The organism is Nocardia caishijiensis NBRC 108228, from assembly GCF_001612825.1.
GTDB classification, from domain to species: domain Bacteria; phylum Actinomycetota; class Actinomycetes; order Mycobacteriales; family Mycobacteriaceae; genus Nocardia; species Nocardia caishijiensis.
The window spans coordinates 1-57,671 of record NZ_BDBE01000040.1 but is presented as its reverse complement, the minus strand read 5'-3'; the positions used below and the strand labels follow the sequence as shown (position 1 = coordinate 57,671).

Annotated in this window: 47 protein-coding genes and 5 pseudogenes; 30 read left to right on the top strand and 22 right to left on the bottom strand. The window is 66.8% G+C overall.

From position 1 onward, the window contains the following. Positions 1–1,328 precede the first annotated feature (1,328 nt). From NC7_RS28695 to NC7_RS22675, 3 genes are read right to left on the bottom strand one after another with little or no spacing between them, the layout of a single operon-like run. A complete protein-coding gene (locus NC7_RS28695; protein WP_159372894.1) occupies positions 1,329–3,113 on the bottom strand; it encodes a condensation domain-containing protein in 1,785 nt (594 codons plus the stop codon). Then, a complete protein-coding gene (locus tag NC7_RS22680) occupies positions 3,094–4,551 on the bottom strand; it encodes a condensation domain-containing protein (RefSeq protein ID WP_067986420.1) in 1,458 nt (485 codons plus the stop codon). The genes NC7_RS28695 and NC7_RS22680 overlap by 20 nt, the downstream gene beginning before the upstream one ends. Before the next feature lie 6 nt (positions 4,552–4,557). Further along, complete coding sequence (locus tag NC7_RS22675; RefSeq protein ID WP_067986418.1) at positions 4,558–5,988, bottom strand: condensation domain-containing protein; 1,431 nt, start codon at positions 5,986–5,988, stop codon at positions 4,558–4,560. A gap of 455 nt (positions 5,989–6,443) precedes the next feature. On the opposite strand from NC7_RS22675, the gene NC7_RS22670 reads away from it, so the two are divergent. Further along, complete coding sequence (locus tag NC7_RS22670; RefSeq protein ID WP_067986416.1) at positions 6,444–7,409, top strand: ATP-binding cassette domain-containing protein; 966 nt, start codon at positions 6,444–6,446, stop codon at positions 7,407–7,409. A 50-nt stretch (positions 7,410–7,459) separates the two neighbouring features. Next, complete coding sequence (locus NC7_RS22665; protein ID WP_084458737.1) at positions 7,460–8,212, top strand: ABC transporter permease; 753 nt, start codon at positions 7,460–7,462, stop codon at positions 8,210–8,212. A 27-nt stretch (positions 8,213–8,239) separates the two neighbouring features. Here NC7_RS22665 and NC7_RS22660 read toward each other — a convergent pair whose 3' ends face one another. Together NC7_RS22660 and NC7_RS22655 are read right to left on the bottom strand one after the other, a co-directional pair. Continuing rightward, complete coding sequence (locus tag NC7_RS22660) at positions 8,240–9,100, bottom strand: glycosyltransferase family 2 protein (RefSeq protein WP_067986412.1); 861 nt, start codon at positions 9,098–9,100, stop codon at positions 8,240–8,242. Next, positions 9,097–10,389 carry a glycosyltransferase gene (locus NC7_RS22655; protein WP_067986410.1) on the bottom strand — a complete coding sequence of 431 codons (1,293 nt, stop codon included), beginning with the start codon at positions 10,387–10,389 and terminating at the stop codon, positions 9,097–9,099. Before NC7_RS22655 ends, NC7_RS22660 begins: the two co-directional genes overlap by 4 nt. A gap of 173 nt (positions 10,390–10,562) precedes the next feature. On the opposite strand from NC7_RS22655, the gene NC7_RS22650 reads away from it, so the two are divergent. The 8 genes and pseudogenes from NC7_RS22650 to NC7_RS22615 form a co-directional block, all read left to right on the top strand. Continuing rightward, positions 10,563–11,837: a glycosyltransferase gene (locus tag NC7_RS22650; RefSeq protein WP_084458715.1), complete on the top strand. Its 1,275-nt coding sequence runs from the start codon at positions 10,563–10,565 to the stop codon at positions 11,835–11,837. A gap of 5 nt (positions 11,838–11,842) precedes the next feature. Beyond that, positions 11,843–13,378 (top strand): hypothetical protein, encoded by a 1,536-nt coding sequence (locus NC7_RS22645; RefSeq protein ID WP_157102137.1) that lies wholly within the window; start codon positions 11,843–11,845, stop codon positions 13,376–13,378. Positions 13,379–13,437: 59 nt separating this feature from the next. Further along, on the top strand, positions 13,438–14,763 hold the full coding sequence (locus tag NC7_RS22640) for a hypothetical protein (RefSeq protein WP_067986404.1): 1,326 nt from the start codon (positions 13,438–13,440) through the stop codon (positions 14,761–14,763). Positions 14,764–15,003: 240 nt separating this feature from the next. Beyond that, on the top strand, positions 15,004–15,963 hold the full coding sequence (locus tag NC7_RS22635; protein WP_067986403.1) for a formylglycine-generating enzyme family protein: 960 nt from the start codon (positions 15,004–15,006) through the stop codon (positions 15,961–15,963). Further along, on the top strand, positions 15,960–17,894 hold the full coding sequence (gene gyrB / locus NC7_RS22630) for a DNA topoisomerase (ATP-hydrolyzing) subunit B (RefSeq protein ID WP_167352450.1): 1,935 nt from the start codon (positions 15,960–15,962) through the stop codon (positions 17,892–17,894). The genes NC7_RS22635 and gyrB overlap by 4 nt, the downstream gene beginning before the upstream one ends. 201 nt (positions 17,895–18,095) lie before the next feature. Beyond that, complete coding sequence (locus NC7_RS22625) at positions 18,096–18,899, top strand: GntR family transcriptional regulator (RefSeq protein WP_084458714.1); 804 nt, start codon at positions 18,096–18,098, stop codon at positions 18,897–18,899. 54 nt (positions 18,900–18,953) lie between these two features. Then, entirely contained in the window at positions 18,954–20,330 is a 1,377-nt protein-coding gene (locus NC7_RS22620; RefSeq protein WP_067986401.1) for an arylsulfatase, read from the top strand. A 63-nt stretch (positions 20,331–20,393) separates the two neighbouring features. After that, positions 20,394–21,602 (top strand): annotated as a pseudogene (locus NC7_RS22615) (SulP family inorganic anion transporter); the annotation flags it as partial. Positions 21,603–21,690: 88 nt separating this feature from the next. On the opposite strand, the gene NC7_RS22610 reads toward NC7_RS22615, so the two are convergent. Both NC7_RS22610 and NC7_RS22605 read right to left on the bottom strand, forming a co-directional pair. Further along, positions 21,691–22,041: a DUF202 domain-containing protein gene (locus NC7_RS22610; RefSeq protein ID WP_067986397.1), complete on the bottom strand. Its 351-nt coding sequence runs from the start codon at positions 22,039–22,041 to the stop codon at positions 21,691–21,693. Further along, positions 22,038–22,409, bottom strand: a complete 372-nt coding sequence (locus tag NC7_RS22605) for a YidH family protein (protein ID WP_084458735.1) — start codon at positions 22,407–22,409, stop codon at positions 22,038–22,040. Before NC7_RS22605 ends, NC7_RS22610 begins: the two co-directional genes overlap by 4 nt. A gap of 227 nt (positions 22,410–22,636) precedes the next feature. Here NC7_RS22605 and NC7_RS22600 point away from each other — a divergent pair, with 227 nt between their 5' ends. The 3 genes from NC7_RS22600 to NC7_RS22590 are packed head-to-tail and all read left to right on the top strand — an operon-like array spanning position 22,637 to position 25,849. Further along, positions 22,637–24,121: an ABC transporter substrate-binding protein gene (locus tag NC7_RS22600; protein ID WP_067986393.1), complete on the top strand. Its 1,485-nt coding sequence runs from the start codon at positions 22,637–22,639 to the stop codon at positions 24,119–24,121. 37 nt (positions 24,122–24,158) lie between these two features. Further along, positions 24,159–25,040, top strand: a complete 882-nt coding sequence (locus NC7_RS22595) for an ABC transporter permease (protein WP_373861268.1) — start codon at positions 24,159–24,161, stop codon at positions 25,038–25,040. Positions 25,041–25,072: 32 nt separating this feature from the next. Next, the gene (locus NC7_RS22590) at positions 25,073–25,849 is read left to right on the top strand and encodes an ABC transporter ATP-binding protein (protein ID WP_067986690.1); all 777 of its coding nucleotides are present in this window, start codon (positions 25,073–25,075) and stop codon (positions 25,847–25,849) included. Between the two features lie 259 nt (positions 25,850–26,108). On the opposite strand, the gene NC7_RS22585 is transcribed toward NC7_RS22590, so the two are convergent. Next, the gene (locus tag NC7_RS22585; protein WP_084458711.1) at positions 26,109–26,549 is read right to left on the bottom strand and encodes a VOC family protein; all 441 of its coding nucleotides are present in this window, start codon (positions 26,547–26,549) and stop codon (positions 26,109–26,111) included. 312 nt (positions 26,550–26,861) lie between these two features. Here NC7_RS22585 and NC7_RS29330 point away from each other — a divergent pair, with 312 nt between their 5' ends. After that, positions 26,862–26,996: a hypothetical protein gene (locus NC7_RS29330; RefSeq protein ID WP_255285064.1), complete on the top strand. Its 135-nt coding sequence runs from the start codon at positions 26,862–26,864 to the stop codon at positions 26,994–26,996. 184 nt (positions 26,997–27,180) lie between these two features. Here the strand turns inward: NC7_RS29330 and NC7_RS22580 are convergent, their stop codons facing one another. Next, positions 27,181–27,534, bottom strand: coding sequence for a histone-like nucleoid-structuring protein Lsr2 (locus tag NC7_RS22580; RefSeq protein WP_067986391.1), 354 nt, complete (start codon positions 27,532–27,534; stop codon positions 27,181–27,183). A gap of 388 nt (positions 27,535–27,922) precedes the next feature. Between NC7_RS22580 and NC7_RS22575 the strand changes: the two genes are divergently transcribed. Further along, entirely contained in the window at positions 27,923–28,555 is a 633-nt protein-coding gene (locus NC7_RS22575) for a saccharopine dehydrogenase family protein (RefSeq protein ID WP_084458710.1), read from the top strand. Continuing rightward, complete coding sequence (locus tag NC7_RS22570; protein ID WP_067986389.1) at positions 28,555–29,433, top strand: TetR-type transcription factor C-terminal domain-containing protein; 879 nt, start codon at positions 28,555–28,557, stop codon at positions 29,431–29,433. The genes NC7_RS22575 and NC7_RS22570 overlap by 1 nt, the downstream gene beginning before the upstream one ends. 68 nt (positions 29,434–29,501) lie before the next feature. Here the strand turns inward: NC7_RS22570 and NC7_RS22565 are convergent, their stop codons facing one another. After that, positions 29,502–30,410, bottom strand: a complete 909-nt coding sequence (locus NC7_RS22565; protein ID WP_067986384.1) for a bile acid:sodium symporter family protein — start codon at positions 30,408–30,410, stop codon at positions 29,502–29,504. Between the two features lie 318 nt (positions 30,411–30,728). Between NC7_RS22565 and NC7_RS22560 the strand changes: the two genes are divergently transcribed. Continuing rightward, positions 30,729–31,643: an acetoacetate decarboxylase family protein gene (locus tag NC7_RS22560; protein ID WP_067986382.1), complete on the top strand. Its 915-nt coding sequence runs from the start codon at positions 30,729–30,731 to the stop codon at positions 31,641–31,643. A 99-nt stretch (positions 31,644–31,742) separates the two neighbouring features. On the opposite strand, the gene NC7_RS22555 is transcribed toward NC7_RS22560, so the two are convergent. Then, the gene (locus tag NC7_RS22555) at positions 31,743–32,777 is read right to left on the bottom strand and encodes a GlxA family transcriptional regulator (protein ID WP_067986380.1); all 1,035 of its coding nucleotides are present in this window, start codon (positions 32,775–32,777) and stop codon (positions 31,743–31,745) included. Positions 32,778–32,872: 95 nt separating this feature from the next. On the opposite strand from NC7_RS22555, the gene NC7_RS22550 reads away from it, so the two are divergent. Both NC7_RS22550 and NC7_RS22545 read left to right on the top strand, forming a co-directional pair. Next, a complete protein-coding gene (locus NC7_RS22550) occupies positions 32,873–33,847 on the top strand; it encodes an alpha/beta hydrolase (RefSeq protein ID WP_067986378.1) in 975 nt (324 codons plus the stop codon). Between the two features lie 158 nt (positions 33,848–34,005). Then, positions 34,006–34,689, top strand: coding sequence for a type 1 glutamine amidotransferase domain-containing protein (locus NC7_RS22545; RefSeq protein ID WP_067986370.1), 684 nt, complete (start codon positions 34,006–34,008; stop codon positions 34,687–34,689). 57 nt (positions 34,690–34,746) lie between these two features. Here the strand turns inward: NC7_RS22545 and NC7_RS22540 are convergent, their stop codons facing one another. After that, on the bottom strand, positions 34,747–36,417 hold the full coding sequence (locus NC7_RS22540; RefSeq protein ID WP_067986361.1) for an FAD-binding dehydrogenase: 1,671 nt from the start codon (positions 36,415–36,417) through the stop codon (positions 34,747–34,749). An 89-nt stretch (positions 36,418–36,506) separates the two neighbouring features. Between NC7_RS22540 and NC7_RS22535 the strand changes: the two genes are divergently transcribed. Together NC7_RS22535 and NC7_RS22530 are read left to right on the top strand one after the other, a co-directional pair. Beyond that, entirely contained in the window at positions 36,507–37,121 is a 615-nt protein-coding gene (locus NC7_RS22535) for a TetR/AcrR family transcriptional regulator (protein WP_067986687.1), read from the top strand. Between the two features lie 135 nt (positions 37,122–37,256). After that, positions 37,257–38,550, top strand: a pseudogene (locus NC7_RS22530) (NADH:flavin oxidoreductase/NADH oxidase family protein). Positions 38,551–38,597: 47 nt separating this feature from the next. Here the strand turns inward: NC7_RS22530 and NC7_RS22525 are convergent. Continuing rightward, a complete protein-coding gene (locus tag NC7_RS22525; protein ID WP_236573623.1) occupies positions 38,598–39,413 on the bottom strand; it encodes a serine aminopeptidase domain-containing protein in 816 nt (271 codons plus the stop codon). 258 nt (positions 39,414–39,671) lie between these two features. Between NC7_RS22525 and NC7_RS22520 the strand changes: the two genes are divergently transcribed. Next, the gene (locus NC7_RS22520) at positions 39,672–41,258 is read left to right on the top strand and encodes a succinic semialdehyde dehydrogenase (RefSeq protein WP_067986357.1); all 1,587 of its coding nucleotides are present in this window, start codon (positions 39,672–39,674) and stop codon (positions 41,256–41,258) included. 70 nt (positions 41,259–41,328) lie between these two features. On the opposite strand, the gene NC7_RS22515 is transcribed toward NC7_RS22520, so the two are convergent. Then, the gene (locus NC7_RS22515) at positions 41,329–42,660 is read right to left on the bottom strand and encodes a YhgE/Pip domain-containing protein (RefSeq protein ID WP_084458708.1); all 1,332 of its coding nucleotides are present in this window, start codon (positions 42,658–42,660) and stop codon (positions 41,329–41,331) included. Positions 42,661–42,932: 272 nt separating this feature from the next. Between NC7_RS22515 and NC7_RS22510 the strand changes: the two are divergent. After that, positions 42,933–43,924 (top strand): annotated as a pseudogene (locus tag NC7_RS22510) (NAD(P)H-quinone oxidoreductase). 19 nt (positions 43,925–43,943) lie between these two features. Here the strand turns inward: NC7_RS22510 and NC7_RS22505 are convergent. After that, complete coding sequence (locus NC7_RS22505; protein WP_067986355.1) at positions 43,944–44,546, bottom strand: TetR/AcrR family transcriptional regulator; 603 nt, start codon at positions 44,544–44,546, stop codon at positions 43,944–43,946. Positions 44,547–44,650: 104 nt separating this feature from the next. Between NC7_RS22505 and NC7_RS22500 the strand changes: the two genes are divergently transcribed. The 3 genes from NC7_RS22500 to NC7_RS30285 all read left to right on the top strand — a co-directional run bounded on the left by NC7_RS22500 (position 44,651) and on the right by NC7_RS30285 (position 48,330). Then, the gene (locus NC7_RS22500) at positions 44,651–45,943 is read left to right on the top strand and encodes an NADH:flavin oxidoreductase/NADH oxidase family protein (protein WP_067986354.1); all 1,293 of its coding nucleotides are present in this window, start codon (positions 44,651–44,653) and stop codon (positions 45,941–45,943) included. A 96-nt stretch (positions 45,944–46,039) separates the two neighbouring features. Beyond that, on the top strand, positions 46,040–47,560 hold the full coding sequence (locus NC7_RS22495) for a flavin-containing monooxygenase (protein ID WP_236573621.1): 1,521 nt from the start codon (positions 46,040–46,042) through the stop codon (positions 47,558–47,560). Beyond that, positions 47,557–48,330 carry an alpha/beta fold hydrolase gene (locus tag NC7_RS30285; protein ID WP_067986352.1) on the top strand — a complete coding sequence of 258 codons (774 nt, stop codon included), beginning with the start codon at positions 47,557–47,559 and terminating at the stop codon, positions 48,328–48,330. Before NC7_RS22495 ends, NC7_RS30285 begins: the two co-directional genes overlap by 4 nt. Here the strand turns inward: NC7_RS30285 and NC7_RS30685 are convergent. From NC7_RS30685 to NC7_RS30280, 5 genes and pseudogenes are all read right to left on the bottom strand, one after another. Continuing rightward, positions 48,314–48,844 (bottom strand): annotated as a pseudogene (locus tag NC7_RS30685) (SDR family NAD(P)-dependent oxidoreductase); the annotation flags it as partial. The gene NC7_RS30285 and the pseudogene NC7_RS30685 overlap by 17 nt on opposite strands. Before the next feature lie 49 nt (positions 48,845–48,893). Further along, the gene (locus tag NC7_RS22485; RefSeq protein WP_067986351.1) at positions 48,894–49,166 is read right to left on the bottom strand and encodes a hypothetical protein; all 273 of its coding nucleotides are present in this window, start codon (positions 49,164–49,166) and stop codon (positions 48,894–48,896) included. Next, positions 49,156–49,374 carry a hypothetical protein gene (locus tag NC7_RS29870; protein WP_067986350.1) on the bottom strand — a complete coding sequence of 73 codons (219 nt, stop codon included), beginning with the start codon at positions 49,372–49,374 and terminating at the stop codon, positions 49,156–49,158. The genes NC7_RS22485 and NC7_RS29870 overlap by 11 nt, the downstream gene beginning before the upstream one ends. Before the next feature lie 8 nt (positions 49,375–49,382). Next, positions 49,383–50,318 carry an aldehyde dehydrogenase family protein gene (locus NC7_RS22475; protein WP_236573619.1) on the bottom strand — a complete coding sequence of 312 codons (936 nt, stop codon included), beginning with the start codon at positions 50,316–50,318 and terminating at the stop codon, positions 49,383–49,385. Between the two features lie 60 nt (positions 50,319–50,378). Continuing rightward, a pseudogene (locus NC7_RS30280) lies at positions 50,379–51,037 on the bottom strand (acetoacetate decarboxylase family protein); the annotation flags it as partial. A 435-nt stretch (positions 51,038–51,472) separates the two neighbouring features. On the opposite strand from NC7_RS30280, the gene NC7_RS22465 reads away from it, so the two are divergent. The 3 genes from NC7_RS22465 (at position 51,473) to NC7_RS22455 (ending at position 53,816) form a co-directional block, all read left to right on the top strand. Beyond that, a complete protein-coding gene (locus tag NC7_RS22465; RefSeq protein ID WP_067986349.1) occupies positions 51,473–52,393 on the top strand; it encodes an NAD-dependent epimerase/dehydratase family protein in 921 nt (306 codons plus the stop codon). 89 nt (positions 52,394–52,482) lie between these two features. Next, entirely contained in the window at positions 52,483–53,103 is a 621-nt protein-coding gene (locus tag NC7_RS22460) for a TetR/AcrR family transcriptional regulator (RefSeq protein WP_067986347.1), read from the top strand. Positions 53,104–53,357: 254 nt separating this feature from the next. Beyond that, positions 53,358–53,816: a hypothetical protein gene (locus tag NC7_RS22455; protein WP_067986345.1), complete on the top strand. Its 459-nt coding sequence runs from the start codon at positions 53,358–53,360 to the stop codon at positions 53,814–53,816. Positions 53,817–53,927: 111 nt separating this feature from the next. Here NC7_RS22455 and NC7_RS22450 read toward each other — a convergent pair whose 3' ends face one another. Then, positions 53,928–55,283 (bottom strand): MFS transporter, encoded by a 1,356-nt coding sequence (locus NC7_RS22450; protein ID WP_084458734.1) that lies wholly within the window; start codon positions 55,281–55,283, stop codon positions 53,928–53,930. Positions 55,284–55,510: 227 nt separating this feature from the next. Between NC7_RS22450 and NC7_RS22445 the strand changes: the two genes are divergently transcribed. Further along, complete coding sequence (locus tag NC7_RS22445) at positions 55,511–56,092, top strand: TetR/AcrR family transcriptional regulator (protein WP_067986339.1); 582 nt, start codon at positions 55,511–55,513, stop codon at positions 56,090–56,092. An 8-nt stretch (positions 56,093–56,100) separates the two neighbouring features. Here the strand turns inward: NC7_RS22445 and NC7_RS22440 are convergent, their stop codons facing one another. Next, a complete protein-coding gene (locus NC7_RS22440; RefSeq protein ID WP_067986338.1) occupies positions 56,101–57,666 on the bottom strand; it encodes an acyl--CoA ligase family protein in 1,566 nt (521 codons plus the stop codon). Positions 57,667–57,671: the final 5 nt, after the last annotated feature.

The window sequence follows — 57,671 nt, the reverse complement described above, 5'->3', positions numbered from 1 at the left end:
GTCATCGGGGGCCTTCGCGGGAGTCGGCGCACACTACAGCACACGCATCGATCGCGAAGATTTCATACAGAAGGGCCTTCTGGATGAAGACATCGATTCTCGACCTGCTCGGACGAATTCGCGTCGGAAATACCGTGCTCGCGCTGGTCGCGAGCACGCTGTCGGTGATGGCGGCGGTGCCCGGCCCGGCGATGGCGGCGCCCGCCGACTCCTTCACGTCCGCCGACGTCGGCTTCGCGGAAGGCTCAGGTGACGGTGCGGACATCGTGCTGCGGCTACCCGCCATGCAGTCCGCGGTGGCGCCCAAGGTTCCGGTCCTGCGCCTCGACCTCGACTGGTGGTCTGTCGAACCGGCTCGGGGGGCGCCGCTGCGGTGGGACCGGTTGGACCCGGTCGTGGATGCCGCCGCCGCGCGCGGAATGCGGGTTCTGCTCGTCCTCGCCTACGCGCCACCGTGGGCGAACGGCGGTCACAGCGGCGACAAATGGTTCCCGACCCGCGACCAGGACTGGATTTCGATCGTGGATCGCACGGTCGCGCACTTCGGCGGCAAGGTTCAGGCATACGAGATCTGGAACGAACCGAACTTCGTGAACTTCGCCAACTTCGTCGGCGACCGCAAAGCGCGATACTGGCAGCTCGTCAAACTCGCCTACCCCCGGGTGAAGGCGCGCTGTCCCGGATGTGTCGTTCTGGCCGGGGCGTCGGGGGCGGGAACGGTACAGGGCGGGACCAATCCGAACGCGCCGTCGGTCTGGTTGGACTGGGCGTACAGCCGGGGGTATCGCGGCTATTTCGATGCCGTCGCGCACCACCCGTATCCGGCGTGGAACTCGGGCAAAGGACCTGCCGACCCCGAATGCGTCAATCGTTGGTGGAACATGTTCGGGCCACCTTCGGAGTCGACGCCGTGTGGTGAGCTCGCCCTGGTGCACTCGGTGATGGTTCGCAACGGCGACACCGCGAAAAAGGTGTGGGCTACCGAATTCGGCTATCCGACAGCCGGACTCGCGGCCATTCCGAGCGCGAGCACCGTCAGCAAGTACCTCGTGCAGGGCGTTCGGATGTGGCGTGCGCTGCCATACGCGGGTCCGCTGATCGTCTACTCCTACCGCGATCGCTGCACCGCCGCCGATGATCCCGAGTGCCACTTCGGCCTGGTCACCACGACGATGGCGAGCAAGGAGCCGATCACCGCCGAGGTCAGCGCGGCCCTGCGCGGCGACGGTGTCACGCCGGTCCCGAGTTGGCCCGAGCGGTTGGCAGCGGGGGCGACGCTGCCCCGCGCGTCCGCGCTCCGGTCCCGCAACGGACTCTACGAGCTGTGGCTACAGGGTGATGGCAACCTGGTGCTCTATCGGACCAGCGGGGAAGTGCTGTGGTCGACCGCGACGACGAACGGAGAGAATCTGGTCAACCAGAACGACGGCAACCTGGTCCTGTACACCGCAAGTGGGGCCGCGGCGTGGTCGTCGAGGACGTGGACCATGGGCCCGTCGACGTTGGTCTTGGAGGACACCGGCAATCTGGTGCTCTACCGCAACGACGGGGCGATCACCTGGTCCACGGGAACGGCGCAAGGATAACCGTAGGCCTCGAAACAGGGCCACGCCGCCTGATCTGCCCTTTCGTCGAACAGGCCAGAGCGTCGATCGGCCTGGCGCAACATCACTTCGGCGCCGTGACCGGGCTCGTTGTCGCCGTCGACGAGGACGAATCCCTCGGCATCCCGGCGCAATTGCGCCGGTGGGACGACGCGGTCGCTCAACTGCTGTGCAGCGGACTCTTCGCGCGAACCCGCGATCGCCCGCTGCGCACACGTCGGAACGGAGGATCTGCTCGACCTCGGCCAGGAAGGACCGCAGCACCGCGTGGGCCAGCGGCGTGGCCGGGTAGCGGACACGCAGCGCCAAGCCGTCGTCGGTGCGGGAGAACCAGATCTGCACGTCGTCGGCGGTGCTGGTGTTGGAGATGTGGGTGGCGTGGCGCGCGCGTGCGCCGGGAAGGCGCCGGTAGTCGAGGTAGGACACCATGAAGATGTCGTTGCGTCGCGGGCGCAGTCCGCCCAGCGCGTGCAAGGTTTCGGCGAGCGGGAGCGCGCCGATCTCGATGGCGGCACGGACCGCGGGCTGGGCGCGGCGCACGGTCTCGGCAAGGGTGCCCGAGGTGTCGATGGCGAGCGGAGCATTGGTGGTGAACCAGCCGACCGCCCGCTCCCATCGCGGTTCGTACCTGGTGTGCATGGGAAAGAGCAGCCGAGTCCGCTCGCCACCGCCCGCGGCGCGCACCCCGTGCGCCAGCGCCGCCAGCAGACCGGCGAAGAATCCCGCGTCGTTGCCCCGGCACCAGCTCTCGAAGGCCTCGGCGTCCTCGGCCGTGAGCACCTGGCGCAAACTCACGGCTTGGGGCGCGGACCCGCCCGGCGCCAGCCCCAGATCGAGCGGGAACAACGGAGGCACCACGCCCTGATCGCCGAAGAACTCCCGCCAGCCGCGCAGGCGCGGATCGGCGGGGTCGAACGCGGTGGGTCGCGCGCAGTGATCCACGAAATCGCCGACCGGCGGCAGGGTTTCGGGGGCGGCGCCGTGGTAGAGCAGGCGCAGTTCGTCGATGACGATCGCGATCGAATGAGCGTCGACATGAGCGTGGTCGAAGGCGCACACGACGGTGGCGGTGTCGGGGCGGTCGATCGCGGCGAGGAGATAGGCGCGGTCGGCGAACGGCGCGCACCGGTCGTTGCAGTGCCGCCAGATCGTGTCACGCAGCGCCGCAGTCGATCTGGGCGTGGTTGTGGGCTGTTCGTCGAGGTGGACGGTTGCCGAACGCAGGACCCGGCGAGGTCCGCTCGGGGTGGCGGTGAAGGAACTGCGCAGGGTGCCGTGCCGGGCGATCAGCGTGCGATAGGCCGCGGCCAGCGCGGCGCGATCCAATGGACCGTCGACATCGAAAGCCGCTGCCAGCCAAGTGTTTCCGGCTTCCGCTCCGGCGAGATGGACGAGCTGGTTGAACGAGGGCGGGATCGGCGACTCGTGCGTGTCGCCGTCGTCGCGGACCCGCCAGTGCACGAAGGTGCCGGGCCCGGGGGAGTAGTGGTCAACCGTGGTGACGCGCAACCGCCACCTCCCGTTCGTCGGCCCCGACGCGGCGGTCGCCGTCGGTGGCCACGGCGTCGAACACCGATCGCAGATGGGCGTGATAACGCGCGAGCTGGTGCTGGGCGAACGGGGTCGCGGGGCTCTGGCAGCCGAGGTAGAGGTGCTCGGCGTCGCGGTTGAACCACATCGAGGCGTTCGCGGTCTCACCCTCCCCGGTGAACAGCATGCCGCGCTCGTACGGTGCGGTCCCGGCGCCGGGGAATCGCCGGAAGTCCAAGTAGGACAGCATGTTCGGACTCGCCGTCACCGATGCCGGATCGGCACCGGCGGACAGGAGCGCGGTGAGCACCGCGGACAGGGGCACGGTGGACAGGCGGATGGCCCGGTCATAGGCGGCGTTCGCGCGGCCGACCACCTCGGTGAACGAGGCGCATCCGGCCAGCGAGAAGGCCACCGGAGCGAAATTGCACAGCCAGCCCTGAGTGAGCAGGAACTCCCCGAACCCCCGGGTGCTGAGCACGGTCATGCCGTAGTAGTCGGCGCGCCCGGCGAGCTCGAGATCGGTGATCGCCACCGCGGCGAGGACCCCGGCCACACAGCGGCCACCCGCCGCGCGACAGACCTCGGCGAACGCGGCCGAACCAGCGCGGTCGAGCACATCGAACTCGATGCCGTGCATGGGTGCGGTGTCGCCGGACGCGAGACCCAGGTCGAGGGCGAACCTCGGCATCGCATTGCCGTGGTCTCGGAAGATCTCGACCCACTCCGCGACCTCGGGGCTCGCCGGGGAGAACTGGTGCGCCCGCGCGTTCTCCTCGCGGGCGTAGTCGGGGAACCCGCCGACCGGGGCGGCGGTGAAGGGGCTGAGCGGGCGGGCGGTGGTCTCGTTGGCGTAGAAGTCGAGGAGCTCGGTGAGGACCAGAGCCTGGGAGGCGCCGTCGCTGAGCGCGTGATCGGTGGCGTAGTAGAGGGTGAACGAGCCGGGGCGGGCGATGGCCCCGAGGACGAAACCGGGCCAGGAGGTGGCGACCGCGTCGCGCGCGATGCGGACCAGGGCGTGGTCACGGAACTCGGCACCGCCGGGGGTGTGGCCGATCGTCATCGCCTCGAAGTCGATCCGGGCGGGCGCGACGCTGTGCCGGGTGACGGTGGCGCCGTCGGTGTCGAACCAGGTCAGCAACCCGGAATGCCGACGTGCGAACCGGGTGAGCGCGCGACTCATCGCCGTGGCGTCCAGCTCACCGTCCACCTCGGTGGTGACCGCGAGGTAGGCGGTGTGCGGCCGTCCCGACCGGGCGCGGGCGTGCACGCCGCGCAGGTGATTGTCCTGCAGGAAGGTGCCGGGATCGGGATCGGCCGTTGCCGTCGCGGCGGCGCGCAGAGCCGCGTGGGTGGGCTGCCACTCCACCAGCTCGCCCGGTTCGGGATGCCAGTTGCGCAATGCGGTGATGATCATCGGCGGTCACCCGGCCGGGGTCACGGCGGTGCGCCGGTCGACCAGCGCGCCCTCGGCGGTCACCGTCGACAGCATCGCGGTGAACGTGTTGATGAATCGGTGCACGTTCGCCGTCGCGACCTCGTTGCTGGGGAACCGCGCCGAGACCGCGAGCCCGCCGGGGGAGCGGGCGATCCAGAAGTAGACCTCCTCGTCGGACTGCTCCCCGCTGCGCAACGGCCGCACCTGCCACTGCTGCCACCGCGTGGCGTCGGGTACGTGGCGTACATCGACATACGACACCACGAATCGTGGCACCTGCGCGCAGCCGAGCAACTCCGCGATCCGCGGAAACGGCAGCCGGGCCAGGGGTCTCACCGCGTCGATGGCGGCGGCGGTCCGGTCGAGCAACTCGGCGAGGGTGTCCGCGCCCGCGTGGTCGAGCTCGAGCGGCAACAACCCGACGTACCAGCCCATGGCGTGCACATGCGCGGCGGTGTGCCTGGTGTGCACCGGCATCGCGCAGCGCAGCGGCTCCGAACCGACCAGCACGCGATGGGTCGCGGCCAGCGCGGCGAACACCGCCGACTGCACCGAATGCCCGGCCCCGCGACAACGGGCCTGCAACTGCTCGGTCTGCTCGGCGGTCAGCACCCACGACGACAGTCCACTCTGGTGCAGTCCGGGATGGGAGCGTCCGGTGCGCGAGGTGACCGGCAGCGGGAACGCCGGGAACCGGCCGCCGCCGTGTCGCAGGTACCGGCGCCAGACGCGCACCGCGGGATCGGCCGCGGTCAGTGCCGCGCCGAGTGCTCGATCCTCGGCGCCGAAGTCGATATAGCTACCCACGTCGGGCAGTTCGGCGCTCGTCTCCGTGTAGACCGCCTGGTAGAGACGCTGGATCTCGCTGATGGCCAACATCATCGAATACGCGTCCATCACCGAGTGATCGGCGCCGAACACCAGCAGGAACCCCCCGTCGTGCGCGGTCGGCTCGATGTCGCTGACGGTGGCGAGCAGACAGTGCGGCCATTCGGTTGGCGACAGGCGCGACCCGAAATAGTGGGTGAGGTGCTGATACACCCGGGTTCCGGTGCGCAGATGCCCGACTCGACGTGGCATGACGTGCACGTCCTCGGCGCGGCAGGTAGAGCGCGCGAAACGGCCCGCCGCGTGCTCGTCGGCGGTGGCCGTGGTACGAAAGGCGTCGTGGCGGGCCATCCAGCGCCGCAGTGTGACGCGCACCGTCTCCTCGTCGAAGGGCAGCGGTATCTCGAAAATCGTGCCGAGCCACGAACTCTCGCCCTCGTCGGCGGTCGAGCGCGCGCAGTGCTGCTCGTGGAGATGGCTCAGTGGCCGTTCGTCGCGCTGCCACGTGCCCGAGGGGCCGGTGACCGGAACCCATTCGATAACGGTGCCCGCGCGCAGCGGATAGTCAGCTAGCTCTGTGAATTCCATACGACCGCGCCCCAACCATAGTTGCTGACCGAAAGCTGAAAAACAGTGTGAATCCCCATGCTTCGCCCGACGGATCACAACATCGACGTCGTGTCGACCGATGGCGAGTGCCCGATGACGGGCATGAAACGAGCGTAGGGGTTGCCCGAAAATAGTTCCTGCCGGGCAGTGGTGGCCTTCGTCACGATGTTTCCGATCAGATATATCTGCTGGCTATCGCGGCATTCGGTGGGTGGCGGGAAAATTCGACGTTGCCAGCGCGTCGCGATTCGGTGAACGAGATATTTCGTGGGCAAGGCCTGGCTTTGTGATGGCGATCTTTTCGGGCCGTCCGCATGACGCTGCGGTTGCCGCCACCTTCGCGTGGAACATAAGCTGCCAGGAGTTCGCAGTGGCGCGATCGCGTTCCCGTACGCATTCTTCGAATATTCCGCCGAGGCGATGAGGAGGTGCCGATGGCCGAATTCGAATCGGCGATCGAAACCAGGGGATTGACGAAGTCTTTCGGCGCCTTCCGCGCGGTCGACGGTATCGACCTGCGAGTGCCCGCGGGCACGGTGTGCGCGGTGCTCGGACCCAATGGCGCGGGCAAGACGACAACGGTCCGGATGATCGCGACCCTGCTTCGCCCCGACGCGGGAACCGCCCGGGTGTTCGGCCACGACGTGGTACGCGAGGCAACCGCGGTGCGCTCGCTGATCGGGCTCACCGGTCAGTACGCCTCGGTCGACGAGGACCTCACCGCCACCGAGAACCTGACCATCTTCGCCCGCCTACTCGGCTTCCCCGGCGCCCGGGCCGCCCGGCGCTCGGCCGAACTGCTCGCGGAGTTCGGTCTGGAGGAGGCCGCGGGCAGGCCGCTCAAGCACTTCTCCGGTGGCATGCGTCGTCGACTCGACCTGGCGGCCAGCCTGATCGGCCGCCCACCGTTGCTGTTCCTCGACGAACCGACGACCGGCCTGGATCCACGAACCAGAGCGCGGATGTGGACGACCGTGCGCGAGCTGGTCGGAGCAGGCACGACGGTGTTGTTGACCACGCAGTACTTGGACGAGGCCGACGAACTCGCCGACCGCGTCGTGGTGATCGACCACGGTCGTGTCGTCGCCGACGGCACCGCCGACGAACTCAAGGCCACCGTCGGCGCCGCCGCGCTCACCGTGCGTGTCGATGTCGTCGAGTTGGCTACGGCCGAGGCCCTCGTCCGCCGCTACCTGGGCGCGGAATCGGTGCTCACCAGCCCCGACGGCACGCTCACGGTCTCGGCGGCCGACACCGCGACCCTGCCCGAACTGCTGATGGCCTTGCGCGCGGCCGGAATCGAGGTACGTGAACTCGTGCTCGCGCCACCGAGTCTGGACGAGGTGTTCTTCGCCATCACCGGACCGGGCCGGGCTCGGCGTGTCCCGGAGCCCGCGTGAGTACCGCGGCCGAGCCGATCGCAGGCCCGGTGGGCACGCGGCGGATCTCGATGTCGCAGTCGATGTATCACGCCGCGACGATGGCGCGGCGTGGGCTGCTCAAGATCAAACACAATCCGCAGGAGCTGTTCGATGTCGTTGCCCTGCCGGTGGTGTTCACGGTGATGTTCTCCAGCATCTTCGGCGGCGCCATCGCGGGCACCGTCGGTGACTACCTGCCGATTCTGGTGCCCGGGGTGCTGGTGCAGGTGGCGGTCGCGGCCTCGGTGAACACCGGGGTGAAGCTGCGCGAGGACATGAACAAGGGCGTGTTCGACCGGTTTCGCGCGCTGCCGATCGCCAGGATCGCACCGCTGGCGGGTTCGCTGCTGGCCGATATGGTCCGCTATGCCGTCGCCACGAGTATGACGGTGGTGGTCGGTCTGGCGATGGGCTACCGTCCCGGCAGTGCGTTGGGGTTGTTCGTCGCCTGCCTGCTGGTGCTGGTGGTGGCGTTCTCGCTGAGCTGGATCTTCGCCCTGATGGGTGTCCTGATGGACAAGCCCTCGACCGTTCAGGGCGTGTCCATGCTCGTCCTGATGCCACTGACCTTCGTCTCCAACGCCCTGGTCCCCGTTTCGACCATGCCCGCCTGGATGCAGACCTTCGCCCAGCTCAACCCGGTCTCGCACCTGGTCACCGCGGTCCGCGAACTCGCCGACGGCCACTACGGCCACGAGATCGGTATTTCCCTGCTCGGCGCCCTCACCGTGCTGGCGATCATGGCTCCCCTCACCGTCCGCGTCTACCTGCGCCGCGCCTGAGCAGTCGCCGCGATCTCGCGGCGGTGGTCACGGGGCGACGCGGTCGCTGGGCTTGTGCCAGACCTCAGTCGGGGTGAACTGGCCGTTTCCCGGGTTGTGGAGGCGGAGCAGGGCCAGCCGGGCGGCGTGCAGGGTGATGATGGCGGGTAGGTAGACAGTGGCGGCGGCCAGGGCCAGGCCGTAGCGGCGGTGGAGCACGAGGGTGCGCGGAAGGCAAGCCATGTACCGGGCGAAAGAGGCCGTGCCGGTGGCCATGCGGCGGGGGGCGACGCCGACGGTGATGGTGGGGAGGAAGGCGTTGCGGCCACCGGTCTCGGTGACGCACAGGCCGGTGTCGACGTCTTCGAAGATGTCGCGGCGCATGGTGACCCGGTCGCGGACGCGGGCCCACGTGCTCGCCCGCAGGATCATGTTCGAGCCGTAGAGGACGGGAACCGCCTTGACCCGGTCGGCCTTTCGGGCCCGCCAGCGCTGACGCAGGGCACCGACGGTGTCACCGTAGGGCAGGTCGTAGGCCTGGCCGCGGCCACAGGCGGCGGCCCAGTCGTGGTCGGCGTCGGCGGCGAAGAAATCGACGATGTGCCCGGCCCAGTGCGGCGGGACGAGAGTGTCGGCATCGATGCGCGCCAACAGCTCACCGGTCGCGCTGTCCAGGCCCCGGTTGCGGGCGTGGACGAGGCCCTGCTCGGATTCGGTGAGCAGCCGGATCGCGGACCAGCGCGCGGCGTACTCGGCGACGATCTCGCGGGTGCGGTCGGTCGAATTGTTGTCCACGACCACCACTTCGGTGATGTGTACGCGCTGGGCGACGAGTCGAGCCAGGCATTCGCCGATGATCTCCTCCTCGTCGAAGGCGGGGATCACCACGGACAGTGTCGGCGCGTTCATCGGACTCCTCCACGGGACGGGCCCACCCCGGCCGGGGCGTGAGCCGAGACTTCGACGAGCGCGGCTGCGGCGCGCACCGCGTCCTCGGGCGACACCATCGCCGCGGCCACCCGCTGGGCGGCCGCGCGCGGCTCGGGTCGTAGGAGCCCGCGCACCGCACGAGTGAGGGTGGCCCTGTTCACGCGCGCGACGGGCAGTCCGGTGCCGACACCGAGCGCCGCGAGGCGGCGGCCCCACAGCGGCTGATCGGCGCCGATCCAGCAGGCCAGCGCGGGGATTCCGGCCCGCAACGCGGCCGCGGTTGACCCCGCGCCACCGTGGTGCACGGCCGCCACGCAGCGCGGCAGGACCGCGGCGTGATCGACGGTGCGCACCACGCGGATCCGGTCGCTCGCGGCGTCGACCATGAACTCGCTCCAGCCCGCCGCGACCAGCAGCCGCAGGTCGAGTTCGTCGGCGACCTGGGTGAACAGGGCGGCCAGCCGATCCGGGTCGGCGATGGACATGCTGCCGAACCCGACGTAGAGCGGCGGTGATCCGGCGTCGAGCCAGGCGGCGAGGTCGGTGTCCTCGGTGCCGATCATCGCGCGGGTCCGCGCGGCCAGATCGAGGAACCCGACCAGCGGCCGGTCGGGACCCCATTCCTCGGCCAGGCCGGGGAACAGGACGGGATCGAAGGCCTGCAGCTCAGGGATCGGGCGGTTCGTGATGCGGGTGGCCGGTGGTGTGGTGGGTGGGGTCAATCCGAGGTCGGTGGCCAACTCGCGTTCGGCCGTGCGGGTCGCCAGCCAGGTGAGATGTTCGAGCGCGGCCCAGCTGAGTCGATGCGCGAGGCCGGGCGTCCTGTGCCACGGCAGGAGCGAGGCGACGCTGTTGCGTCGCAGCGGGCAATAGTGCACCGGCACATACGGGATCCCGCGTGCGGTGGCCACGTTCAGCAGGCGTTCCTGGCCGACGCTGCCGCCGACGAGCGCGTCCGCGGTGCCGGTGAGATCCATGAGCTCGGTCTGGACGCGGCGCCCGTCGCGCACGGTGAGTTCGGCCAGCGCGCGCAGTCTGGTCAGTGGATCGACCGATTTCAAATCCGCCGAAACCAAGGCCGAGTCCAGCAATTCTTTGGTGTCCGTGCCGAATTCCCGAGTCGGAATTCCAGCCCGGCGACAAAAGTCCGCGAGATTCGGCGGGACGGCCATTGTCACGTCATGCCCGAGCGTCCGCAATTGCACACCGAGCGCCACACCGGGCTGCACGTCACCGCGGCTGCCGGTGAACGCGAGTACGAATTCCATCGAGCTCCTCGCAGTACGGCTACCAGGGTCGAGAAAGGCCACCGTAACCAGACCGGGCGGAATGCGCGCGGTGAGCGCGGCGTCAGGTGCTCCATCTCACAGGGCACACCCGGATGCTGGTCCATTGCTCCCTGTTTCGCCTACCGTGCTCGTAACCGGAGGCAGGGAGATCGATGAGGTTTCTACTCGCGTTCAACGGAACACGCGGAGACATCCAACCTGCCGTGGTGGTCGGTTCGGAGTTGCAGCGGCGCGGCCACGACGTGCTCGTCGGGGCGCCGCCGAACCTGGGTGAATTCGTCGCGGCGGCCGGACTGGCCACCGCACCGTTCGGCTACGACACACACGCGCACATGAACTCCGACGTGGTGCGCGCGAAGCTGCGCACCGGCGGTCCGAGGCAACGGTGGCGGGCGTTCGCCGAGATCCGCGATCTCGGCTGGGCGCAAGCGGTCGGTGACATGCGCGAACTGCACAAGGGTGCGGAGGCGATCCTCACCGGGTTCGTCACCGAACAGATCGCCGCCCCGTTCGCCGAGGCGGCCGGAGCCGCGTGTATCTCGCTGCACCACGCGCCGATTCGTCCCAACAGCACCGTCTCACCGGTGCCCGCCGCGCTGTCGGGTGTCCCGCCGGTGGTGACCAGGGCGAGCTGGTGGCTCACCGACACCGCGATGTGGCTGCTCACCCGCGACCGGCAGAACACGCTGCGCGCCGACCTCGGCATCGCGGGCGAGGTCGCGCGTTCGCCGCGCGACCGCCTGGAGATCCAGGCCTACGATCCGCGACTGTGCCCAGAACTGGTCGACGAATGGTCGCCGTCGCGACCATTCGTCGGCTTCCTGGACCTGGCCGCCGACCAGCGCGCCCGCATCGGTGCCGACACCGGCGACCCCGACCTGCCCGCCTGGATCGCGGCGGGCTCCGCGCCCGTCTACTTCGGGTTCGGCAGTATGCCCGTGCCCGACCCTGGCGCGGTGGTGGACGCCATTGTGCGCGCCAGTGCGCGCCTGGGTGTCCGCGCGCTGATCAGCACCGGCTGGGCCGGACTCACCGTGCCGGAGAGCCCGGACGTGCGGCTGGTCGGCGCGCTCGACCACCAGCGGATCCTGCCGCTGTGCCGGGCCGCGGTGCACCACGGCGGCGCCGGGACCACCGCGGCGGTGCTGCGCGCCGGAATCCCCGCTCTGGTGTGTTGGGTGGGTTCCGACCAGCCGTACTGGGGCGACCGGTGCGTGCACCACGGTGTCGGCGCGACCACGCGATTGCGGGGCCTGACCGCCGACACCCTCGTCCGCGAGTTGACCACCGTCCTCGCCCCCGAACCCGCCCGAGCGGCCAAAGCCCTCGGCGCGGAACTGATCACCCCCGAACAGGCGGTACGACACTGCGCCGACCTGGTCGAGGAATACACCATGGCGAGCCGCCCGGCCGGAGGGGTCCGCTGATGGTCGTGGCGCGCATGCAACCCGAGGACACCACCTACTGGCTGGTCCGTGAAGCGTTCGGCTGGTCGGTGGTGCTGCAAGTGCTGTGGCGCTTTCCCACGGTCCCGGATCGCGCCGCACTCGACACCGTCAACGAGCGCCTGCGGCACAGTGTCCTCAACCGGCGCCTGATCCGGGCACGGGCGCCCTTCGCCCGCCCGCGCTGGATCCACGCCGACTTCGCGCCCGACCTGCTCGTCGACAGCGAACCCATCCCGGCCCGCGACGTGGAACCCTGGTCCGGCACCGAGTTGTCCCGCACCCCCCTCGACCCCGAACGCGGCCCCACCTGGCGCCTGCGTGGTGTCCCGCTCGACGACGGCGGCTTCGTCCTCTCGCTGACCGCGCTGCACCTCGTCGCCGACGGCCGCACCGTGGTCACCGCCGCGACCGCCGCCCTCACCGGCACTCCCACCGATCCGCTGGGCAGACCCGGTCGACTGGCCAGCAGACTTCACCGGCGTCCGCCGCTCGGTGGACACCGGCCTGAGGGACTGCTGACGAATCGCCCACATCCGGTGCGCGGCGAACCGGGGCGTGTTTCGGCCGTCGATGACCGCGGCCCCGCCGGAATCGCGGGGGCCCTCGGGGTCGCTGACGCTGCCGAGGGAGGCATCGACGCGGTGCCGGTCGGTCCGCGCGTGCGTTCCCATTCGGTCGGTCGGCTCGTCGACACCGCGGTCGATGCGGCGGATGGCGTCGGGCAAGTGGTGGCAGCCGGGCGGGGAATCGTCAAGGCCGCGATGGCATTCGCGCGGGCGCGTGGGGCGGGATCGGCAGGCGACGGACGTCCGGTCAAGTCGGGCGCGCACGTGCGCGCACCGCGGGCGCGGTATTCGTGGGCGACGGTGAGTGTGGATGCCGCGCACTGGGATTCGGTGGCCCGGCACCACGGAGGGACCGCGAACACACTGTTCATCGCGGTACTGGTTGGGGTGTTGCGGGCGTCGGGGTACGGACAGGTGCTCGAGGTCGGTATTCCGGTGAGCAGGCGCACCGAGGACGATGCGCGCGGCAACGCGACAGCCGGAGTATCGGTGACGCTCACCGAAGACCTGCCGCCCGGTGGTGATCTCCGGCCGTTGCGGCGGCAGTGCAAGGACGCGTTCACCCGGCTCTCGGCCGGGGAGCGGGCCGCCCATGTGCATCTGCTGCCGCTGGTCGGGTTGCTGCCGACGGGGCTGGTGGTGCGGGCCGCCACGGCGGGGTCGGGAATGCCCGACGTGGTGGCTTCGAACCTGGGTGACTTCGACAGCGAACTCCGCTGTATCGGTGGGGTTCACGCGAGTGCGGTCGCCTTCCGGGGGATCGCGCAGGGTGTCGACCCGGCCGCGTCCTACCGGTTCGGTGACGGAGTGCAGTCCTGGGGCCTGCGCACCGGCGACACCTGGACCTTCTCCGTCGCCGCCTTCGACGAAGAGTGCTTCCCGCAGCCGGACGACCTGGCGAAAATGCTCGCCGCCGAGCTCGACGGCTGGGGTGTCGAGCACCGGATGTGGTGAAGCTCGCTTTCGGCCGCCGCCGGGATGCGGCACCCGCCCACCCTGGCTAGCCTGGCGAAATGAACCGTGTTGCCGGGGCAGACGAGTCATATCTTCTCGCCGAACAGCTCTTCGGCTGGTCCGCGCCGATCCAGTACGCCTGGGTCTTCACCACCGAGCCCGACACCGCCGAGCTCACCCGCTTCGGCGAGCAGCTCGCGGCCGGTTCGTTGAGCCGCAAGGTGGTTCGCGCGGTGGTGCCGTTCGCGCGACATCGCTGGGTGCGCTCGCCGCATCCACCGGTGCTGCGCATCGACCCCGAGCCGATCGCCGACACCGAGATCGGCGCCTGGGCCGACCGCACCCTGCGCACCGCCGACCTCGACCCCGTCGACGGCCGCGGCTGGCAACTCATCGGGGTGCGCACCACCGCGGGCCGCTTCGTGCTCTCGCTGTTGATCTCGCACATGGTCGCCGACGGCCAGGGCCTCTACAACGCGCTCGCCGCCGCGCACGCGGGCAGCTCGGCGAGCACGCTGCCGACCGAGGCCGAGGTGCTGGCCCGGCCCCGCTGGCGCGGGGACGTCGCGGACGCGCTGGCCCAGCTCGGCTCAGCCGCGGCCGCGGCGCGGGTGATCGGCACCGAGCTGTGGCGCACCCGCGACGACCCCCGACCCGCCGCGGTCCGCGCACCCGGCACGGCCGCCCTGGCCACCGACGGCCCCGACACCACGTTGGCCATCGTCGACATCGACCGTGCCCGCTGGGCCGAACAGGCCCGCCGCCTCGGCGGAACCGGCAACAGCCTGTTCACCGCGCTGCTCGGCGGCCTGGTCCAGCGTTCCGGCGCGCCGGTGGGTGCCGAGGGGTTGCGCGTCTGTATCGCGGTCAGCAATCGGGAAGCGGGGGACGAGCGCGCCAATGCTTCTGGCGGAGTGTGGATCCGGGTGCGCGAGCCACTGTCGCCCGACACCGGACTGGCCGCGATCCGTACGCTGAGCAAGGAGGCGTTCACCCGATACGCGACGTCCGGGCAGGACAAGCTCACCGACAACCTCCAACCCGTCGTCCGGCTGCTACCCCAGCGGATCATCGCGACCATGATGCGTTCGATCGCGGGCCCCGACACCACCGTCTCCAATCTCGGCGCCGCCCCCGACAGCGCGCTCACCATCGCCGGTCGGCGAGCCGAGTCCTTCGCCATCCGCGCCATCATGCAGGGCCGAAGCGCCGCCGAACGGCGCCGTCAGGGTCCCGGGATCGCCGCCTGGGCAGTGGAATACGACGACAAGATCACCATCACCTTCTTCGGCATCCATCCCGACCACTTCGGTGACGAGGACAAGCTCCGCGCCGACATCACCGCCGAACTCGAAACCTGGGGACTCGACGGCACCGCCTGGTGACTCCGACATCGGTAGCCGTGGCCGATGGTGCGGGAGTGGGGCAAGCCCCATCACGGCAGCCCGAGGTGTGCGAGCGAGCGGTGATCACCAGCTCGGAGGTGTGTGTCCACTCCCGCCCTGGTGGCGGAACGGCACCGGTTTCGCGAACTCTCGACCTGCCAGCGCCGTGTTCATCGAGGAGTTGGTGGCGTAACACAGTAGGTAACGCGGATGTAGCGGAATCCGGGCAACGTGGCGTCCATGTTGCTCACCACTGCCCCGATCTCCCGCAAAGCGATGGTGTGGATTCCCGGCGGAAGATATTGGATGGGGTCCGATGACCACTATCAGGAGGAGCGCCCGGCGCATCAGGTGTCGGTCGACGGCTTCTGGATGGACACCCATCCGGTGTCGGTCGCTCAGTTCCGGCGGTTCGTCAAGGACACCGGTTATGTGACCACCGCGGAACGCGATCCCGATCCGTTGGACTTCCCCGGTGCCGATCCCGCGCTGTTGGTCGCCGGTTCGATGGTGTTCACTCCACCCTCGGCGCCGGTGCCGCTGAACGACTACCGGCGCTGGTGGTCCTACGTTCCGGGGGCGAACTGGCGTCATCCGGAGGGGCCGGGCAGCAACGTCGGTGAGCGCAACCGTCATCCGGTGACGCATGTGTCGTTCTTCGATGCCTGTGCGTATGCGGAGTGGGCGGGAAAGTCGATACCCAGTGAGGCCGAATGGGAACTCGCCGCGCGCGGTGGTCTCGACCGCGCCACGTACGTGTGGGGTGACGAACGCGAGCCGCGTGGGCGCCCCGGTGGGAACGTTTGGCAGGGCGAATTCCCTTGGCAGAACCTCGAATTGGACGGCTATGCGGGAACGTCCCCGGTCGGCAGGTTCGCGCCGAACGGTTTCGGTCTCTACGACATGGCGGGCAATGTGTGGGAGTGGACCCTCGATCACCACACCCCCAGCCATGCGGTGAGTGGGAAGAATGTGGCCCCGAGCAGCAATTGCTGCATTCCACGCAATCCGGTGCAGGAAGCGGCCGTCACGGATAGCGGCGAACGGTACCCGCGCCGGACCGTCAAGGGTGGCTCGCACCTGTGTTCACCGAACTACTGCGACCGATACCGGCCCGCGGCGAGACAAGGGCATACCGAGGACGCCTCGACCTGCCACATCGGTTTCCGCTGTGTTGTCCGGGACGGGGAACCGGCGTGACCGTGACTGCTCGCGCCTACGGCGCTGCCGCGATCAAGGTTCTGGAGGGACTCGATGTCGTCCGCAAGCGGCCGGGTATGTACATCGGGTCGACGAGTGAGCGCGGTCTGCACCACATGCTGTGGGAGGTCGTCGACAACGGCGTCGACGAGGCGATGGCCGGTCACGCGACGCGCGTCGAGGTGCGTTTGCTCGCCGATGGGGGAGCCGAGGTCACCGACAACGGGCGCGGTATCCCCGTCGCCGCGCACGCCACCGGAATGCCGACCATCGATGTGGTCATGACCCAACTGCACGCTGGTGGCAAATTCGGTGCGGAAGGCGGCGCCTATGCCGTCTCCGGTGGTTTGCACGGTGTCGGGGTGTCGGTGGTCAACGCGTTGTCGACCCGATTGGAAGCCGAGATCAGCCGCGACGGTTACCGCTGGTCACAGCAGTACCTCGCCGCGATTCCGCAGACCCTGACCCGGGGGCGGGCGACGACCGAGACGGGAACGACGGTGCGCTATTGGGCGGATCCCGAGGTGTTCGAAACCACCGACTACAACTTCGACACCGTCGCCCGGAGGCTGCGGGAGATGGCGTTCCTCAACAGCGGTCTGGAGATGACGCTCACCGACGAACGCCGCGACGGCGAGGACGCGTGCCGTCGTTTCCATTACCCCGGTGGTCTGCGCGAGTTCGCGCGGTACCTCAATCGATCCAGGCAACCACTGCATCCCACCGTCATCGAATTCCGCGGCCGCGGAATCGGATACGAACTGGAGGTGGCGCTGCAATGGAACACCGGGTTCACCGAATCGGTCCACACCTTCGCCAACACCATCAACACCTCCGAGGGCGGTGTGCACGAAGAAGGGTTCCGCGCCGCGTTGACCACCGTGGTCAATCGCTGTGCCCGCAAAATGGGGTTGCTGAAGGCCTCGGCGGACAACCTCACCGGTGACGACGTGCGGGAGGGTCTCGCAGCGGTGGTGTCGGTGAAAGTCGCCGAGCCGCAGTTCGAGGGACAGACCAAAACCAGGCTGGGCAACAGCGCCATCCGGTCTTTCGTGCAGAAGGTGTCCCACGAGAAGCTCACCGAGTGGTTCGACGCCAATCCCGCTGAGGCGAAACTCGTCATCAGCAAGGTCACCTCGACCGCGCAGGCCCGCGCGGCCGCACGCAAGGCGCGAGAACTGGTGCGCCGCAAGAACTCCGGCGGCCTCGGCGGCTCGCCGGGCAAGTTGGCCGACTGTCGCACAACAGACGCGAGTCGGGCAGAAATCTTCATTGTCGAAGGTGATTCCGCCGGCGGCAGCGCCAAATCCGGGCGCGATTCGATGTTCCAGGCGATTCTGCCCATCCGGGGAAAGATCATCAATGTCGAAAAGGCCCGCATCGACCAGGTCCTGAAGAACACCGAGGTCCAATCGATCATCACCGCGTTCGGCACCGGGATCCGGGAAGAATTCGACATCACCAGGCTGCGTTATCACAAGATCGTGCTGATGGCCGACGCCGACGTCGACGGCAAACACATCGCGACCCTGCTGCTGACCCTGCTGTTCCGCTACACGCGGCCGCTGGTCGAACTCGGCCACGTCTACCTGGCCCAGCCGCCGCTGTACAAACTCAAATGGCAACGCGGCGATCCCGACTACGCCTACTCCGATCTGCAGCGTGATCGCCTCCTCGCCGCGGGCACCCGAGCGGGTAGGCGGATGGACCCCGGACACGGTATCCAACGCTACAAGGGCCTGGGGGAGATGAACCCGCAGGAACTGTGGGAAACCACCATGGACCCGGCCACCCGGGCGCTGCGCAGACTCACCATCGGCGACGCCGCGCTCGCCGAGGAGATCTTCGCCGTTCTCATGGGCGAGGACGTCGAGGCCCGTCGTGGCTTCATCACCCGCAACGCGGGCGACAGCCGGTTCCTCGATATCTGACTCCACGCACCCCTCGGGCCCCGGACGCAACCGATGCGTGCGGGGCCCGAGGCGTTCGCTCCACAATTGCGCGGCGGCGTTTCCGCGCCGATACGCCGTCGAAAACGCGCTGGCCAGCGACTCGCAACTCCGATCGGTGGCGTAACCGGCAGCCAACCTCGAGGTAAACGAACAGGAATGGGTGGCTGGGAAGGTAAACCCATGACATCGAGGCGCCGCACACCAGCGACGGGGTTCCCCAGACCTCCGATCCGCAAGTACGCGGGCACGCGCGAAGACGCCGCGCGCTGGGTTCGCGACATTCTGCGTTCACAGATCCTCGATGGCGCCTTCGGCGGATTGGCCGCACCGCGGCCGCTGCTGCCGCCGGAAACCACCCTCGCCGCGGAATGGGGCGTGAGCCGCAACGCGATCCGGGAGGCCTTCGAACTGTTGCGGTCGGAAGGGCTCATCACCCGGGTGCAGGGCCTGGGCACGGTGGTCACCGGTGCCAAACTGCGGCAACGAATCGACCGGCTCGAAGGGCTCGCGGAATCGCTTGCCGGACATCAGCTCTCGGTCGAGAACACCGTGCTCTCAGCGCGGCCGTCGACCGCGACCGGCTTTGTCGCGGCCAAGCTCGCCATCCCCGAGGGCAGCCCGATCCTGTTCATCGAACGACTGCGGTCGGTGGCCGGTGTCCCGTTGTCGCTGGACACCACCTCGCTGCGGCCCGAAGCGATCGAGGCGCTCGACGGCGCCGATCTGGCCCACGAGGATGTCTTCCATCTCCTCGAGGAACGGCTCGGTGTCGGTATCGGTGCGGCCGAGAACACGATCGAAGCAGTGGCGGCCGACCGCGGAACCGCCCGCCACCTCGACATCAAAGTCGGCGAGCCGGTGCTGTTGCTGCACCGGCTGACCTACCTCGCCGATGGAACTCCTTTCGATCTCGAATCCGTGCGCTACCGCGGCGACCGACTGACCTTGACCTCGATCAACGCCCGCGCGCTTCCCGGCGACTGATTCGATCGCCCACCCCCTGATTTTCCACCCATGCAACAGAAGTGAGGTACAACCATGTCCACAGCACCCAACCAGCGCCCGAATATCGTCTATTTCCACGTCGACAATCTGGGCTTGGGTGAACTCGGCTGCTTCGGCGGCGGCATTTTGCGCGGCGCCGACACCAAGAACATCGACACTTTCGCCGCGGAAAGCCTCAAACTGTCGCATTTCGTCGTGGAACCACAGTGCACGCCGACTCGCTCGGCACTGATGACCGGCCGCTATCCGATCCGTTCGGGCAATCACACGATCGCCCTCGGTGGTAATCCGGGCGGACTCGTGGCCTGGGAACGCACCATGGGCGACATCCTGTCCGACGCGGGCTATGCCACTGCCTGTTACGGCAAATGGCACATCGGGGCAGAGGACGGTCGCTGGCCCACCGACCACGGCTTCGACGAATGGTACGGACCTGCCCGCACCTACGACGAATGCCTGTGGCCCGACGACCCGTGGTACAAGGGCGAGCGCGACGGCTGGTCCTACATGTACGACGGCACAAAAGAAGGTGGGGTCCGCGTCACCGACGAGCAGCTCACCGTCGAACTCAAAGGCCGCATGGACGCCGAATACGACCGGCGTGCCATGGCGTTCATGGAACGCAGTGTCGAGGAGGACAAGCCGTTCTTCCTTTACCACAACCACTCGCTGCTGCATTTCCCGATCGAAGTCCGCGAGGAGTTCCGGGGCACCAGTACCAACGGCGCCTGGGGTGACGCGTTGCTGATGCTCGATTACGACTTCCAGCGAATCCTCGACAAACTCGATGAACTCGGTGTCGCCGACAACACCATCGTGGTCTTCGCCGGAGACAACGGGCCCGAGGACCACTTGGCCGGTCGTGGCACGGCCGGATTCTTCGACGGCTCCTACTTCAGCTCCGCCGAAGGCGGCATCCGCACGCCCGCGCTCATCCGCTGGCCCGGCCGGGTGATGGCCCGCGAGAGCAACGAGATGGTGCACGTCACCGACATGTTCACCACCTTGCTGCTGCTCGCAGGCTGCGAGATCCCCGACGACCGGGAGATCGACGGTATCGACCAGCGCGAATTCTTCGCAGGTGCCGAGGAATCAGCACGCGAAGGACACATGGTCTGGCTCAACGACGAACTGCACGCGGTGAAGTGGTCTCAGTTCAAGATCAGCTTCGTGCGCCAGCAGCACTTCCACGACCCCGAGATCCCGCTCGGCTTCGCTCGCATCATCAACCTGCTCGAAGACCCCAAGGAACGCGAACCGGTCAACCAGACCTTCGTGCGCTGGTGGGTGATGCAGCACGCGCACCGGATCATCCGCGAACACGAGGAGAGTGTGGGGCGTGAAGAACTGATTCCGCCGGGCGCACCACTGGACTTCGTGCCGAAACGGACCCAACCCGTGGCGGTCTGATTCCGACTGATCGAGAAGAGGACACCTCAGGTGTCCTCTTCTCCCGTTTTCACGAGGTACACGATGAGTATCGACAGCACGCCCGCGAGGCGTCCCACAGCATTGTTCCGATCACAGACCGTCTCGACCTTGCGCGATCCGCGGGCGTTGCGGGTCGAGATCCTCGCGGGCATGGTCACCGCGCTGGCGCTGATCCCCGAAACCATCTCCTTCTCGATTCTGGCGGGGGTGGGGCCCGGCGTCGGGCTGTTCACCTCGATCGTCTTCGCCCTCACGATCGCGGTGACCGGTGGCAGACCGGCGATGGTTTCGGCCGCGGCCGGTTCGGTGGCTCTGGTGGTGGCTCCGTTGGTCCGCGAGCACGGCCCGGACTACTTGATCGCGACCGTGCTGCTGGCCGGTGTTCTGCAGGTTGTGCTGGCCTCGTGTGGCGCCGCGGCCCTGGCACGATTCATTCCCCGGGCGGTGATGACCGGATTCGTCAACGCGCTGGCGATCTTGATCTTCGCCGCGCAACTGCCCCATCTGATCGACGTCCCGTGGCCGGTGTACGTGCTTGTCACCGTGGGACTGCTGATCATGGTGGTGCTGCCGAGGTTCACCGGTGTCGTGCCCGCACCGCTGGTGGCCACGATCATGGTCACCGTGATCGCGGTGGTCTTCGCCATCGACGTGCCCCGGGTCGAGGACGAAGGTGACCCGGACGCGGGCGTGATGGGTCCGGCCCTACCCGCGGTCGAATTGTCCTGGCAGACACTGGGGATCATCGCCCCCTACGCGGTGGGGGTGGCGTTGGTCGGTCTGCTCGAGACGCTGCTCACCGCCCAGCTCGTCGACGAGCTGACCGGCACCTCGTCCAACCACCGCCGGGAAAGCTGGGGGCAGGGGGCGGCCAATATCGCCACCGGGTTGTTCGGCGGTATGGGTGGGTGCGCGATGATCGGCCAGACGATGATGAACGTCAAGACCTGTCACGCCAGAACACGGATCTCGGTGTTCGCGGCCGGAGTGGTGCTGCTGTGCCTGGTCACCGTGCTCGACCAGGTGCTCGCCGCGATTCCGATGGCCGCGCTCGTCGCGGTGATGATAGCCGTTTCGGCCACAACGATGGACTGGGAATCGTTGCGCCCCGCCACCTTCGGTCGACTACCCGTCGGGGAATCGGTGGCGATGGTGGGGACTGTGGCGGTCACCCTTCTCACGCGCAATCTCGCGCTGGGGGTCGTCGTCGGCGTGCTGTGGACGATGCTGGTGCTCGGCTACCGGCGGATCCGCGAGCGCGGGTCGCGGGTGCGGCTCCCGGCGCCGAGTTGATGTTGTCGGCGACACAGGAGCCCCGGTCTGTGCCTGGGCTCCTGTGTCATGTCGTAGCGGTGGTGAACGCGCAGACGAGCAGGCTCGCACACAGCAGAACGACCCCGCAGCCGGTCACGATGATCGCCGCTGGTGCCCGTGTCCGTGGCACAGCGCGCCCGAGCCCTCGACCGTGGTGGATGCCGATCAGGTAGACCGCGCATGCCCCGAGTATCGCCACCACGCAGGCGAAAGCGGTGGCGGTATCCCACTTGTCGGAACCGACCACCAGATCACGGCCAACGATCAGCAAGCCGTTGCCCATGATCGCCAACGAGGTCCTGGTCCAGGACAGCGCGGTGCGTTCGGGCTGCAGCCCCGGGTCGCGGGCATGCTTTCCGTCGACCGCGACCGTCACGACACCGCGGCCACGAGAACGATCGACGCCGCGACCCCCGACATCGCCACCGCGGTCACCGTCGCCAGCCTGGGGCGAGGCAGCGGCCGGTCCGCACGGATGGCCCGGTCGTTGGAGCGCCATCGCGTCAGACCTCCCGCGGCAGTCGTGATCGCGAGCACTCCGAGCGTCGTCGCCACCGCACGTGAGAACACCGGCGCAAAAGGCTGGAAATGCATGAGTGCCACCGAGGCGGCGAGCAATCCCAGCGACGTGCGTTGCCAGGCCAGGAATGTGCGTTCATTGGCGAGAGTGAATCGATAGTCGGGCTCGCGGGCAGGGATTTCGGACATACCTTCAGCCTCACCGATAAGGCCGCGGAAAGCCATCGAATCACCTTGGCGTAACAAATGTTTCGCCACGAAACCGGGCACCGAGCCGACCGCCGACGGCGTACGGGTCAACGGGAGAAATGACTGGACAGCGGCGAAATCGCCCTGCGGATTCCGCGAATTACTCGAACGGCGGCCCAGGTGGGACCGCGAGTGCGAAGTAGCTTAACTGTTCGGAAAACCGCAGTTGCCGGGCCGTAACAGTGCGCGACCACTCTTAGCGCATGTTCACCGCAAGTAAGCCCCGCAGTATCCGCCGACCGAGCGTGATCGGTCGCAGCAGGCGCGCACACGCCGCCGCGCTCGTCGCCGTGGCGGCCGTGGCGCTTTCCTCCGCAGTGTCTGGATGCACCCTGCTGGATTCATCGACCGTCGTGGTGAAGGTCGGCTACCAATCCAAAACCATCAACACCATCAACGCGGGCACCCTCATGCGCGACCGCGGCGAGTTCGAGAACGCTCTGCGCGAGGTCGGCGAGCGGACCGGTCTGAAGTACCGCGTCGTCTGGCAGGACTTCTCCTCGGGTGCGCCGCTGACCGCGGCGATGATCGCCACCCACGTCGACATCGGTTCGATGGGCGACTACCCCCTGCTGGCCAACGGTTCCAAGACCGCCAAATACGCGGACGCCGCGACCGAACTGATCGCCGTCACCGGCTACAACCTCCGTGGCTCCTTGAATCAGGTTGTGGTGCCCAATGATTCGTCGGCGACCACACTCGGCGACCTGCGCGGTAAGAACGTCTCGACCAGCCTCGGGTCGGCGGGCGACGGCATGCTGTCCTCAGCGCTGTCCCGGGCCGGTGTCGCCGCCGGGGAGCTCGCCATCGCCAATCAGGATCCCGCCATCGGCGCGGCCGCCATCCAGGGCGGCCAGGTCGACGCGCTCGCCCAGTTCGTGCCGTGGCCACAGCTGGTCGTCTTTCGGGGCCAGGGGCGGCTGCTCTACGACGGTGGCGACAACAACACCCCCACCTTCCACGGTGTCGTGGCCCGCAAGCAGTTCACCAGCGCACACCCGGAGGTGACTGCCGCGTTCCTGCGCGCGATGCAAGCCACGACCCGCTACATCATCACCGAACCGCTGCAGGCGGCCCAGCGCATCGGCGCGCTGACCGGCATCGAACCCGAGGTCGCCTACCTCTACAACGGCCCGAACGGGCTGGTCTCCTTCGATCCGACCCTCAAGACGCAGTTCCTCGGTGCGCTGGACACGGCCAAGGAGTTCCTGGTCCGTCGTGGATCGGTCACCGCGGGCTTCGAGATCGCCGACTTCCGCAACGACAGCTACCTGCGCACACTGCTCGGCGCCGAATACGACGCCACAGCCGCCGAGGTGACCAACCCGAGCAAACTCACCGGTTTCGATGAACTCTGCCAGCTGCCGGTCGCCGATGCCGCGACCGCGTCCGAGGTCTGGTTCACCGCTCAGCCCGGCACCACCGTCGCCGCCACGCCGAGCTGCCTGCTACGCCGCATAGCCCCCACCGCCGAACGTGTGCGCGCGGGATACGTCCCCGACACGATCACCGCGACCAAATTGTTCGCCGACAAGGCCAGCTGGGTCATCGACCCGGCCGCCCCCGCCACGGCGCGCTACCTGCCCTTCGCGACCGCCGCCGCGGCGGCGAATTACGTCGCCGAACATCCAGGCACTCGAAGCGTGACCTACGCCGCCGCCCTGACCCAATCCCTGCCCACCTCCTGACCCACCTCGTCACCCGAAAGGAGATCGCGCCATGGCGATCACAGCACTGCCGACCGACGACCAACCGAGGACCTCTGACCCGTTCGACCTGCGCACCACGGTGGCCGCGCTGCGCGCGCGGACACCGAAGATCACCCTCGGCCGGATCGGCGGCCTCGCGGCCTCGGTAGTTCTACCGCTGATCCCGATCACCGGCTTCATCGTGGTCTGGCATCTGCTCACGACCAACCAGGTCGTGGCCTGGTTGCGGTTCAACCGGATGCCGACCCCCGGCAGCGTCCTGGACAAGTTCAGTGCGCGCTTGGGTACCGGCGCGTACTACGACGACCTGTTCGCCAGCGTGCAGCGAATTCTGTTGGGATTCGGCCTGGCCGCGGTGATCGGTATCGGGCTCGGCGTACTCATCGGGCGCTCGCGCACCGCGCGCAAGACGCTTCGCCCGTTCCTCGAAATCGTGCGTCCCATCCCCGCGATCGCCATCGTGCCCCTGACGATTCTGCTGTTCCCTTCCAGCGAACAGGGCATCGTGTTCATCACCTTCTTCGCCGCGTTCTTTCCCGTGGTCGTCAGCACCATCCACGCCATGGACTCGCTGCCCAAGGTCTGGGACGAAGCCGCCCGCACCATGGGCGCGGGCCGCTGGACGATCCTGCGCAGCGTGGTCCTGCCCGGCGCGATGCCCGGCATCTTCTCCGGACTGTCGGTGTCGATGGGCGTCGCCTGGATCTGCGTGGTCAGCGCCGAGATGATCTCCGGACAGTTCGGCATCGGCTACTACACCTGGCAGGCCTACGGACTGCTCGACTATGCCGGGGTCGTCGTCGGGATGGTCTCGATCGGCGCGCTCGGCCTGATCACCGCCTGGGTCGTCGAACTGACCGGCAGGCGAGTCAATCACTGGCTGCCACGCGCCCAGTGAATTCCACCCCCACCAGCACGAGGAACCACATCATGACCAGCTCTGTACTCACCGATCCCACCCAGACCGGCGCCGCGATCCACCTCGACCGCCTCCAGCTCGGCTTCCACGGCAAGATCGCCGCCGACATCACCCTCGACATCGCGCCCGGTGAGGTGGTCGTCTTCCTCGGCCCGTCCGGTTGCGGCAAATCGACCATCCTGCGCGCCCTCGCCGGGCTGCTGACGCCCATGGGCGGAACCGCGACCGTCGACGGCGCCTCGGTGACCGGGACCGCGGCACGCTGCGCGATGGTCTTCCAGGAAGACGCGCTGTTCCCGTGGCGTACCGCCGTCGACAATGTTCGCTTCCCCCTCCAACTGCGCGGTCTGCGCGGCAAATCCGCCCGCGCCGCCGCCGCGAGCTACCTCGAACGTGTCGGCCTCGGCGCTTACCTCGATCACCTGCCCAGCCACCTGTCCGGCGGCATGCGCCAGCGAGTGCAACTCGCGCGCACCCTGGCTTGTGACCCCAAAGTCATGCTCATGGACGAGCCCTTCGGTGCCCTCGACGCCCAAACCCGCCTCGACATGCAGCAACTGCTGATCTCGGTGTGGGAACAGACCAAGACGACCATCCTGTTCGTCACCCATGACGTCGACGAGGCGCTGCTGCTCGCCGACCGCGTGGTCCTGCTCACCCACCGCCCCGCCACCGTCGCCGACCTCATCACCATCGACCGCCCCCGCGACCCCGAAGCCCCCTTCCGCGAGGACCACCAGCACCGCCGCCGCTCGATCCTCGAATTTCTCGGCCACACCAGTCGTTGACCGCTGAATCACGTTCGACCGCAGCAGATTCAAAGCTGCCACTCCGGATCCGAACCAGGGTCCGACGGAGTTCACCTCAGCGACAGCCAGGCGGTCTGCCGGATTCTCCATGCACACATCTGAGGTGTCCTCCGACTCAGGCACCTTGCCATGGATCACTCGTCCGGCTCAGCTGAACCACATACCAGCCCCCACGGCATCCAGTGATGCCGATGAGTTCGTGCGAAGTCTGACGACGGCTGAGCCGCGTCCCCGGAGGCTAGCGCCAGGGCATGTGTTGTAGGCACCATGTGTTGCCGTCGGGGTCGGCGAAGTACGCGTAGAACACTCCGCCGAGGTCCTCGACCTCGCTGATCTCGACGCCGCGATCGGCAAGCTCGGCGCGCGACGCCGCTATGTCGGCAACCACCAGGTGCAGACCGCGTAGTGTTCCCGGCGCCATGTCGAGGGTGGGGAGACCTTCGGCGAGGGTGATCGAGCATGCCGAACCGGGTGGGGTGAGCTGGACGATGCGGATACCGGGCTTCGGGTTGACGTCGACGTCGAGGCGGAATCCGAGCTGGTCCTGGTAGAAGGCTTTGGCCCGTTCGATATCGGTGACCGGAACCGGTACCAACTCCAGCAACAGCGCGCCGGGCGGTACGGTCGGGTTGCCGGAACCCGGGGGGATCTCGTTACCGGGCGTTGGCGTATCGGTCATGGATGGCGCCTTTCGTGGATGAGGAGAGCGAGCAGGGCGGCACGACAGTGCGTATCTTTCCGTATCCTTGCCGATGCCGAGTTCTATCGCGCTGTACCCCACGGCGGTGCGGATCTCGGCTCAGCAACTGTCTGTGCGCCATGGTGTCGAGACCGAACCGGTTGCAGCGATGGGCGATTCGCAAGGCGATCCGTAATAGATCTACCAGCTCGGCGTCGAGACCTTCCGAGCTCTCGATGGAGCCCTTCGGGTCAATGCGGCCGCGCTCCTGAACGGCCCGTCTTCTTCGTTGCCCGCCTGTTCGACCAAGGTGTGCGCGAGCTGTGGGAGCTGCTACCGCGGTACGAGGTGGACAAGCTCTTCGTCTCCGACAAGTTCAAGCGGGCGTTCCCGGAGTTCAAGGTCACGACCTACGCCGAGGGTGTGCCCGCTACCAGGGCCGAGTGACCCGCGCTCCTCGGAGCAGTGCGATCAGTCCCGGGCGGGAGTGCTGAGCGCTGTGGTGGGGAAGGTTTCGCCTCGACCGGCCAGTCCGGTCGAGGCGAACCACGCACCAACGATTTCCCATCCTCGTCGTCAGGTCCTTGCAGCACGCTCAGCGGATGAGCGCTACCGCAGGCGGTTCGTTCTCCTATGCCGTGGTCTTGTCGTAGGCGGCGATGATGTCGGTGGAGATCCGGCCGCGGGTGGAGACGGTGTGGCCGTTTTCGATGGCCCAGGCCCTGATGGCCGCGAGGTCGTTGCGGCGATTCGTCTTCGCGGGCGGGGTCGCGGTCGTGTTTCGGCGGGTGTTGCTCGTCTTGGTGCGTCCGGTTCGCCGGGCGTAGGGGGTCCATTGTTCGAAGGTGTTGCGCAGTTTGGTGGCGTTGGTGTGGGACAGGTCGATTTCGTAGGTGTGTCCGTCGATGGTGAAGATGACGGTTTCTTCGGCGGTGGATGTGCCGTCGTAGTCGTCGATGAGGGTGACAACGACCTTGCGCGCCATAGGATTTCCCGTCTGTTGTGTGTCCGGCTGTGATCATGGAGAGGGTAGCCGCACGAACAGCGGCTGGCTGAACTGGACGTGGGCTTCCGCAGGTGGATCGGTTCGGTGACATTCGTGGCCGGGTTCAGGCATACCGCGATCCCGGGCGCTGTTGGCGCGGGTGAGTGCTCGCCGCGGCCGAACGCTACGGCGACAACGGACCCGTGCCGTCTGAGGAACTGCGCGCCCACGCTGACCCCTGTGGCTGACGGGTTCGAAGAGTTCGCGTACGGTCAATGTTGACATTGCTAACACAGTTTCTTAGGCTGCTCGCGCTGACGGATCTCATCGGTCCGACAAGCAATTCGTCGTTGCGCTGATCTTCGCCCTCCAGGGAACGGACCAACATATGCCTGCCAGACGCGAATTCGACCTCGTGCTCGTCGGTGCCACGGGATTCACCGGAGGATTGACCGCTGAGTACCTCGCTGCTCAATTGCCGAGCGGCGCTCGCTGGGCTTTGGCGGGAAGGAACCCGGCCAAGCTGGCGGCCGTCCGCGAGCGACTGGCGGTGATCGACTCCGCAGCTGCCGAACCAGCGTTACTTCATGCCGACACGACGGATTCGAATTCGCTTCGGGCACTGGTGGAGTCGGCGCGTGTCGTCGTGACGACCGTCGGGCCCTACTTGGAGCATGGGGAGCCGTTGGTCGCCGCGTGCGCCGCGGCGGGCACCGACTACGTCGATCTCACCGGCGAACCCAAGTTCATCGATCGGATGTATTCGGCCTACCACGGCGAGGCCGTCGCCTCGGGGGCTCGGCTGGTCCATGCCTGCGGGTTCGACAGTATTCCGCACGACCTCGGTGTCTTGTTCACCGTCGAGCAGCTCCCCAAGGGTGTGCCGTTGACGGTACGTGGTGTCGTGCGCAGGGGTCAGGTGACCACCGCGGCCGCGATGGGTGAGAATCTGCTGCGGCGGCTGGTCGGTGCGGGTATCTCGTTCTCGGTGGTGGGTGTGGATCAGCCGTTGGTGGGCTGATGATCGGTTCGGCGCGTCAGGTCGGCCGGGCGATACGCGCCGCGAGGTCATCTGGCGGGGTGTCGCTGCGCGAACTCGCCTCCCGCGTCGAGGTGAGCCCGGCCACCATCAGCGCGATCGAGAACGGCAAGACTCGTGTCGACGTGGAACGGCTCCACGCGATTGCCGCCGCATTGGATATCGCCGTCGGGGAGTTACTGGAACGCCTCGCGGATTCGGGCGGTGCTCAGGTGCGGGCCGCTCCCGTCGCGTCGAGCCCGTCGGTGGTTCGGGACGGGCATTCCTGGCGAATGTTCGGGCCGGTGCGGCTGGATCCGGTGCTGTGGGCGGCGATCGAGGACTTCGTCGAGAAGGGTTACCACGGTTCGACGATGCGCTCGATCGCTCTGCGGGCGCGGATGAGTGTGCCGGGGGTCTACCACCACTACCGCAGCAAACAGCATCTGCTCGTGGCGTGTTTGGACGTGACGATGAGTGAGCTGTTCGCCCGGGTGGGGGCGGCACGCGAGGAAGGGGACGACCCGGTCGCGCGGGTGGCGTTCATGGTCGAGGCGCTGGCACTGTTCCACATGCACCGGCGGAAGCTGGCATTGATCGGCGCCAGCGAGATGCGCAGTTTCGAACCTTCCAATCGCCGCCGGATCAGCGCGTTGCGCAACGATTTACAGCACCTGATCGACGACGAGATCGCCGAGGGCGTCAGCCTCGGCGTGTTCACGGTAGGCAGTCCTCGTCATGCGGGGCGCGCGATTTCGACGATGTGCACGTCGTTGTCGCAGTGGTACCGCGAGAGCGGCCCGACTTCACCCGAGCGGATCGCCCGCGACTATGCGCGTTTCGCGCTCGGGTTGCTCGGGTCAGGTGTCCACGACAGCTGACTGAAGCGTGCCACCGGTTGCTCGTGATGTGGACGCGACCAGGAGGCGAACCGGTCGCGTCGCTGTGATCACAGAGTGTGCTGGTTCGACGCCGTGACCGGGCGAGCATCCGAACCGTCTGTGGCACTGCTGTTTCGAGTGATCGCATACCCGAAGAGGGCCGCGATGACATACATCAGCACCGAGTACACAGCGGCCGGGATCGCGGCCTCGGAGCTGTTGAGGACGCTCAGGGCGATGGTCATCGCCACGGCGGTGTTGTGGATCCCGACTTCCATCGACACGGCGATCGCCGGTGGTCGAGCGAGCCGGAGAAGGCGCGCTGCGGCGTATCCGAGTGTGAGACTGCACAGGCAGAAGATGGCGGTGACCAGTCCGACCTGGCGTGCGTAGTCGGCGATGTTGTCGCGTTCGGCTATCAGCGCTCCGATCGAGACCAACACCAGCACACCGACCGAGAAGATCCTGACCGGCCGGTCCGCCCGAGTGGCGAGCGCGGGGAAGAAGTGGCGGGTGATCATGCCGATCACGACCGGTGCCAGCACGATGGCGATCACCTGGATCACTTTGCTCAGCTGCAGCCCGACCTCGCCTTCGGCACCGAAGTAGCCGATGGCGAAGTCGGTGATCACCGGCACCGTGACCGCGGCCAGCACGGCGTTGATCGCGGTGAGGGTGATGTTGAGGGCGACGTCGCCACGGAAAAGATGGCTGTAGAGGTTGGCCGTGGTGCCGCCGGGGGAGGCCGCAAGCAGCATCATTCCGATGGCGAGCAGCGGGTCGAGATCGAAGAGCATGATCAGTCCGAACGCCATGGCCGGGAGGAACAGAAGTTGGAGGGCCAAGGCGATGACAACGGCTCGCGGTGACTGTGTGATCCGGCGAAAATCGCCGACGGTCAGGGTGAGCCCCAACCCGAACATGATGATGGCGAGTGCGCTCGGCAACCCGATCGTGATCAGGGCAGATGATTCCATTGACTACTCTCGATTCGGTGGAGCGAAGACATTCGATCCACGCGTGGTTCGTGTGAACACGATCAGGCGATTGCGGGGGTTCTTCCCCGCCGCAATGTAATTGGCGCTAACATTACTGTCAACCACAGCAGGGTCTCGTTCAAGTGTGCTGGCGTCGATCGAAGGAAGCCTGGGTCGGGGGGGTCGGGCCCGGTCGGCGGGGTGGACCTCGGATCGGTGCGATTCACCGCGTCGTCCCTGCGTATCGCCCGTGTTGACGCTGCTAACATTTGTGCTATCGTCGGTGTTCCGCAACGAGTGAGCAAGGGAGCTACGCCGATGTCAGCGACGAAGCCAACATCCGTAGAAGTCGATCTGGGTGGTCGCCGGATCGAGGTACCGAAGGGCGGACTGTACGACCGGTATCGCATGAATACCGATTTGGACGCCATTGCCCGTGACCCCCGAGTCAGTAGCACCGATTTCTTTCGACGGCTTCCGAAGAAAAAAGTGGAATCGCCGATCGGCGAAACCCTCACGCCGAACTTCTATTACCGGATGTCGAGTACCCGACTCACCATGCTCGCGAAATCGCGGGCCATCCGTTCCCGACTACCCGACGGCCTGGCGCCGTTGGAAGTGGTGCCAGGGATCGGTTTCGTCTCGGTGGTCTTCTTCCGTTACGACGTCTGCGACATCGACTTCTACACCGAGGTCGCGGTAGCCGTCGGCGCCAGGCCCGCGCGCCACGGCGGCCCGGGAATCATCGACCTGCTGTCGGGTCTGAGTAACGACCACCTCCACAATTACGTGCTGTCGCTGCCGGTGAGCTCCCAGATCGCCCAGGTACGCGGCCACGACGGCTACGGGTTCCCCAAGTGGGTGACCGAGATCGATGTCGACATCGACGCAACCGGCACCACAGCGCGAGTGGTCAACGACCAGGGCGACACGGATCTGGCGCTGTCGGCGCCGACACCGAGCGAGAAGCGTTATCGCAGTGGTGAACGGGTGTCGACGTTGACCTCGTACACCTCGATCGGCGGCGCGTGGCACGCGACGCAGACCCAGATCAACATGCTCGCCGGAGGCTCTGCCGGCCTGCCGCGGGGCGTCGATCTGCAACTCGGTCACGGCAGACTCTCCGAGGACCTTCGCTTTCTCGACCCGATCAAGACCGTCCGACTCGATGTCATCACCGAGGGGCAGGTCGCCTTGCACATGCCGATCCCGACATCGATGCCGGTCGGCTGACGTTCATCGGCGCGGCACAGTTCGGTCGCTCCAACGGCCGCACTGTGCCGCCCCGGCGATGATCCCGCGTCGCCGTCACCGCGGCCCAGGGCAGCGGGGCTACGCGTGGGTGGGTGAAGCTTCCGCGACGCGTGTACTCGGCGTACGAAATTTGCGGCGATACTCGGCCGGTGTCACGCCGGTCGATCGTCGGACGAGTTTACGCAGAGTGGATGTGTCGGTGTAACCGACCGATTGTGCGATTCTCTCCAATGTGTGATCGGTGACGGCGAGGTCCTGCATGACGCGTTCCAAACGCGCGGCCTGAATGTATTCTGTGACCGACATGGCGGTCGCTTTCGAAAAGCGACGCTGTAAGGTGCGCGGGTGCAGGCTGACGGAGCGGGCGAGGTCTTCGATCGACAGGGGACGGTCCAATTCTGATTGAATACGTTGTTGAATGCGGAGTACTTCCTCGTCGGTGTGCGTATTCGGCGGCTTGAAATCCATGTAGGGCATCTGATGCTGTCGGGGCGCGTCGGCGATCATGAATCGCGACGTTCGCAGCATGACAGTCGGACCGAGCAGCGACTCCACCAGGGACAGACCCAGATCCACCCAGGCCATGATTCCGGCGGCAGTGATGACGTCACCGTCGTCGATGACCATGCGGGTCGCGTCGAGTTCGACCGAGGGAAAGCGGCGAGCGAACTGATCGGCGAAAGCCCAGTGGGTCGTCGCGGGTCGGCGATCGAGCACGCCGGTTTCGGCAAGCACGAAAACCCCAGCGCACAGGGCCCCCAGGACTGCCCCGTCGGCACGCAGTCCGAGCGCCCAGCGGCGGAGGGTGTCGGCCGAGCCCATGTGCTCGGGCTCAACCAGGCTGGGCGGAAAGATCACATGGGTAGGACGATGGGCCGTGCCTGGTCGCGAGTCGTACGTGCAGACGACATCGTGCTCGTCGAGTTGCCAATGACTCACCCGCACGGGGGTGTCGGGACTTCCCAGAATCGCTGCTTGTTCACCGGCGACGCGAAACACATCGGTCAGCCCGAATATTGCCGCCATCTGACACCGTGGATAGGCGACGAGCGCAATTTCGGCGTCCATCGATGCGGTGTCGCGATCGCCCCACGATGTGTCGTCTGCGCCCATAGCCACATGGTAGCGAAAGGCATAACGTGGGTCCCGGGCATTGACCCGAACGTGGCGTCGACCACGATGCCTCGACCGACCGGAGAGGAAAGTTGATGTCGAATACGGATTCGCCGATCACCCCTTACCTGGAGGACGCCGCCCGCGAGCTGACCGAGGCCACGGACCCGCACCCGCGAATTTATGAGGTGCCGCCGGAAGAGGGCCGCAAAATCCTGTCGGATCTGCAAAGCGATCAGAGTGTTCCCCGCCCCGATGTCGACGAGGAATGGGTTGAGGTCGACGCAGGGCAGTGGGGGACGGTACGCACCCGCATCATTCGACCCAAAGGCGCGCAGGGCCCGCTGCCGGTCGTGTTCTACATCCACGGTGCAGGCTGGGTTTTCGGCGACGAACACACCCATGATCGGCTGTTTCGCGAACTGACGGTCGGCGCGGGTGCCGCGGGCGTGTTCCCGGTCTACGACTGGGCGCCGGAGAAGAAGTATCCCACCCAGGTCGAGCAGAACTACGCGGTCGGCCAATGGCTGCTCGCCCACGGCGCCGAGCACGGCCTCGATACCTCTCGCGTCGCGGTCACCGGAGAATCCGTCGGCGGATGCATGTCGGCGGTGTTCGCGCTGATGAACAAGGACCGCGGCGGCATCGACCTCAAGGCGCAGGTGCTCCTGTATCCCGTGACCGCCGCCGACTTCGACACCCCCTCCTACCACCAGTTCGCCGAGCACTACTACCTGACCCGCGACGGTATGAAGTGGTTCTGGGACGCCTACACCACCGACCCGGCCGCGCGCCGTGAGCCGTACGCGTCACCGCTGGAAGCCGGCGTGGAGCAGTTGCGTGGTCTGCCACCGACATTGGTGATCACCGCCGAGGCCGACGTGCTGCGCGACGGCGGCGAACTGTTGACCAACAAGCTGCGTGAGGCCGGGGTCGAGGTCACCGGCGTCCGGATCAGCGGTACGGTGCACGACTTCCTACTGCTCGACAGCCTTCGCGACACACCCGCGACCAACGTGGCGCGCAAACTGGCGATCGACGCGCTGCACGCGGCCCTGCACAACGACTGAGTTCACCTGCCCACCGGGCGGGCGCGACACGACGGCCGCGAAGGCGGCTGGAAGCCGAATTGTGCCCGCTCGATGGGCGACACTTGTTCGGCCTGTCAGGACGACCCTGCGGCACGGTCCCGGGGCCGCGGCGACAAACACATGAAGGAAGATCACGCATGACCAAGCGCATCTTGAATGTCGTCACCAACGTCGGCGACTTCGATGATCCCGCACACCCGACCGGATTGTGGTTGTCCGAACTGACCCATGCCTGGCACGTGTTCGAAGAACACGGTTTCGAGCAGGCGCTCGTCAGCCCGGCCGGTGGGCCGTCCCCACTGGAACCGAGGTCGTTGAAGTTCCCGAACTACGACAAGACCGCGAAGGCCTGGCGTAACGATCCGGCTCGAATGGCGTTGTTGGACAACACCGCGCACCCCGATGAGATCGATTCCGCCGACTACGACGCCATCTACTTCACCGGCGGTCACGCGGTGATGTACGACTTCCCCGACAGTGCGGGCCTGCAGCGCATCACCCGCGAGATCTACGAACGCGGTGCCATCGTCTCCTCGGTGTGTCACGGCTACTGCGGGCTGCTCAACACCAAGCTCTCCGACGGCACCCTCCTCGTCGCGGGCAAGAAGCTCACCGGCTTCGCCTGGCAGGAGGAGGTATTGGCGCGGGTGGACAAACTCGTCCCGTACAACGCCGAAGAAGAGATGAAAAAGCGTGGCGCTCGCTACGAGAAGGGCAAACTGCCCTTCCTCTCCTACGCGGTGGTCGACGGCAACCTGGTGACCGGCCAGAACCCTGGTTCGGCGAAAGAAACCGCCAAGAAGGTCGCCGCACTGCTCTAGGAGACCCGACAGTTCCAGCGGAAGCGGGGTCGCGCCACCGGCCCCGCTTCGCCGGGGTCACACCTGGGCCGCGGCGGCCCGTCCCGCCGCTCGTCCGGAGAAGATGCAGCCACCGAGGAAGGTCCCTTCCAGCGAGTTGTAGCCGTGCACCCCGCCCCCGCCGAAACCCGCCGCCTCACCCGCCGCGAACAGGCCGGGAATCGGGGCACCGGCCAGATCGAGGGCGCGTGAGTCGAGATCGGTTTGGATGCCACCGAGGGACTTGCGGGTCAGGATGTGGAGTTCGACGCCGACGAGCGGGCCCGCGGCCGGGTCGAGAAGCCGGTGTGGAGCGCTGGTGCGCATGATGCGGTCACCGAGGTAGCGGCGTGAGTTGTGGATGCCCTGGATCTGGGCGTCCTTGCTGAAAGCGTTGTCCACCTGCAGATCTCGGTCGAGGATCTGCTCGCGAATGTCGGCCACGCTGAGCAACGGTTCCTCGGTGAGGCCGTTCATTTTCCCGACCAAGTCGTCGAGAGTGTCGGCGATGACGAAGTCGGCACCGTGGCGTTTGAACGCTTCGACCGGGGCTGGTGCATTCTTGCCCAAGAATCGTTCCCGGACAAGAGCTTTGCGGTTGCGGTTGGTCATGTCGGGGTTCTGTTCGGATCCCGACAACGCGAATTCCTTGGCGACGATCCGCTGAGTGGTGATGAACCACGAGTGGTCGTACGCGGCGATCTCCGGTGTGGTGCGCAGGTATCGAAGCGTACCCAGCGTGTCGTAGCCGGGTAGATACGGTGCGGGTAGGCGTCGGCCCAGCGCGTCGAACCACATCGAGGACGGTCCGGGCAGGATGCGGATGGCGTGGCTCGGCCAGATCGGGTTCCAGTTCAGGATACCTTCGGTGTAATGCCACATGCGGTCGCGGTTGACCAGGCGAACACCGGCGTCGGCGGCGATATCGAGCATGCGTCCGTCTACGTGGGCGGGCACGCCGGTGATCATGCGTGCCGGGGGAGTGCCCAACCGCGTGGGCCAGTGCCGCCGGACGTGTTCGTGGTTGCCACCGATGCCGCCGGTGGCGAGCACGACCGCAGAGGCCGACAGGACGAACTCGCCGACGACCTCACGGTTGGAGGGCTCGCCGCGGGCGCTGGTGTCATCGGCGAGGATCGCGCCCTGGACGCCGGTGACAGCGTCGTCGGTGAAGATCAGTTCGTCGACGCGGTGACGATGGCGGAACGAGACCGACCCCGCTTCCTCGGCACGCAGTGCCGACTCGGTGAACGGACCGACGACACCGGTGCCGGTGCCCCAGGTGATATGGAAACGGGGCACCGAGTTGCCGTGTCCGTTCGCGGTCAGGTCGCCGCGCTCGGCCCATCCGACCGAGGGCAGGAAGCTGATGCCGAGGTCGGTGAGGTAGGCACGTTTGTCGCCCGCGGCGAATTCGACATAGGCCCGCGCCCATTTCTGTGCCCAGCTGTCCTCGTCGTCGAGCCGGTCGAAACCAGCGCTGCCCCACCAGTCTCGCCACGCGAGTTCCGGTGAGTCGTGCACGCCGAGGCGACGCTGTTCGGGGCTGTCGACGAGGAAAAGCCCTCCGAAGGACCAGAACGCCTGACCGCCGAGATTCGCCGCGTTCTCCTGATCTACGACGAGCACACGCTTGCCCGCTCGGGTGAGCTCGTGGGTGGCGACGAGCCCGGCCAAGCCCGCTCCGACCACGATGACATCGGCGTCCATACAGCACCTGCTCCTTCGGCTGACAACATTGGATACATGAATGTATCCGATACGTCTATGTATCGTGAGCCTGTTGTAGCGTATTGCCGGTGAGCACTGTCGATTCGGCCAAACCCGCACGGGTCACCAAACGTCGAGCCGAGACACGGGCGCGGCTGCTCGACGCGGCATTCGCCGTGTTCGCCGACAAGGGTTTCGGGCAGGTGCGAATCGACGACGTGTGTGCCGCTGCCGGTTACACCCGCGGCGCCTTCTACTCGCAGTTCGACAGCCTCGAAGAGCTGTTCTTCGAGCTCTACGATCAGCGGGCGAGTCTGATCGTCGACCAGGTCCGCGCCGCGCTGGTGGCGGTGGAGGACTCGGCCGACCTCGATGCGTTCGTGGACCAGCTGTCCTCGACACTGCTGCTGGATCGCCGATGGCTCCTGGTGAAGACCGACTTCCTCACCCACGCCGCCCGCAGGCCCGAGGTCGCGGCTCGACTGCTCGGGCACCGCGCGCAACTGCGCGCTGCGATCGAGTTCAAACTCGACAACGCGGGGCTGCCCGTACCGCCGGAGATGGGGTCGATCGCGGACGCCGCGCGCGCTGTCGTGGCGGCCTACGACGGTGTGACCGTGCAACTGCTGCTCGACGGCGACCAGGTAGCGGCCCGGCGTTGGTTGGCCGGATTGATCGCGCAGCTCGGACTGTCCAGGCGCTGACTGCCCCGGGTACTCGCTCGACGCATCCTGTCGCTCGGGGATTCTGTGACCACGTCAAGTTGACGCCGCTAACATCTCTCCGTATGTTAGCGGTGCGTACTTATGCGCGCGAGGTGGCGACGAGAGGAGGCCTGTATGTCGAACGGGTCGAACAGAAGTGAGTTGTTCTCCCCTTTGCGATTGCGCTCCGGGCAAGTCCTGTCCAACAGGATCGCCAAGGCCGCGATGGAAGAGGGCATGGCGGGCAAAGGGCAACTGCCCGATGAGCGCTCGATCGCGCTCTATCGACGGTGGGGCGCCGGTGGTGCCGGGCTGTTGATCACCGGCAACGTGATGGTTCAGGCCGAGGCGCTCACCGGTCCCGGCGGCGTCGTGCTCGATGCGAGCGCCCCGATCGAGCCCTTCGCACGCTGGGCCGCCGCGGGCAAGGCCGCCGGTGCGGCGATGTGGATGCAGATCAGCCACCCCGGCCGACAGGTGCGGGCGAACATGCCGGGCGTGGCGTGGGGTCCGTCCGATATCGCCGTCGACCTCGGCAAACACTCGAAGCGATTCGCGCGTCCGGTCGCGATGACCCACCGTCAGATTCTGGAGACCCGGGACCGGTTCGTCACGACCGCGGTCCGCGCCGAGCTCGCGGGCTTCGACGGTGTCGAAGTGCATGCCGCACACGGGTATCTGCTGTCGCAATTCCTGTCACCGCTGGTGAACAACCGCACCGACGAATGGGGCGGATCGCTCGAGAACCGGGCCCGGCTGCTCCTTGGCATCGTGAGGGGCATCCGGTCGGCGGTGTCGCCCACATTCGCAATCGCGGTCAAGCTGAATTCGGCCGACTTCCAGCGCGGAGGATTCGACGCCGTGGATGCGCGGGAGGTGATCGCCATGCTGGCCGCGGTCGGCGTCGATCTCGTCGAGGTCTCGGGGGGCAGCTACGAAAGTCCCGCGATGTCGGGCCGCCCCGCCGATGGGCGCACCGCCCCGCGAAGCCTACTTCCTCGAGCTGGCCGCGCAGCTCGCCGAGAGCAGCGAGCTCCCGCTGTTGCTGACCGGTGGGATTTCTCGCCGGGAGACCGCCGAGCGGGTGCTCGCCGACAATGTCGCCCTCATCGGCATGGCGACGGCCCTCGCGGTCACCCCCGATCTGCCGAACCGGTGGCGGGAAGGACTCGCCGCTGCCGGGGCTCTGCGGCGCGTGACCTGGTCGGACAAGTCGCTGGCGTCGCTGGCCGAGATGGCGATGGTTCGCTACCAGATGCGCCGCATGGCCGCGAGCAAGGACCCCGCCCTCGGAGTGCTGCCCGCCTGGGCGATCGTGGCCGATCAGCGAGTGCAGCGTCGCGCCTTGCGCCGGTACTCGCGGTGGTTGGCCGAGAATCGTGAGAGCAGTCGGGTGGAGTGGCCCCGGCTTCCCAGCTCCGCGCGCTGAGCCGGGCTGCCGTGGCTGGAAGGCCCGGCCACGGCAGGCCCGCGCATTCAGCCGAAATGGCCGATGGCAGAGGATGGCTGGTGCGCGTGGTGCTGTTCGCTCCACCATGCGACGATGCGGTCGACCACCGGGCCGGGAGAGCGCACCCATGTGATGTGATCGTTGCTCGCCCCGGCGGGTACCTCGGCTCGGGTGTAGTCCCAACGCGTGGCGCGGTCGGCACCGAAGAGTTCGCGGGCGAAGGAGTCGACACCGCGGCGTGGGGCGAGAGTGTCGCCCTCCAGGGAAATGATCAGTGCAGCGGTGTCGATCGTGTGCTCGGCCGGAAACGGCGGTCGGCCCGTGAGCACCATCTTCGCCCATTCGCGCATCAGCGTCCGCGCGCCGGGGGCGCCGAATGCGGGCTCGGGCACGAAGCCGAAGGTGGTGGTGATGGCCGGTATCAGGGCGGCGCCTGCGGCGACCGGCAACCCGAAACGAGGGTAGTGCCGGAAATGGGGAATGCAGCCGCCGACTGTCACCAGGCCGTCGGCGCCCGGAAAGTTGAGTTCGTGACCCGCGGCGAGCTGGGCGCCGAGGCTGTGTCCGAGAATGATCACGGGTCTGGCGGGGTGGTCGCGGCGCGCGGCGCGCACTGCCGACGCGATGGTGTCGATCTCGTCACCGTAGGACCAGTCCTCGGTCCTCGAAGCGCGTGGTTGATCGGGTTCGAATCCGCGCCTCGGTAGCGTCTGCGCGAGCCAACCGCGTTCGGTGAACGCGGAGACAAGTGGTGTGTAGAACCGTGAGCCGATCGCCATCGCGGGTGAGATCAGTACTACCGGCGTGGTCGCGCCCGGGCTTCGGTTGCTCGGCGTTGTCACTATCGGCTCCTCAGGTCGTCGGCGGGCGAAGTGTGGGACTCGTGCGAATCCTGGGCCTCGGCCAGCTGCCGAGACTAATGTAAGCGGTGAGAACATGTGAAGTCGGCCCGGTTTCTCGTTGCGGAGGTCACATCTCCGGTTAATTGTTGACAGTGCTTACATCTGGGGCTAGCGTCGGAATCAGCGAAGAGCCGACGGCGCCCTACGGATCAGGCCTCACCGTCGCACCGACTGCCTGGACACATTGGAGCTGGCACGATGACCATCGATCACACCCCACGCACGACTTCGACCGGCAACGCTGGCATTCCTGCGGCGCTGTCGGCCAGGCTGGCTACCCGTGTCAGCGCGGGCCCGGACGCGCAGCGTGTGCAAACCGCCACACCGTTCACCGGCGACCTCCTGGCCGACTTGCCGGTGTCGACGCCCGCCGATGTCGAGGCGGCCTTCGTCCGCGCTCGGGCCGCTCAGGCCGCGTGGGCGGCGAAGCCGGTCGCCGAACGCAAGGCGATCCTGCTGCGCTTCCACGATCTGCTGTTGGATCGGCAGTCCGAGGTGCTGGATCTGATTCAGGCCGAGAACGGGAAGGCTCGCCGCGACGCCTTCCTCGAGGTCACCGATATCGCGCTCGCGACCCGCTACTACGCGCGCAGTGCGGCGAAATTGCTCGCCCCCAAGCGTCGTCGCGGTGCCATTCCCGTGCTCACCCACACCACCGAGCTGCACCACCCGAAAGGCGTCGTGGCCGTCATCTCACCGTGGAACTACCCGCTGAGTATGGGAGCGGGCGACGCGATCCCGGCGTTGCTGGCAGGCAATGCGATCGTGCAGAAACCCGATACCCAGACCGCGCTCACGGCGCTGTGGGCACTGGATCTGATGACCGAGGCCGGTTTGCCCACCGGCGTGTGGCAGATGGTGATCGGTCGGGGCGGCTCCATCGGTCAATCGCTGATGGACAACGCCGATTACGTGATGTTCACCGGCTCCACCGCCAGTGGGCGCCGCATCGCCCGCGACGCGGGCGAACGCCTCATCGGGGCCTCGCTCGAACTGGGTGGCAAGAACCCCATGATCGTCCTCGACGACGCCGACATCGCGAAAGCCGCCGAGGGTGCGATCGCGGCCTGCTTCTCCTCGACGGGCCAATTGTGTGTCTCGATCGAACGCCTCTACGTCGCCGAGTCGGTGCGCGACGAGTTCGTGGCCGCCTTCGTGGAGCGCACGAAGCGGTTGAAGATCGGTGCCGCCTTCGACTACAGCACCGAGGTCGGCAGCCTGACCAACCAGTCGCAATTGGACACCGTCACCGCCCATGTCGACGACGCGGTCGCCAAGGGTGCGACGGTACTGGCCGGTGGCCTGCCGCGGCCTGATCTGGGCCCCTTGTTCTACGAACCCACGATCCTGACCGATGTCACCCCGGAGATGACTCTCTACAACGACGAGACCTTCGGGCCGGTCGTCTCGATCTACACCTTCCGTGACGACGAGGAAGCGATCCAGCGTGCCAACGCCACCACCTACGGCCTCAACGCCAGCGTGTGGAGTCGCGACGGTGCCCGCGGTCGCGCGGTCGCCTCGCGAGTGCGTGCGGGCACCGTGAACGTGAACGATGCCTACGCCGCGGCCTGGGGCAGCGTCGACGCACCGATGGGCGGGATGGGTGACTCCGGGCTCGGCCGTCGCCACGGCGCGGACGGCATGTTGAAGTACACCGAAGCTCAAACCGTCGCCCACCAGCGTCTGCTGGGTTTCAGCGCACCGGCGGGCTTGTCGGACAGCGCATGGGCGCAGACGTTGACCCTCGCGTTGAAGACGATGAAGCGGATCGGCGCTCGGTGAGGATGGATACTGACGACACGGTCCTGGACTCGATCGACGTCCAGAGCCGTGTTCTGTGTCGCGCTACTGGTCAGTCTGCGATCTGTGGGGCAGGACGGGCGTTCCGGGTCAGGCCCTTGTGGTCGTAGAACCACGTGACAGCCAGGCCGAAGAGCAACCCGACACCGAGTCCGAGCGTGGTCATCCACATACCGCGCTCGAGGCCCGCCGCTGCGCTGCCGTCGAAGTACATCAGGGAACGGACAGCCAGATAGACCTGGCGAAGCGGTTCGAACTCGGCCAACCAGTGGATGAAGGGTGGAACGGCCTCGACCGGGATCGTGCCGCCTGCCGACGGCATGCCGAGAATGACGAACAGGATCAGATTGACCAGGATGCCCGCCGAGCCGACGGCGGCTTGGATGGACAGCGCCGTCACACCGACGGCGGTCATCGCGAAGGTGCTGTAGAGGAACAGCGCGAACGGCTGATCGACGTGCACCCCCACCGCGGCGGTGATTCCGCTCAGCGCCGCGGAAGTCAGGATTGCCGCGACCGCGATCACGGCCCACTTGATGACCAGCGTGCGCAGGCGCGAGATCGACGCCGAGGGGGTGTGACTGAAATACGGCCCGTACTCGGTGGGCGCGAACCCGAGCATGGAGTCGATGATCGCGTGCACCGTCATGGCCCCGGTCATGCCGCCGAGCAGGATGGTCAGCGCGTAGAAGAACGCGGTCAATCCCTGCCCGGACCCTTCCGGGACACCGTGGTACGGCTCGATGATCGGCCGGACCGGCTCGGTGAGCAGCAAACGGGTGGTCGCGCTCAGCTGTGTACCCGCCCCGAGCTGTTGCTGGACGCGGTCGGTGAGTCGCGGACCGAGTTCGGCGTTGACCGAGGCGATCGTCTGGTCGGCGAACCGGGTGGAGATCGAGGTGCTGAACGGGCCGAGGCGCGGGTTGGTCTGCATGGTGATCGTCGGCTTGTCGACATCACCCGGGACGACCGAACCGGCGCCGAGAATGCCGAGCCGCTTGCTGAAATCGCCCGGAATGATCAGCACCCCGTACACTTGCCCGTCTTTCACCAGATGTTCGGCCTCGTTGATGCCGACCACCCGTAAGTCGAATTTGTCCTGCGAAGTAGCGGCGACGAGGGCGTCGAGAACCTCGGTCCCGTAATTGACGGTCTGCTGCTGTCCCGGCGGGCCGGTCGTCTCGCCGACGTCGCTGTTGACCACCGCGATGCTGTAGCCGTGCAGATTCTGGTCGGGTTTGGCCACGTAGGCCAGATACATCAGGCCCAGCAGCGTCGTGAACACCGTCACCACGATGACCGGCATCACCCAGCGAAAGCCTAAGGAGTTCGATTGTGCCGCGGCCGTGGCGGCGGTGTTCTCGGGCAGTGAATGGTCGCTCATCTGAATGCTCCTGGTCCGGTAACGCGGGTGTTGGACATCGGTGCGACGCAATGAATTGATCCGCGCAGGGGGCGGATGCGGTAACAATGCCATCTGCCGGGCGTTCCCATGGGCGGGGCACGCATTTCTGGGGTTCGGATCGCAACTCGGTCACAGGGATCACTCGTTACTCGGGCGACTGTGGTGCGAGATACCGTGGAGGCCGTTGACGGACCGTGTTTCGGGGGTAATGTTAGCGGCGTGTACATTATTGTCGACGTAGAGGGGAAAACATGTTCGCGGTGACGCTCGACGGCTACGGCGGTCCGGAACGGATGAAGTGGACCGAGGTCGACGACCTGCCCGTCCCAGCGGCCGGGAAGTGGCGATCGATGTGGTCGCGGCGGGGGTCAATCGCGCCGACATCATGCAGCGTCAGGGCTTCTATCCGCCCCCACCGGGTGCGAGCGACATCCTCGGGCTCGAAGTATCCGGGGTGATCGCCGCCGTCGGCTCCGGCGTCGAGGACTGGAAGCCCGGTGATGAGGTCTGTGCCTTGCTGGCCGGAGGTGGATACGCCGAACGTGTCAATGTGGCGGCGACACAGGTCCTTCCGGTACCCGAGGGCGTCGACCTGGTCACCGCGGCGGCGCTGCCCGAGACCGCCGCCACGGTCTGGTCGAACATCGTCATGGCCGGCGGGTTGCGTTCCGGGCAGACGCTGCTGATCCACGGTGGCGGCAGTGGCATCGGCACCCACGCCATCCAGGTCGGTCGCGCGCTCGGTGCCCGCGTCGCTGTCACCGCCGGATCTCAGGCCAAACTCGATCGCTGCCGCGAACTCGGCGCCGACACCCTGATCAACTACCGCGAAGACGATTTCGTCGAAGTCGTGACCGCCGAGTACGGCGGGGCCGACGTGATCCTCGACATCATGGGTGCCGGTTATCTGGCTCGCAACGTCGAAGCGCTCGCCGAAGGTGGCGATCTGACGATCATCGGCCTGCAAAGTGGTTCGACCGCCGAGCTGGATCTCGGCTCGATGTTGTTCAAACGAGCCTCGGTGCACGTGACGAACTTGCGCCGCCGCCCCACCGAGGGCCCCGATTCCAAGGCCGAGATCATCGCCGCGCTGAGGGAACGGCTGTGGCCGCTGATCGCCGAAGGCGAGGTCACTCCCGTTGTCTCGGCCGAGATTCCCATCGTTGATGTCGCCCGAGCCCACCCGCTGCTCGATTCCGCCGACTCTGTGGGAAAGGTGCTGCTCATCGTGCGGCGACCCTGACGCGTCGCCGCCAGGTGATCTACGCGCCCCTGCCCGGGATCGTCGCGGGCAGGGAGGCGGCGAGGAAAGCACGGACGGTCGCGTTCACCCGCTGGTCCAGCTCGCCCGGAACGGCGGCGTCGAATTTTCCGTTGAGGTACAGAAACGCCAGACCGTGCACCAATGACCACATGGCGGTGGCCAGTGCTTCCTCGTCGGCCTGCGGGAACGCTTCTCGCACCACCGATCGCACATAGTTGTGGATCGCGGTGGTCGCCTCGACTCGTTCGGGGCTACTCGGATCGCACGGCTCGGCGAACATCGAGCGGAACAGGCCCGGCCGATTCAGGGCGAACCGGATGTAGGCCGAAGCGATCGCGCTGAAATCCTCGGCTGTGCGCGGCGCCGCGCTTGCCGCGAGCAGGTCGGCGGCCAGGTCGCGAAATCCGACGGCGGCCACGGCGGAGAGCAGGGCATCTCGATCGGCGAAATGGCGGTAGGGCGCGGCAGTCGATACGCCCGCGCGGCGGGCGGCGGCGCGCAGGGACAGCTCGGCGGCGCCGTTCTCCTCGAGGAGGTCGATCGCGGCGCGGACCAGCGCGGAGGGGAGGTCGCCGTGATGGTACGTGTTCGAGGTTGCCATGACACCAATCTAACAATTGTTGACACCGCTAACATCTGCGTTTACTGTTAGCCGCCGCACAGTGTTAGCAGTGTCAATATCGTGTGCGGGAAAGGAGTTGTCCGATGTCGGGTGGTTTGCGACCGGACGAGCTGTTCACCCCGCTGCGCCTACGGTCGGGCCAAGTGCTGTCCAACAGAATCGCCAAGGCGGCGATGGAAGAAGGGATGGCCGGGCCCGCGCAGCTACCCGACGGCCGTCTGAATTCCCTCTATCGGCGCTGGGGCGCGGGAGGTGCCGGTCTGCTGATCACGGGCAATGTGATGGTGCACGCGCACGCGCTGACCGGGCCGGCAGGCATCGTCCTGGACGCCGACTCCCCGCTCGAGCCGTTCGAGGCATGGGCGCGCGCGGGTAAGGAGAACGGCGCCTCGATGTGGATGCAGATCAGCCACCCGGGCCGCCAGGTGCGGGCCAACATGCCCGGGGTGGTGTGGGGGCCCTCCGATATCGGTGTGGACCTGGGTCGGCGCTCCAAACGATTCGGTCAGCCCGTGGCGATGAACGCCTGGCAGATCCACACCACCATCGGCCGGTTCGCCACCACCGCCCGCAGCGCCGAACGCGCGGGATTCGACGGTGTCGAGGTCCACGCGGCCCACGGATATCTGCTCTCGCAATTCCTGTCTCCATTGGTGAACAACCGCACCGACGAGTGGGGCGGATCCCTGCAGAACCGAGCACGCCTGCTGCTCGAGATCGTGCACGCCATCCGCTCGGTGGTCTCCCCGCGTTTCGCAGTCGCGGTGAAACTGAACTCCGCCGACTTCCAGCGTGGCGGGTTCGGACCCGCCGACGCGCAGACGGTGATCGGAATGCTCGCCACCGCCGGAACCGACCTGGTCGAGATCTCCGGCGGGAACTATGAGAGCCCCGCGATGTCGGGTCGTCCGGCCGACGGACGCGTCGCCGCACGGGAAGCCTACTTTCTGGATCTGGCCGCGAACCTGGCCAGGACCAGTGTGCTTCCACTGATGCTGACCGGCGGCATCTCCCGGCGCACGACAGCACAGCGGGTGCTCGGCAGCAAGGTCGCCTTGATCGGGATGGCGACGGCGCTGGCGATCACCCCGGACCTACCGCATCGGTGGCGGCGAGGAGCGGAGGCGTCTCGCAGTTTGAAGCCGGTGAACTGGACCGACAAAGCCCTCGCCGCGGCGACCGAGATGGCGATGGTCCGCTACCAGATGCGGCGCATGGCGACCGGAGCCAAGCCCGCGCTCAGTGTGAGCCCGACGATGGCGATGCTCGCCGATCAACGCGCTCGAGCCAAGGCTCTGCGTCGCTACTCGCGCTGGCTGGCCGCTGTCGAACGTGACGAGGCGCCGGTCACCAGCCACGGTTACCCGACACTCTGACAGCGCACGCCCGCTTCTTGTCGGACGTGGATGACATCTGCACAACCCCCGCATCGTCTCGGCTCCGCCGGGCCGAGGCCCGGAGAAATGATGAGCATGACTATGAAGCCCTCCCGCAACGCGGCGGAAGCCACCCGCACTCCTGTCCCGCACAATCATGTCGCGATCGTCGGCAGCGGTTTCGGCGGAATCGCCGCCGCGGTGCGACTACGCCGAGACGGCGTGTCCGACATCGTCTTGCTCGAGCGTGCCGACGAGGTCGGCGGCGTGTGGCGCGACAACGACTATCCCGGCGCCGCCGTGGACGTGCAGAGCAACCTCTACTCGTTCTCGTTCGCGCCGAACCCGCACTGGCGCAACACGTTCGCCAAACAACCGGAGTTGTTCGACTATCTCGTGAACGTCGCCGATACCCAGGGTCTGCGTGAGCACCTGCTCACCAATTGTGAAGTCCAGCAACTCGACTGGGACCAGGTGGCCAAGCTGTGGCGGCTCGAGACCGCACACGGGCCGCGCACGGCCACCCATGTCGTCCTGGCGACCGGTGTGCTGGCAGACCCCCTGACCCCGAACCTGCCCGGAGTGGACATCTTCGGTGGTGTCAGCTTCCACTCCGCCCGCTGGAATCACGGCTTCGACGTCCGTGGCAAACGGATCGCGGTGGTCGGAACCGGGCCGTCGGCAGTGCAATTCGTCCCGGCGATTCAACCAGACGTCGCCCACATGACGGTGTTCCAACGCACCCCGGCCTGGGTGACACCCCGGCACGACCGCGAGATCCCTGCCCTGCGCCGGAAGTTGTATCAGCGGTTCCCGAAATTTCAGATCTTGGAGCGGCTGCGCGTATACCTGCAGCGCGAATGGAAGGTGCTCGCTTTCCGCAACCCCGCACTGATGGCGCTACCCGAGCGTGAAGCACGTCACCACCTGGCCGCCCAGGTCGGTGACCCCGAACTGCGCGCCAAGCTGCTGCCGGACTTCCGGTTCGGCTGCAAGCGAGTGCTGATCTCCGACGAATATCTGCGGGCACTGGATCAGCCGAACGTGGAGCTCGAAACCGACGGGATCCAAGCGATCACCGCGACCGGCGTCCTCGACAGGACCGGCCGCGAGCACGCCGTCGACGCCATCATCTACGGCACCGGGTTCCGCACCTCGAAGCTGCCGCTCACCGACCGCACCTTCGTCGACGGGGTCAGCATGGCTGATGCGTGGGGCAACAGCCCCACCGCCTACCTCGGCCCCTCTGTCGCGGGGTTCCCGAACATCTATCTGATGCACGGACCCAATATCGGACTGGGGCACACCTCGGTGATCCACATGTTCGAATCACAGGCCAACTACATCGCCGGGGCGATCGGCTATCTCGCGGCCAACGAGCTGGCCGCGGTGGAACCGACGACCACCGCACAGCGGGAGTTCGTCGCCGATGTCGAGCGCCTCGGTGAGGGCACGGTGTGGACCAGCGGGGGCTGCACCAGCTGGTACCTCAACGAGGAGGGCCGCAACACCAACATCTGGCCCGGGTCCACCATTGATTTCCGCCGCCGCACCCAGCGTTTCGATCCGGCCAAGCACCTGTTGCACGCGCGCGTCCCGGCCGGAGTGGCGAGGTGAGCGCCGGCGCGCTGCTGGCCGGGACGCCGGGCACACCAACCGTCGTGCTCGTGCACGGGCTCGCGAGTTCGTTCCGGGTATGGGACAAAGTCGTGCCACGACTCGAAACGTCGGCGAATATCGTTGCGGTCCAACTGGAATCGTCCTCTTCGATCGAGGCGGACGCCGACGACGTAGCCGCACTGCTCGGCCCCGATGCGATCGTGGTCGGTCATTCCCGGGGCGGCCTGGTCGCCACGGGGCTGGCCGAGCGGCATCCGGAGCTCGTCGCCGCACTGGTGCTGCTGTGTCCGCCGTGGTCACGCGAGAGCCGGTTGAGTGCGCGGGCCCCGATCGAGCGCGCACTGGCGATACCCGGGCTGGGTGATCTGTTGTGGGTCCTGGCTTCCGAGGACCGCCAACGCGCCGCTCAGCAGAATGCGTTCGCCCCGCATGTGCCCGTGCCGGACCAATTCGTCGCCGACGCGCGGTCGCGCGGGCGCGAGGATTTCGTCCGCAGCTCACGCGCGATCGACACTTACCTCGGCGCCCGCCCGCTCCCGGAACGCCTCGGCGGGCTCCGGATGCCCGTCGACCTGGTATTCGGCGAGCTGGACGCGCGCGTCGCCCGCCCGGTGGGACACTTCGACGGTCTGCCCCGTGCACGGGTCACCGAACTCGACGGCGTCGGACACACCCCACCCTGGGAGGCGCCGGAGGTCGTCGCCACCCTGATCGCCGACTATCTGCCCGACACCGTCGAGAGCGCGGCACCCGCCGAGGAGACGTGACTGTGCGGAGCTGACGAAGCGCGCGGGCGGCGACCGCGATCGCGAGCCGTCTCGGCGCCAGTCGTGCCGCGACGGCGGCGAGAGCATTGAGGCGACCGGACACCACGCTCGCCCGCGGACGCGGCCGGTCGAGTTCGGTCAGCGCGCGCGAAACCACCTGCGTGGGGGTCTGGAACCGGCCGACCGCCGCGTTCTCGGTGCCGATTACGTCGAAGAACTCGGTTCTGGTCGGGTCCGGGCTCACTGCCAGCACGCGTACTCCGCGGTGCCTGCACTCATGGGCGACAGCCTCGGTGAACGACAGCACGTAGGTGCCTTGGACGCACCGTAGACGGCCACCGGTGCCGAGATTGTCGGCGAGTTCACGCAGACGTTCCTCCCGGCGGGCGACCAGAACCAGGTTGGCGCCGCGGGCGGCGAGCTGGGTGGCGAATTCGGCACCGAGCCCGGAACTGGCGCCGGTGATCGGCACAGTGGTCCCGGAACAGTCGCGTGCCGTGGCGTTGTGGTTCATCGTTCACCCTTCGTTGTCGGTGCGCCGACGGCGGGGGAGTGGGAGGTTGTCATCGGCCCTCGAACCGGGCCGCGAGGTTGGCCAGCGTGGTCGCCATACCCGTCTCCAGGTGGGCGCGGCGGTCGCGTGCGCCGGAGATGTCCTGCACGAAGACGACGGGACGGATCTGGCGGGTGTGTTTGCGCATCGTCTCGGTGACCAGAGTCGCGCCGTCGGGGGCGTCGGCGAAGGTGTAGCGCCAGTGCGACTCCGAGGGCGAGTCGGTGAGGAAGCCGAACGAGGCGCCCGCCACATTCTCGGTGAGGTTCCGGTCATCGACCACCGGTAGAACGGACCGATCCGGTTCTTGCCGACGAACCGGCGACCGGGCACCAGCGGGGCGGCAGAACCGGGTTCTGCCCGGTGAACAGATTGCGATCGACGACAACGTAGGGACGCAGCGGGTCCCGGGCCTTGGTGCCGTCGGTCAGTGTCAAGGTTGTCGCCGCCGAGATCACGAGGATGACCCGCCTGCGGGCGTGCTGGACCATCGGCGTCCCTACTTGACGCCGGGGAATCGACGCAGGAGCCGCAGGCCCGCGGTGGCCAGTCGGGCGTAGCGGCCCGGGTCCATGCCGCTGGGCGCGCCGACCGGGATGAGCCGTTCGATCGCGATCGTTTGCGCCTCCATATATTCGAGGATGCCGTGTTCACCGTGGCGACGGCCGAGGCCAGAAGCCTTCATTCCGCCCATCGGTGCGTCGACGGAGGCCCACGCGGCGGCGTAGGCGTCGTTGACATTGACGGTGCCCGCCTGGAGCCGCTCGGCCACCCTGTGCCCCCGCTTGCGGTCGGAGGTCCACACACTGAAATTGAGACCGTAAGGGCTGTCGTTGGCCCGATCGACGGCTTCGTCCTCGCTGTCGACCCGGTAGACCGAGACCAGGGGCCCGAAAGTCTCGTCGCCGTAGACGGTCATGTCCTCGGTCACGTCGGTGAGTACGGTCGGCTCGTAGAAGAAAAGGCCGAGGTCGGGTCGCGGTTTGCCACCGGCGAGAACGGTGGCTCCCTTGGCGACCGCGTCGTCCACGTGCCGGGTCATGGTGTCCAACTGCTTCTGCGAGACCAGCGAGCCCATGTCGGCCGAATAGTCCAGCGCCGGTGAGAGTTTCATGACCTTGGCGGCGGCGAAGCGAGCGGTGAAGTCGTCCCACAAGGTGGTGGGGACGTACATCCGTTCCATCGAGATGCAGAGCTGACCGGTATTCGAGAAGCATGCACGCACCGCACCGTCCACCGCTTTCCCGACATCGGCATCGTCGAGGACCAGCAGCGCGTTCTTGCCTCCGAGCTCCATCGAGCAATCGATGAGCTGCTCTCCGGCTTGCGCGGCCACTGTGCGCCCCACCGCGGTGGAGCCGGTGAACATCAGGAAGTCGCAGTTCTCGATGATCGGCTTTCCCAGTTCGGCGCCGGATCCGGTCACCACCTGCACGAGGTGGTCATGCGCTGCTTCCCTTCTTTCGTCGCACCGCGTCCGCGGCCATGGGACGATTCACGCGGTGGTGGGCACCGAGGTGGGGACCGGCATGTGCAGAGCGATCTGGCCTTCGGTGACGACGTCGAGCCGCACGGTTTTGATCGGCTTCAGCGAGCGCACGTCATCCGACATCCGTCCGGTGCCGAGGGTCAACTCGAGGTCGCGGGGCATCAGCGCGCTCCCGCCGGACAAGACGTTCAGCTGGTTCAGCACCGAATGCCAGGCGTCCTTGGTCCAGGTGTAGGACGTCAGGCTCGACACGCGCTTGCCGCTGGGCGAACGTTGCTGACGAGGGGTCGGCGTCGACAGGGCGATATCGGTGCCACCGGAATCGTTGGCTACCCGGGCCGTGGTGCGCCCGGCGTCGATCTGCACGTCCAGTTCGGTGACCCACTTGGGAAAGCCGTAACCGTCGTGACCGCGCACCTGGGCGTATCGGTGTTGACCGGAAGCAACAACACGTAGGAGTCGAGGTGGTCGTCATCGAGTGCGGCCAGCAGGTCCACAAAACCCAGCCGCCCGTGCCGAGCGGGTCGCAAGGCGACGCCGACCGCGGCTTCGGTGTAGAAATCGATGTCGCACACGTCGTATCGGTAGAAGATGACCGACATGAGCCCGATGCCGGGTGCGATCTCCAGCGGAGCGAATTCCTCGGGAATCCGCTCGCGGATAGCTCCCCTCATTCGAAAATGTGTGGTGCCGTGCCCAGGCTATCCTCCAATGTAAGCGGCGTCAACAAGTGGACGAATGGTGCTGCACTCCAACGTCTTTCACTAACCGCCGCAGGCGCTCGAGGTCGTTTCGCTGTGAGCTGACGAAACGTTGCATTCGCTGATGGATAACCGGATACCGACCGCGCGGCGGGCCTGTCGTGCGGGTTTTCGGGTCACAACTGGGGGGTGCCGCGCGAACGAACGTCGAAACGATGCTGTCGCCACGCCCCCTGGTCGCTGCGACCGGGCCCGGCCGACGGCGACCGCGCGCTGGCCGCCCGGAGGTTGATCCGACGGTAGGGTTGTGGCGCTGCCCACCGTCATGTTTGCGGTGCTTACATTGGTGTTACTGTGAGGTCTCCGGTCAAATATCGGCAATCGAAAGGTTCCCCTCCAGTGCAGACGATCCTCGGAGCAAACGGTCAGATCGGCACCGAGCTCGCCTATGAGCTCCACCGGCGCTACACCACAGACATCAGGCTGGTGAGCCGCAGTCCTGAGCGCCTGCACGACACCGACGAGCTGGTCACGGCGGACCTCATGGATGCCGAGCAGACCGCAGCGGCGGTAGCGGGCAGTGATATTGCCTATCTGACCGTCGGTCTCCCGCCGGACGCGAAACTGTGGGCGGATCAGCTGCCCGTCATGATGGAGAACACGATCGCCGCGTGCGAGACACACGGGGCAAAGCTGGTGTTCTTCGACAACACCTACATGTATCCGATGACCAGCGACCCGCAGACCGAGCAGACGCGGTTCGCCCCGGCCGGAAGCAAGGCACGCACCCGGGCCACGATGACGACGCTGCTGTTGGACGCGATGGCCGCGGGCCGGGTCGAGGCGGTCATCTGTCGCGCGCCGGAATTCTACGGCCCGGGCAAGACGCAGAGCTTCACCAACGCGATGGTGTTCGACCCGATCGCGCGGGGCAAGAAGCCACGTGTTCCGTTGCGCGACGACACCCTGCGAACCTTGATCTGGACGCCCGACGCCAGCCGCGCGATGGCTCTGATCGGTAACACGCCCTCGGCGTACGGGCAGACCTGGCATCTGCCGTGTGACGACAACCGGGTGACCTACCGGGGGCTGATAGAGCTGGCCTCCGCCGCCTGGGGACGCGAGATCGACTACTCGGTGATGAAACGGCCCGCGTTCTTCGTCGCTCGGCTGTTCAACCAGGGTGTGCGGGAACTGTGGGAGTTGTTGCCGCGCTACGAAGTGGACAATGTATTCGTCTCGGACAAGTTCAAGAGCGCATTTCCGGATTTCCGGGTCACGACCTACACCGAGGGCGTGGCGGCGATCAAGGCGGATTGAGTCCTCGCGAGCACCCGATCCTCCGCTGGCTCGCGGGCCATTTGCACGGTGCTGCGCAAATATGCGAGGGTGGGGCAGAGAGGACTCCTATGACAGCCAACCCCGTACTCGGCCCGCGAGCGCTCGCCAATCGACAGCGCATTCTCGCCGTAGCGGGAAAGGAACTGCTGCGTGATCCCGCCGCGAGCATGGAGGACATCGCTGTCGCGGCGGGGATGGTCCGTCGCACCTTGTACGGCCACTTTCCCACCCGGGAGGCCCTCGTCGACGGCCTGCGCGAGCAAGCTTTCGAACAGGTCGGTCGTGCGTTGGACACCATCGACATCCAACGCTCTCCGGCGAGGGCGATAGCTGACCTGACCATCGCCTTGTGGCCGGTCGGCGACGAGTTCCGACTGCTGTTGCGCCTGGACGAGACGCAGTCCTGTGTGCGGACGACCGATCGTTTGGACTCCGTCCGCCGGGTGGTCATCACCTTGATCGAGCGAGGTCAAGCTGACGGAAGCATCAGCGACGACCTGCCACCGTTCGCGGTTGCCGCCATGCTCGTCGCCATGGTCATCGCCCTGTTGAACGCGAAGAACGACGGCGAATGGGCCGGTGCGGACGCTGCTGAAGTCGCCGGAAGAACCTGCCTGATCACGATCGGGGTCGCACGCGAGGCCGCTGTCGAGATCGCGCGGATGGCCGCCGCTGAATCGGCTGTCTGAATCCCCGAGGAAGTCGGTCGCCTCGGTTGCCATGACCGAACATCGGTACAGCGGATCGAACAGCTCCCTGATTCGGCCGATGATGCCCGAACGTCCTACTGAACCTGGTCTGCGACACGACCACTGGTGGAATCGGTCTGGTGTGAGTCCGTTCACGAACGCCCGCGCAGCGCTTGCACACGGCTGTGCAAGCGGCGTATTTTCACAGTAGCGTGCAATTGCACGAAGGTGTGAAAGTCGGTAGGAGAGGGACTATGACCACCCAGGTGGCAAGTGCTCGGATCGGAATCGTGCCGCAGTCGTCTGCCGACCGTGCGCAGGTCGGATCGTCGCTGTCGGCGATTCGCGGAATGGGCGCAGCTCGCGCCCTCTACGGTTTCGTTCCCCTGGTGTTGTTGATGAACGGCTCCGATATCGGCACAGGTGTCGCGGGTCCGGCGCTGTTGATCGTCGGGCTCCTCACCCTGCTGCAGGGGGCGGCTGTCGTGTCCCTGTCCTCGCGGTTGGTGCGAGACGATGCCGGTGTTCTGGCCGCGGTGCTCGCAGACGCTATGGCAGTTGTTGCCGGAATTGCGTTGACGCTGTTGGCTTGGGACCAGTTCTCCGTAGCGGCCGCGACCGTCGTTATCGGTGCGGTGGTGGTCGCCGTCCTGTCGATGGTGGCGATTCCCCTGGTGGCAGCCAAGGCCTCGTCGGGATCCGCCAGGCGCTGAGCAAGGGATGGGAAGCCAGGGCTGTCCTACGTGCGCAGGTAGGAAAAGTGATGCGGCGATACCGCCCGCCGGGAACGGCGGGCGGTATCGCCGTTTTGGACGCGGGTGCGTTCAGCGAGTCGGCAGGATGGTGTCCGCTTCGGCGGACGGGGTGACCGGCGCCGCCACAGGGTCGGTGGCCGAGTCGAAGCGGCGTTTGCTGGTTTCGGCACCGGCGAGGGCGCACAGTAAGCTGACGGCGGCCACGCCCGCGAGGTAGAGGCCGATGGCGAGACCGCCGAAGGAATCCTGCAGCTGTACGGCGAGCAAAGGGGTCACCGCGCCGCCGAGCACACCCGCGAGGTTGTAGGACAGACCGGCGCCGGTGTAGCGGTACCGGGTCGCGAACAGTTCCGGCAACATCGCGCCGACCGGCCCGTAGGCGAGTCCGACGCCGACCTGGGACAGGCATGCGCCGATGATGTAGGCCCAGGTGGTGCCGACGCTCAGAATCGGGAACATCAGCAGCGCGAAGACTATCGAGAACAGGTTGCCCAGCGACATCATTCGGCGCCTACCGATCCGGTCGCTCAGGCGCGCGCCGACAATGGTGGACACGGCAAGCGTCGCGCCGATTGCTATTCCGACCGCGAGCACGAATGTTTGCGACAGGCCGAGTTTCTCGGTGCCGTAGCTGGTCAGGTAGGTCACGCCGATGTAGTAGAACGCGAAGCACATGCTCACCGCGCCGGTGCCGAGCAGGATTTCGCGCGGCTGGCGGGTAACGGCCTCGAGAAATGGGTTCCTGCTGGACTTCTGGGTACCGACAGCCTGACGGAACGTGGCGGTTTCGCCGATGTTCAGACGCATGTACATGCCGACAGCGATGAGCACGATGCTCAGCAGGAACGGAATGCGCCATCCCCACGCGGCGAAGGACTCGCTCGACATCATCAGGCGAGTGGACAGGAATGTGGTGCTGGCCAGAACGAATCCCAGCGACGGGCCGAGCTGAGGGAACAGGGCGTAGGTGCCACGTTTGTCCTCGGGCGCGTTCTCGGCGGTGAGCAGCGTGGCTCCGGCCCACTCGCCACCGACCGCCAAGCCCTGGCAAACCCGCAGTAGCACAAGCAGGATCGGGGCCAAGACCCCGATCTGACCGGTGGTGGGCAGCAACCCGACCGCGACCGTGGACAGGCCCATCAGCAGCAACGTCGAAACCAGGGTCTTCTTGCGTCCGACCCGATCACCGTAGTGACCGAACAGAATCGCCCCGAGCGGCCGCGCGACGAAGGCCACGCCAAGGGTCGCGAACGACAACATCGTCGCCGAGGCGGTGCCGAGCGCCGGGAAGAACGTCTTGTTGAAGACCAGTGCCGCTGCGGTTCCAGAGATGAGGAAGTCGTAGAACTCGATCGTCGTACCGATCAAGCTGGCCCAGGCCAATCGCCGCATCTGGGTTTTCGATGGGGGTTGGGGAGTGGACATGAGGGGCTCCTGTTCAGCGTCGAACGGCTGCGTCACGACTACTCGGCTTGGCTGTCTTCCGACCGATCGATCGGGAATATCGTGACTCAGGACACAGTCGCACTCGATGAACAGCGGGGTGAATGCTGAACAGGCGGCAACGCATTGTGGAGTTTGTTCAGCTGTTCAGAAATGCTGAACTCATATCGCGCCCTGCGGCTACTATGCGATAGCCGAAGGGAGTCGCGATGATCGGGACAGCAAGTGTGCGGGCGAGCGCCATTCGTGGTGCGGCCCTCGAGCTGTTTGTGGCGCAGGGGTACGAGGCCACCTCGATGAGCGAGATCGGTGCCAGGGTAGGCATCCGCGGACCGAGTTTGTACAAGCACGTCGCATCGAAACAAGAATTGCTCGTCGCGATCATGACCGACACGATGGACTCTTTGCTCGCGGAGCACCGCAGCGCCGTCGCGGGTACCGACGACCCCACCGAACGTCTGCGTCGCGCTGTGGAGGCACACATTCGGTATCACGCTCGCCATCGGATGGAGGCGTTTGTCGGCAACCGTGAGATCCGCAGCCTGACCGAACCGAATCTGTCCGAAGTGCTGTGTCGGCGTGCGGAATACGAGCAGATGTTCCGGATACTGATCGCCGACGGCGTCGCTGCCGGTCGGTTCCGGGTCGCCTCGGAGCGGATCGCTTCCTACGCGATTCTCGAGCTCGGCATGGGTGTTGCCGTCTGGTTCCGCGAAGACGGCGAATTCAGCGAGAACGAAATCGTCTGGCAGTATGTCGATTTCGCTCTCCGGCTGGTCGGGGCCGCCTGACTGAACCCCTATCGGATGCGGCGTTTCGTGCCTGCCCAGGCGGCATCACGGAGAACGTGCTTCCGCACCTTGCCGGTGGAAGTCCTCGGTAGAGCGCCGAAGGTCACCGTTTTCGGTGCTTTGAACCGTGCCAGCCGTTGTCGCACGAACTCGATCAGTTCGGCTTCGGTTGCCGCGGCGTCTTGCTGGAGGACGACGAAGGCCGCGGGGACCTCACCCCATCGTTCGTCGGGAACGGCGATCACCGCCGCCTCGAGCACTGCGGGGTGATCGGCCAGGACTTGCTCGACTTCCACCGAGGCAATGTTCTCCCCGCCCGAGATGATGACGTCCTTGCTCCGATCCCGCAGTTCGATGTATCCATCGCCGTGCACGACACCCAGGTCCCCGGTGCGAAACCACCCATCAGGAGCCGCCGCACGAGTCGCAGCCTCGTCGTCGAGATATCCGAGCATGAGATTGTTTCCGCGCAGCGCGATTTCGCCGACGGACTTGCCGTCCGGGGGTACATCCACTCCGTCGGCGTCGATCACTCGGGCGCGACACGAGATCATGTTCCCCACACCCTGGCGCGCCTTGAGACGCGATCGGGCGCCCTGGTCGAGCCCGTTCCATTCGGGGCGCCAGTCACAGATCATCGCCGGTCCGAACGTTTCGGTGAGGCCGTACAGGTGTGTGACATCGAATCCGAGCTCCCCCATCCTGCGCAGAATCGCAGGACTGGGTGGAGCACCGCCGGTGGCTACCCGCACCGTTGTCGTGACTGGATGCGCCGCAGGCGCGTACGCCAGCATCGACAGAACGGTCGGTGCGCCGTTGAGATGGGTGACGCCCTCGTCATCGATCAAGCGCCAGACCTCGGCCGGGTCGACCTTGGGCAAACAAACATGGGTGCCGCCCGCGGCGGTGACAGCCCACGGAAAACTCCACCCGTTGCAGTGGAACATCGGCAGTGTCCACAGATGCACTGCCGACGGTGACAACCCGGTGTGCCCCACCATGGCCAGGGCCTGCAGGTAGGCGCCGCGATGGTGGTACATCACCCCTTTCGGTTGCCCCGTGGTTCCGGATGTGTAATTGATCGACAGCAGTGACCGCTCGTCTGCCGGTGTGATCTTCAAGGGCTCGGCCTCGGCGATCATGCGCTCGTACTGCTCGCCGATCACCACCGTGGTGATCGGGCTGCTCAGATGTGCGAGCGCCGCGTCGACGAGTTCGACGTGGCTCGGATCGACCAGCAGGACAGACACTTTCGAGTGCTCGAGGATGTAGGCGACCTCGGCGGCGGCCAGTCGGGTGTTCATGGCGACGAGCGGGACACCGGACCAGGGAACACCGAAGTGTGCTTCGAGAAGGGCATGGGTGTTGGGCGCCAGAAACGCCACGGGTCGGCCCTGTGCCAGCGGCGCCAGCGCGCCCGCGAGCTTGGCGCACCGATCGTGCAACTGCGCGTAGGTCCACCGTCGAACCCCGTCGATCACTGCCACTCTGTCCCCGTGTGCGGCGGCGGCGCGTTCGAGAAATGCGACGGGTGTGAGCGGTTCAAAGGACAAACGATCGAGATCCAACGACATCCCTC

What these genes read in the sequence shown, in the direction of transcription:
- NC7_RS22680 (WP_067986420.1), bottom strand. Translation starts at nt 4,551, where the DNA reads ATGATCATCACCGCATTGCGCAACTGGCATCCCGAACCGGGCGAGCTG.
- NC7_RS22675 (WP_067986418.1), bottom strand. Translation starts at nt 5,988, where the DNA reads ATGGAATTCACAGAGCTAGCTGACTATCCGCTGCGCGCGGGCACCGTT.
- NC7_RS22670 (WP_067986416.1), top strand. Translation starts at nt 6,444, where the DNA reads ATGGCCGAATTCGAATCGGCGATCGAAACCAGGGGATTGACGAAGTCT.
- NC7_RS22665 (WP_084458737.1), top strand. Translation starts at nt 7,460, where the DNA reads ATGTCGCAGTCGATGTATCACGCCGCGACGATGGCGCGGCGTGGGCTG.
- NC7_RS22660 (WP_067986412.1), bottom strand. Translation starts at nt 9,100, where the DNA reads ATGAACGCGCCGACACTGTCCGTGGTGATCCCCGCCTTCGACGAGGAG.
- NC7_RS22655 (WP_067986410.1), bottom strand. Translation starts at nt 10,389, where the DNA reads ATGGAATTCGTACTCGCGTTCACCGGCAGCCGCGGTGACGTGCAGCCC.
- NC7_RS22650 (WP_084458715.1), top strand. Translation starts at nt 10,563, where the DNA reads ATGAGGTTTCTACTCGCGTTCAACGGAACACGCGGAGACATCCAACCT.
- NC7_RS22640 (WP_067986404.1), top strand. Translation starts at nt 13,438, where the DNA reads ATGAACCGTGTTGCCGGGGCAGACGAGTCATATCTTCTCGCCGAACAG.
- NC7_RS22635 (WP_067986403.1), top strand. Translation starts at nt 15,004, where the DNA reads ATGTTGCTCACCACTGCCCCGATCTCCCGCAAAGCGATGGTGTGGATT.
- NC7_RS22625 (WP_084458714.1), top strand. Translation starts at nt 18,096, where the DNA reads ATGACATCGAGGCGCCGCACACCAGCGACGGGGTTCCCCAGACCTCCG.
- NC7_RS22620 (WP_067986401.1), top strand. Translation starts at nt 18,954, where the DNA reads ATGTCCACAGCACCCAACCAGCGCCCGAATATCGTCTATTTCCACGTC.
- NC7_RS22605 (WP_084458735.1), bottom strand. Translation starts at nt 22,409, where the DNA reads ATGGCTTTCCGCGGCCTTATCGGTGAGGCTGAAGGTATGTCCGAAATC.
- NC7_RS22600 (WP_067986393.1), top strand. Translation starts at nt 22,637, where the DNA reads ATGTTCACCGCAAGTAAGCCCCGCAGTATCCGCCGACCGAGCGTGATC.
- NC7_RS22590 (WP_067986690.1), top strand. Translation starts at nt 25,073, where the DNA reads ATGACCAGCTCTGTACTCACCGATCCCACCCAGACCGGCGCCGCGATC.
- NC7_RS22585 (WP_084458711.1), bottom strand. Translation starts at nt 26,549, where the DNA reads ATGACCGATACGCCAACGCCCGGTAACGAGATCCCCCCGGGTTCCGGC.
- NC7_RS22580 (WP_067986391.1), bottom strand. Translation starts at nt 27,534, where the DNA reads ATGGCGCGCAAGGTCGTTGTCACCCTCATCGACGACTACGACGGCACA.
- NC7_RS22575 (WP_084458710.1), top strand. Translation starts at nt 27,923, where the DNA reads ATGCCTGCCAGACGCGAATTCGACCTCGTGCTCGTCGGTGCCACGGGA.
- NC7_RS22570 (WP_067986389.1), top strand. Translation starts at nt 28,555, where the DNA reads ATGATCGGTTCGGCGCGTCAGGTCGGCCGGGCGATACGCGCCGCGAGG.
- NC7_RS22565 (WP_067986384.1), bottom strand. Translation starts at nt 30,410, where the DNA reads ATGGAATCATCTGCCCTGATCACGATCGGGTTGCCGAGCGCACTCGCC.
- NC7_RS22560 (WP_067986382.1), top strand. Translation starts at nt 30,729, where the DNA reads ATGTCAGCGACGAAGCCAACATCCGTAGAAGTCGATCTGGGTGGTCGC.
- NC7_RS22555 (WP_067986380.1), bottom strand. Translation starts at nt 32,777, where the DNA reads ATGGGCGCAGACGACACATCGTGGGGCGATCGCGACACCGCATCGATG.
- NC7_RS22550 (WP_067986378.1), top strand. Translation starts at nt 32,873, where the DNA reads ATGTCGAATACGGATTCGCCGATCACCCCTTACCTGGAGGACGCCGCC.
- NC7_RS22545 (WP_067986370.1), top strand. Translation starts at nt 34,006, where the DNA reads ATGACCAAGCGCATCTTGAATGTCGTCACCAACGTCGGCGACTTCGAT.
- NC7_RS22540 (WP_067986361.1), bottom strand. Translation starts at nt 36,417, where the DNA reads ATGGACGCCGATGTCATCGTGGTCGGAGCGGGCTTGGCCGGGCTCGTC.
- NC7_RS22520 (WP_067986357.1), top strand. Translation starts at nt 39,672, where the DNA reads ATGACCATCGATCACACCCCACGCACGACTTCGACCGGCAACGCTGGC.
- NC7_RS22515 (WP_084458708.1), bottom strand. Translation starts at nt 42,660, where the DNA reads ATGAGCGACCATTCACTGCCCGAGAACACCGCCGCCACGGCCGCGGCA.
- NC7_RS22505 (WP_067986355.1), bottom strand. Translation starts at nt 44,546, where the DNA reads ATGGCAACCTCGAACACGTACCATCACGGCGACCTCCCCTCCGCGCTG.
- NC7_RS22500 (WP_067986354.1), top strand. Translation starts at nt 44,651, where the DNA reads ATGTCGGGTGGTTTGCGACCGGACGAGCTGTTCACCCCGCTGCGCCTA.
- NC7_RS22495 (WP_236573621.1), top strand. Translation starts at nt 46,040, where the DNA reads ATGACTATGAAGCCCTCCCGCAACGCGGCGGAAGCCACCCGCACTCCT.
- NC7_RS29870 (WP_067986350.1), bottom strand. Translation starts at nt 49,374, where the DNA reads ATGGTCCAGCACGCCCGCAGGCGGGTCATCCTCGTGATCTCGGCGGCG.
- NC7_RS22460 (WP_067986347.1), top strand. Translation starts at nt 52,483, where the DNA reads ATGACAGCCAACCCCGTACTCGGCCCGCGAGCGCTCGCCAATCGACAG.
- NC7_RS22455 (WP_067986345.1), top strand. Translation starts at nt 53,358, where the DNA reads ATGACCACCCAGGTGGCAAGTGCTCGGATCGGAATCGTGCCGCAGTCG.
- NC7_RS22450 (WP_084458734.1), bottom strand. Translation starts at nt 55,283, where the DNA reads ATGTCCACTCCCCAACCCCCATCGAAAACCCAGATGCGGCGATTGGCC.
- NC7_RS22445 (WP_067986339.1), top strand. Translation starts at nt 55,511, where the DNA reads ATGATCGGGACAGCAAGTGTGCGGGCGAGCGCCATTCGTGGTGCGGCC.
- NC7_RS22440 (WP_067986338.1), bottom strand. Translation starts at nt 57,666, where the DNA reads ATGTCGTTGGATCTCGATCGTTTGTCCTTTGAACCGCTCACACCCGTC.